Source organism: Streptomyces sp. NPDC029836 (assembly GCF_055574495.1).
On sequence record NZ_JBVHZI010000023.1, the window covers coordinates 1 to 57,671 of the forward strand.

The following is a 57,671-nucleotide window of genomic DNA, read 5'->3' on the forward strand; positions in this document are numbered from 1 at the left end:
GCGCCAGATACCGCAGGTGCTCGCTCATCTCCGCCGGGCCGGTCGCGCAGTTCAGGCCGATCATGTCGATGCCCAACGGCTCCAACGCCGTCAACCCCGCGCCGATCTCCGAGCCGAGCAGCATCGCGCCGTTCGCTTCGACGGTGACCTGCACGATGAGGGGCAGGTCCGACCTCCCGCACCAGTCCAGTGCGCGACGGGCGCCGATGACGGCGGCCTTCGTCTGGAGCAGGTCCTGGGAGGTTTCCACGAGGAGGGCGTCCGCGCCGCCGTGGATGAGGCCCTCGGCGTTCTGCTGGTAGGCCTCGCGCAGGGGCTCGTACCCGACGTGGCCGAGGGTGGGCAGCTTCGTACCGGGGCCCATGGAGCCGAGGACCCAGCGGTGTCGGCCGTCGCGTGCCGTGAAGGCGTCGGCGGACGCGCGGGCGATCCGGGCGCCCGCCTCGGCCAGCTCGTAGAGGCGTTCCTCCACTCCGTACTCGGCGAGGGCGGCCAGGTTCGTGCCGAAGGTGTTCGTTTCCACGCAGTCCACGCCGACCGCGAAGTACGCGTCGTGCACGGACCGCACGATGTCGGGGCGGGTGACGTTGAGGATCTCGTTGCAGCCCTCCAGCCCGAGGAAGTCGTCCATCGTCGGGTCGGCGTCCTGGAGCATCGTGCCCATCGCGCCGTCGGCGACGACCACGCGGGTGGCGAACTCGTCCCGCAGGGAGGGTCTCATCGCATCCCCCTCAGGTGTGAAGAGAGTTCCGTCCGGCTCGCCGGGCCGTAGGCGGTACGGAGCCGGTCCAGGAGTGCGTCGCGGGACAGGCGGTACTCCTGGGTGCCGGTGTGGTCGAGTACGGTCGCCGCCACGGCGCAGCCCAGCTGAGCCGCGTACCGCTCGGGGACGCCCCACGCCGTTCCGGCGAGGAACCCGGCACGGAAGGCGTCGCCGACGCCGGTGGGGTCGACGACCTCGGCGACCTCGACCGCCGGTACGGTGAGCGGCGCGCGGTCGACGGCCCGGATGCGTACGCCGGCTTCGCCGTGGGTGGTGACCCAGGAGCCGACCCGGTCGAGGACCTGCTCCTCGGTGAGTCCGGCCCGCTCGCAGAGCAGGGCGGATTCGTACTCGTTGGTGAACAGGCGGAGGGCGCCGTCGATCAGTTCCCGCACCTCGGCGCGGGTCAGCCGGGCCAGTTGCTGCGAGGGGTCGGAGGCGAACGGGATGCCGAGCGTGCGGCAGTTCGCGGTGTGGCGGAGCATGGCCTCGGGGTCGTCCGGTGAGACGAGGACCAGGTCGGGGCGTCCGTGGCGGGTGACGACCTCCCGCAAGTCGATCTCTCGGGCTTCCGTCATGGCGCCCGCGTAGAAGGTGGCGATCTGGTTCTGTTCCCGGTCGGTGGTGCAGACGAAGCGGGCGGTGTGTCGGGTGGCGCTCACGTGTACGGCGTCGGTGTCCACTCCGTGGTCCTTGAGCCAGACCCGGTACGGTTCGAAGTCCGCTCCGACCGCGCCCACCAGCAGCGGGTGCAGGCCCAGTACGCCCAGGCCGAACGCGATGTTCGCCGCCACCCCGCCCCGTCGCACATCCAGGCTGTCGGCGAGGAACGACAGGGAGACCCGGTCCAGCCGGTCCGCGAGCAGCTGCTCGGCGAACCAGCCGGGGAAGGTCATCAGATGATCGGTCGCGATGGATCCCGTGACAGCGATGCGCATGTCAGATCCCGGTGGCCCGGCGCAGGGCGTCGACGCGGTCGGTGCGCTCCCAGGTGAAGTCGGGGAGTTCGCGGCCGAAGTGGCCGTACGCGGCGGTCTGTGCGTAGATCGGGCGCAGCAGGTCCAGGTCGCGGATGATGGCGGCGGGGCGGAGGTCGAAGACCTGGCCGATGGCGTCCTCGATCTTCTGGACGTCGACCTTGGCGGTGCCGAAGGTTTCCACGAAGAGGCCGACGGGTTCGGCCTTGCCGATCGCGTACGCGACCTGGACCTCGCAGCGCGAGGCCAGTCCGGCCGCGACGACGTTCTTCGCGACCCACCGCATCGCGTACGCGGCCGAGCGGTCGACCTTGGACGGGTCCTTGCCGGAGAAGGCACCCCCACCGTGACGGGCCATACCACCGTACGTGTCGATGATGATCTTGCGGCCGGTCAGGCCGGCGTCGCCCATCGGGCCGCCGATCTCGAAACGACCGGTCGGGTTCACCAACAACCGGTAGCCCTCGATGTCGAGCTTGATGCCGTCCTCGGCCAGCTCCGCCAACACGTGCTCCACCACGAACTTCCGCACGTCCGGCGTCAACAGGGCGTCCAGGTCGATGTCCGCCGCGTGCTGCGAGGACACCACCACCGTGTCCAACCGGACCGCCTCGTCCCCGTCGTACTCGATCGTCACCTGCGTCTTGCCGTCCGGACGCAGGTACGGGACGATCCCCTCCTTGCGGACCTCCGTCAGCCGCCGCGACAACCGGTGCGCGAGGTGGATCGGCAACGGCATCAACTCGGGGGTCTCGTCGCAGGCGTAGCCGAACATCAGACCCTGATCGCCCGCGCCCTGCTTGTCGAGCTCGTCCTCATCACCCTCGACCCGCTTCTCGTACGCGGTGTCGACACCCTGCGCGATGTCCGGGGACTGCGCCCCGATCGACACCGAGACGCCGCACGAGGCACCGTCGAAACCCTTCTTCGACGAGTCGTAGCCGATCTCCAGGATCTTCGCCCGGACGAGCTGCGCGATCGGCGCGTACGCCTTCGTCGTCACCTCGCCCGCGATGTGCACGAGACCGGTCGTGATCAGCGTCTCCACCGCCACCCGCGAGGTCGGGTCCTCCCTCAGCAGCGCGTCGAGAATCGTGTCGCTGATCTGATCAGCGATCTTGTCGGGGTGACCCTCGGTCACGGACTCCGAGGTGAACAGCCGGCGGCTCATGCCTGGGCCACCTGGACGGAGAAGAAGTTGGCCCGGATGGCGTCGAGGGTGCGGATCTCGTCGACCTCCAGGGTCTCCAGCTGGATGGCGCGGCCGCTGTGCTGCTCCAGCAGGAAGACGAACTCGACGAAGGACAGCGAGTCGATCAGCCGGTGCTCGATGAGGTCCAGGTCGGAAGCGATGTCGTCGAGGTCCTCGTGGCGGGCGAGGAGCCAGTTCTTCATGAACAGCAGACCTTCGGACATGGTGTCTCTCCTTGAAGTGCGGTGCACGGTTTCGGTGTCGGCCGCGGGAGCGGCCCGGGGTGCGGTCGCGTCGCCGGCCGCGGTCCCGTCCGGGGCCCGGGACGGGCCGAGCGGATCGGGCGGGACGAGCGAAGCGGGTGAGGCGGGCGAGGCGGGCGGTTCGGGGTGTCCCGGCGGACCGGCTGCCGGGACGGGGGTGGCGATGGCCACCGCGTAGTCCACGTCGTGGCTGATGGAGACGTGGACGCCGGCGACGCCCGATGCCTCGGCCATCGTGGCCGCCGCCCCGTGGAGTTCCACGAGCGGCCAGCCGCCCTCGGAGCGCCGTACGACGATGTCCAGCCAGGGCAGGAACGCCGCGGTCCGCACGCGCAGTGCCTTGAAGGCGGCCTCCTTGGCGGCGATGCGCCCGCACAGGCCCAGGACGTCGAGCCTGATGGAGGTGCGGCAGTCGGCGAGTTCGCCGGGGGTGAGCATGCGCTGGAAGAAGTCCTCGCCGTAGACGGCGAGCAGCCGGCGGACACGGGTGACGGACACGATGTCCATGCCGAGGTTCGCCCAGCCCAGGCCGCCCGCCGGCGGGGCGGCGACGGGTCGGGTCGGCACGTCAGATCGCCGGCCCGGCCGCGTTCGCGCGCAGGACCGCGGCGGTCGCCGCTTCCCAGCTGCCGTGCCGGCGGGTGAGCGCGGACAGCCAGCGCTCCAGGCCGAAGGCGACGCAGCTGGTGAAGGCCGGACCGGCGCCGGAGGCGAGGGGTATGTCGCAGCGGTCGCCGAAGAAGTTGCGGTGGGTGTTGACCGAGGCGATGGCGAGGTCCTCGTACAGGAACTCGTGCTTGACCGGGGTCAGGCGCTGGAGCACCGCCTTGGAGCTGCCCTTGTCGAAGAACGGGTCGCAGGCGGCTTCCCGGCGCAGCGGCAGGTCCAGGGCCCGGGCGAAGGCGTTGATCCGGCCGGTGAAGGAGGCCAGGTGCGCCTCTGCGTGCTCGCGGGAGCCGATGGCGACGATCTCCCGCATGCGGAAGCCGAGTTGTCGGCGCAGGCCTTCGTAGTGGGTTTCCTTGCGGAAGCACCAGCCGACCACGGTGACGAGTTCGTCGTCGGCGGCCGGTCGGCCCTGGTGGTCGATGTACACGGCGTAGCAGGACGCGGACGGCAGGCCGAGTGCGGCCGGTTCGAGGGCGTCGCAGGGGAAGCAGCCGGAGTCCGTACAGAACTCGGTGGTCTCCCGGACGTCCAGGTTCAGGGGCGCCGCGACGACAGCCTGGTGGGGGAAGTTGTCGTAGTAGTCGAGCCGGGCCAGGTCGGCGGCCGGGAGCAGCGGGGGCATCGTCATGGATCGGGCCCCGGCTCCGACGCCCCAGCCCTCGAAGGTGTCGTCGAGGAGCCGCAGCAGGGCGGTTCCCTCGGGGCCGAGCGACGGCAGGCCCTGCGTGTCCGTGGCGCTCACGGTGTCCGTGACGCTCGCGGTGGTCGTGACGCTCGCGGTGGTCGTGACGGTCATATGGGGGTCACCTCTCGGGCGGCGGTCGGCCCTCTCAGACGACGGGCAGTACGTCGTCCGTGAAGATCCCGGTCTTCAGGAAGAAGCCGAGGGGCTTGCGGATGGTCTTGCGTTCGAAGGGGCGGCGGCGCTCGTCGGCGACCAGCGCGTTGCGCAGGCCGATCGGATCGGCGACGCCGGCGTCGCGGTAGACGTGGGGGTTGTAGAGCGAGTTGACGCTGTAGACCACGTACCGCTTGAGGTAGGCCTCGACCTCGGCGACCCGGGCGGCGGGGACGGCTTCGCGCATCCGGGTGAAGAGCAGGGAGACGAGTTCGCGGCCGAAGGCGATGTGTCGGGACTCGTCCTGGTGGTGGATGCGGTTGACCTCGCGGATGGTGTGACAGAGCGAAGTGTCGCGGGCCATGCGGGTGTTGTAGTGGTCGACGAGCTCCTCGAAGAAGAGGATGCGGGCGAAGACGAGGAAGTTCTCCACCTCCGGCTCCCAGGCGGAGTCGGCGCGCAGGGCCGTGGAGCCGTAGATCTTGTCGCCGTAGCGGCGGCAGAACTCGGCGAAGAACCACATGTGTTCGTTCTCCTCACCGATGAAGTGGTGGAAGAAGTCGGAGGGCACCTCGAAGCCGGGCATGTGGATCCGCCCGACGACCTCGATGAGCAGTTCGCGGATGCCGTGCACGTTGAGGCTGTAGAAGTTGATGCTCTCCCACTTGGACAGCCGCTGGAGGGTCTGCTCGTCGAACTCGTCGTAGAACGGCGTGCCGTAGACCGTGAGGAGCTCGGGGGTCATCCACATCCGACCCTCTTCGAGCTTCTCGGGCCAGTCGAACTGCTGGTACGGGTTGTAGTACTCCTCGATGGAACGGGAGCTGAGCCGGTCCAGGACTTCCAGGAAGCGGTCGGTGACCGGCAGGGGGGCGCTGACGCCCATGGTGTCTCCTCGGTGTGGTGGTGGGGGCGTCGCGCCGCCCGTCGGGGGCTCGGGCCTACGGCCGGACTTCGTAGACGGCGTTGACGGGGGTTTCCGTCGCGCGGCGCCAGCGGGTGAAGCCGGCCTCTTCGGCGATGGCGCGGAAGGCCTGCTCGCCGGAGTGGTTGCCGAGTGCGTGGGGGCCGCGCTGGGCGACGGCCACGGGCAGGCACATGACGGCGGACAGCGCCATGAACATGCGGGCGGCGGGGGTTTGGGTGTCGATGTCGGAGGGCGACACGTTGGACTCGACGAGCATCCAGGTGCCGTCGGCGTCCAGGGACTTGTGGACGTACTGGGCGGCGGAGACGGGGTCGCCCATGTCGTGCAGGGCGTTGAAGAAGGTGACGAGGTCGTAGCCGGTGCCCGGGTAGTCGTCGGCGGAGGCGACCTCGAAGACGACGCGGTCGGAGAGTCCGGCTTCCTCGGCGAGCTGCCGGGCGAGGGAGATGGCTTCCTCGGAGTAGTCGAAGCCGTGCACGGTCGCCTGCGGGAAGGCCTTGGCGATCAGCAGGGTGGTGTGGCCGACGCCGCAGCCGACGTCGGCCACGGTGCCGCCGGCGGCGAGCTTGCCGGTGACGCCTTCGAGGGCGGGCAGCCAGTCGGGGACCAGGCGGTGCTCGTAGGTGGGCTGGAAGAAGCTGCCCATGCCGGTGTCGAGGGCCGGGTCGTGCTCGGCCCAGCCGACGCCGTCGCCGGAGCGGTACGCGTCGACGAGGAGGTCCTCGGTGCCGTAGAGGGCCTTGAGGGCGGTGAAGAACCCGGCGGCGTAGGTGACGGCGTTCGGATCGGCGAGCACGGGGGCGTGGTCGGCGGGCAGGGTGTACGTGTCGTCGCCGGTGTGGCGTGCGACGTACCCGGCGCTCAGCTGGGCGTGCAGCCACTCCTCGGCGTAGCGCGCGTCGATGCCGGTGCGTTCGGCGAGGGCGGCCGGGGTCAGCGGGCCGGCCTCGGCGAGGGCGCGGTACAGGCCGAGGCGTTCGCCGAGGGCGACGGTGAGGCCGCGCACGGCCGCGCCGGCGTCGCTGATCACGCGCTGGTGGAAGTCCTGGGTGCCGGTCATGCCGCTCTCACCTCGGGGGTCGGGAGGTCGCAGGTGAACAGGAAGGAACGCGGGACGCGCGGGACGGCGCGCGCCGGGACGGGGTAGGGCCAGCGGCCGAAGTCGGCTCCGGGCTCGCCGGGCTGGCGGACCTCCCGTACGGCCCAGCCGCATTCGGCGAGGAGCTGCTCGGGGGTCTCCGTGCCGAACAGCCACGGGTTCCCGTCCTCCTTCAGGGAGTTCAGGAACGGCCGGGACAGCGGGTTGTTCAGGGCCGACGCGCTGATGACGTCGCCGAGGAGGACCGACCCGGGGGCGGAGTGTCCGGCGAGCGTGGAGATCAGGTTGCGGACGGCGTCCTCGGGGAGGAAGAAGAGCAACCCCTCGACGATCCACAGCACCGGTTCGTCGGCGCGCCATCCCGCCGCGGCGAGGGGGCCGGTCCAGTCCTGGGTGAGGTCGACGGGGACGGTGACGCGGGTGCGGCCGGCCGGGTCGGGTTCGCCGGCCAGCATGTCGGCCTTGGCGTCGAGGAGCGCGGGGCGGTCGAGTTCGTAGACGGTGATCCCGTCGGGCCACGGCAGCCGGTAGAAGCGGGTGTCCATGCCGGCGGCGAGGAACACGACCTGGCGGATGCCGTGTTCCTCGACGGCGCGGACGATGGCCCGGTCCAGGTAGGTGGTGCGGATCGCGAGGAACGGCACGGTGCCGGCCCCCGCGTAACGCTCCAGCAGTTCGAAGCCGATGGTGTCGGCGACGGTGCGCGCGTACGGATCGGCGAACAGCCGGTCCTCGCGGTCGGTCTCCAGGGCCCGCGCTGCGGCGGTCCACTGGGCGGTGCGGGATACGGCCTCCACGGGAGGTCTCCCTTCACTTCGGCGGACAGGGTGGGGGCGGTGACGGGCTCGGACGTCCCGTACCGGCCGGGTCAGGCCACGGAGCGCACGCAGGCGACCGGGTCCTCCGCCGCGCAGGACGAGGCGGGGTGGTCGGCGTCGGACTCGGCGGGCCGCCGCCGGAAGATGCTGTGGAGGATCATGCTGAACACGACCCTGCCCTCGTGGTCCACGAGCGTGCACCTGGGCTGGACGACGCCGGTGGTCGGGTTGAACGGCGAGGGTCGGGAGCCGAGGATCTCGACGCGGGCGGTGAGCACGTCCCCGGGGCGCACGGGCCTGAGGTAGCGGATCTCGTCGACGCCGGGCGAGCCGGTACAGGCGCTGTAGGCGAGCAGCCCGTCGACGTAGCGGCGCATGAACATCGAGGCGCTGTGCCAGCCGCTGGCGATGAGGCCGCCGAACGCGCTCTGGGCGGCGAGGCCCGGGTCCGTGTGGAAGGGCTGCGGGTCGAAGCGCTTCCCGAAGTCCAGTACCTCGTCCGCGGTGACGGTGATGGTGCCCAGCTCGTGGACGTCACCGGTCCGGAAGTCCTCGAAGTAGCGCATCACGCGCCCCCCTTGACGTAGAGGAGTGTTTCTCTGGCGTGAACCAATCTACGAATCAGCCTTTTATTTTGTCAACCCAAAAGAAGACCGGATCGGCTGTTATTGCGGGAGGGTGCGCCGCAGGGCCTGCTCGACGTCCTGCCACAGGTCCTCGGGGTCCTCGATGCCCACCGACATCCGCACCAGGCCGGGGCCGATGCCGGCTGCCGCCAACGCCCCCGCGTCCAGCTCGCGGTGGGAGGTGCTCGCGGGGTGCGTCACCAGCGTCTCGACGCCGCCCAGGGACAGCGCGAGCCGCGCCACCCGGACGCCCTCGACGAAGGCACGGCCGGCCTCCCTGCCGCCCTCCAGCTCGAACGAGAGCAACCCGCCGCCGCCGGACAGCACGGCCCGGGCGGTGGCGTACGAGGGACTGGTTCCCAGCCACGGCCAGTGGACGGCGCGCACGGCGGGGTGGGCGGCGAGCCGCTCGGCGAGCAGGCCCGCGTTCGCGCAGTGCTCGCGCATCCGCAACGGCAGCGTGGCGATGCCGCGCAGCGTCAGCCAGGCCGCGAAAGGGTCGGCGCAGGCGCCGAGTTCGACCGTGCGCGGCCATACCTCGCGGCGCAGGGCGTCGTCGGCGAAGACGGCCGCGCCCCCGAGGACGTCGGAGTGCCCGGCCAGGTACTTGGTGGTGGAGTGGAGCACGATGTCGGCGCCGAGCTCGATCGGGCGGCACAGGACGGGCGAGGCGAGGGAGTTGTCGACGGCGCTGGTCACCCCGCGCCGCCGGGCCGCGGCCAGCAGGCCCGGCAGGTCGGGCACCCGGCCGGTCGGATTGGCGATGGTCTCCAGCAGGAGCAGCCGGGTGCGCGGGCCGGCGAGCGCCTCGAACTCCTGCGGTCCGTCGCCGTCGATGTGGACGACCTCGACGCCGAACCGCTCCGCGAGGTCGTTCAGCGCCGCGTACGTTCCCCCGTACAGGCAGCGCTGCGCGATGACCTGGTCGCCGGGGCGCAGCAGCGCGAGCAGGACGCCGCTGATGGCGCCCATGCCGGAGGCGAAGGCGATGGCCGAGGCGCCGCCCTCCAGGTCGGCGAGGGTGTGCTCCAGGGCCCGTACGGTCGGGTTGCCGCGGCGGCCGTAGACGTACGCGCCGTCGGGGCCGGCCATGGCCCGCGCCAGTTCGTCGGCGGAGTCGAAGGCGAAGGCGGAGGACTGGACTAGCGGCACGGACAGCGGCCGGCTCGCGGCGCCGACGGCGGGCTCGTTCACGACGTGCACGGCGCGGGTGCGGATGTCCCTCATGGGGCGGTCTCCTTCGGTCGGAACTCGGGTGCGAGTGCGGGGGCGGCGGGCCTCCCGCACCGGCTAGGGGTGCGGGTCTCCCGTACCGGGGGCGGCCTTCGGGTCCCGGTACGAGAAGCCGGCACGGGAAGCCGGTACGGGAAGCCGGTACGGGAAAAGGGGCCGCCCGACGTCCGGGAAGGACGTCGGGCGGCCCCTTCGGGTGCGTGCGGGACGGGTCCCGGACGTCACACCTTCGCGGCCTCGCCGCGCGCGGCGGGGGCGTCGGTGTCGGAGGACGCGGGCGCCGCGGGGGTCTTGTCGCCCTTCATCAGCAGGAGCGTGACCACCGCACCGGCGGCGGCGATGCCGGCGGCGCCGAGGAACGCGGCGCTGAACCCGTCGGTGAGGGCGGGCAGGTTGCCCAGTTCACCGGCGCCCTGGGTGGTGGCGAGCGCGGTGAGCGCGGCCAGACCCAGGGCCGAGCCCACGTTGTAGGTGGTGTTGACGATGCCCGAGGCCAGGCCGGCCTGCTCCTGCGGGGCGCCGGACATCGCGGCGATCATCGCCGGGATGTAGGCGAGGGCCATGCCGAGCGCGGCGACGAGCGAGGCGGGCAGGACGTCGACCAGGAAGGAGCCGGTCGGCTCGACGGCGGACAGCCAGACCAGGCCGGCGGCGAGGAGCAGCAGGCCGCCCGCGATCAGCTGCTTGGCCCCGAACCGGCCCATGAGGCGGGAGGTGATCGCCGTCATGAAGATCATCAACAGGATGGTCATGGGGAGCAGGGCCGCGCCGGAGGCGAAGGCGCCGTAGTCGAGGACCTGCTGGAGGTAGAGGTTGAGGAAGTACCACATCGGGATCCAGGCGGCGCCGAGCAGCGTCATCGCGAGGTTGGCCGAGCCCAGGCGCGGGATCCGCCACACGCCGAGCGGCATGAGCGGTTCGCGGACGGTCCGCTGGATCACGAAGAACAGCGCCAGCAGGGCGGCGGCGGCGACGAGCTCCAGCACGGTGGCGGTGGCGCCCCAGCCGATCTCGGGGGCCCGGACGACGGCGAAGACGGCGAGCGCGAGTCCGGCGGTGACGGCGACGGCACCGAGAACGTCCACGGAACCGCGGCGGGCCTGGACGGCGGGCAGCAGCTTGGTGGCGGCGAGGGTGGCGAGGCCGATCGGGACGTAGATGATGAACACCCACGGCCAGCTCATCCACTCGGTGAACACGCCGCCGAGGAACACGCCCGCCGTTCCGCCGGCGGGTGCGGCGGCGCCGTAGAGGGCCATCGCCTTGCCGAGCTCCTTGGGGTTCTGCCCGAAGAGGATCATCAGCAGGGTCATGGCGGACGGTGCGATCAGCGCGCCGCCGACGCCCTGCACGGCGCGGCCGGCGATCTCGACCGCCGCGTTCTGCGCGGCGGCGGCGAGCACCGATCCGATGACCATCGTGACCCAGCCGGCGGCGAAGATCCTGCGGGCCCCGAACAGGTCGGAGAGCCGGCCGCCCAGCAGGAGCAACCCGCCGAAGACGATGACGTAGGCGTTGAAGACCCACTGCAACTCGCCCTGCGAGAAACCGAGGTCCTTCTGCATCTCGGGGAGCGCGACTCCGATGATCGAGGTGTCCATGATCACCATGAACTGTGCGGTGGCAAGCACGCCAAGTGCCCACCAGCGCCGGGGATTGACGGTTGACATTGCCCAGACCCTCCTCTGCCCTATACCCCTAGGGGGTACCTTCGCGGAGCAACGTAGCATACCCATGGGGGGTATGTAAGAGAGTGCGGGCGGCGTTCGAGCCAAGGTCCCGCGGGCGTGGATCCGGGCGTTCCGCCGGGGAGTTCGAACCCTCAGGAGTCCGGCATTTACGGCAATCGAAGCGGCGACCGCCGCCTCCGGAGTCGTGAAGTTAGGTTAGGCTTAGCTAAAATTCACTCGCCGGGTGGGCGCCGGTGTGCCGACGGCCACGAAGGGCGCGCATCGTGGTGGCGCCGGGCCTTCGTGCGGCTCACCGGACGGCAGGGCGGCCCGCACGCATGACAGCCCATCAAGCATCCCCGCCGGGTCAGCGCCCGGCACCGAGCAGGCACGAAGAGGGACGACGAACATGACGGTACGGGTCGCGGTGGCCGGGGCCAGCGGGTACGCCGGAGGAGAGATCCTGCGGCTGCTCGTGACGCACCCCGGCGTCGAGATCGGCGCGCTGGCCGCGCACAGCAGCGCGGGACGCAGGCTCGGGGCGGTGCAACCGCACCTCCCCACCCTCGCGGACCGGGTGCTGGCGGAGACCTCGGCGCAGTCCCTGCAGGGACACGACGTGGTGTTCCTGGCCCTGCCGCACGGCGAATCGGCGGCGCTCGCCGCGCAGTTGGAGCCGGGCGTGCTGATCGTGGACTGCGGCGCCGACTTCCGACTGGAGGACGCCGCCGAATGGCGCCGCTTCTACGGTTCGGAACACGCCGGGACCTGGCCGTACGGGCTCCCCGAGCTCCCGGGGGCGCGGGACGCGCTCAAGGGCGCGCACCGGATCGCCGTACCGGGCTGCTTCCCGACCGCGGTGACCCTGGCGATGTACCCCGCGTTCGCCGCCGGCCTGATCGAGCCGGAGGCCGTCATCGTCGCCGCGAGCGGCGCCTCGGGCGCGGGCCGCACCGCGAAGGCGCACCTCCTCGGCTCCGAACTGATGGGCTCGATGAGCCCGTACGGCGTCGGCGGCGGCCACCGGCACACCCCCGAGCTGACGCAGAACCTGTCCCGACTGGCGGGCGGGCGCGTGAGCGTCTCGTTCACCCCGACGCTCGCGCCGATGCCGCGCGGCATCCTCGCCACCTGCTCGGCGCGGCTGCGCACCGGCGCCACCGCCGGGACCCGGGAGGCGCGGACCGCGTACGAGGACGCGTACGCGGGCGAACCCTTCGTCCGGCTGCTGCCGGCCGGACAGTGGCCGCGCACCGGCGCCGTGCTCGGCTCCAACAGCGCGCAGGTGCAGGTGGTGGTGGACGAGGACGCCGGCCGCCTGATCGCCGTGAGCGCCATCGACAACCTCACGAAGGGCACCGCGGGTGGCGCGGTGCAGAGCATGAATGTCGCCCTCGGCCTGCCGGAGACGCAGGGCCTGCCGACGAATGGAGTCGCTCCGTGACCGTGACCGCCGCACAGGGATTCGACGCGAGCGGCGTGGCCGCCGGGATCAAGGAATCCGGTGCTCCCGACCTCGCCCTGGTGGTGAACCGCGGCCCGTCGCGCGCGGCCGCCGGCGTGTTCACCTCCAACCGCGTCCAGGCGGCTCCCGTCCGCTGGTCGCGGGAGGTCCTGGCCGACGGCCGGATATCGGCCGTCGTACTGAACTCCGGCGGCGCCAACGCCTGTACGGGACCCGCCGGCGCCGAGGACACCCGGGTGACGGCCGAGCTGACGGCCCGCGCCCTGGGCGTGGACGCGCGGGAGGTCGCGGTGTGCTCGACCGGGCTGATCGGCGTCCGACTGCCCATGGACCGGATCACCGAGGGGATCGGCGCCGCCGCCGCGGGACTGACGCCCGAGGGCGGCGAGGACGCGGCCGTCGCCATCAAGACGACGGACTCCGTCCACAAGACGGCGGTGGCGCACGGACCGGGCTGGACCGTGGGCGGCATGGCCAAGGGCGCGGGCATGCTCGCGCCCGGCCTGGCCACCATGCTCGTCGTCCTCACCACGGACGCCGACGTCACGGCGGAGGCGCTCGACTCCGCCCTGCGGGACGCCGTGCGCACCACCTTCGACCGGGTCGACTCCGACGGCTGCATGTCCACGAACGACACCGTGCTGCTGCTGACCTCGGGCGCCTCCGAAGTGGCGCCGGACCGGGCCGACTTCACCGCCGCCGTGCACACCGTGTGCCTGGACCTGGCGCGGCAGCTGGTCGCGGACGCGGAGGGCGCCTCGAAGGAGATCGAGGTGGCCGTCGTCGGCGCCGCCTCCGAGACGGACGCGGTGACCGTGGCCCGCTCCGTCGCCCGCAACAACCTGCTCAAGTGCGCCCTGCACGGCGAGGACCCCAACTGGGGCCGGGTCCTGTCGGCCATCGGCACGACAGACGCGGCCTTCGACCCGGACCGCCTGGACGTGGCGATCAACGGCGTGTGGGTGTGCCGGGACGGCGCGGCCGGCGAGCCCCGCGACAAGGTCGACATGTCCGCCCGCGAGATCGTGATCACGATCGACCTGCGCGCCGGCGACACCGCCGCGACCGTGTGGACCAACGACCTGACCGCCGAGTACGTCCACGAGAACAGCGCGTACAGCTCATGAGCGGAACGGGCACACCGATGAAGCCACGCGTCCCGGCCGCCCCGCGCCCGGAACCGATCACCGCCCCCGCGGATGCGGACCTGCACGATCCGGCCCTCCTGGAGCGGCTCCGCGGCCGGACCGTCGTCATCAAGTTCGGCGGCAACGCCATGGTGGACGAGGAACTCAAGGCGACGTTCGCCGAGGACGTCGTGCGGTTGCGGCGCGCCGGCCTGTTCCCGGTCGTCGTGCACGGCGGCGGCCCGCAGATCAGCCGCATGCTGGACCGGCTCGACCTGGAAGTCCGCTTCGAGGCCGGCCTGCGGGTGACGACCCCGGACGTCATGGACGTGGTACGGATGGTCCTGACGGGCCGGGTCCAGCGGGAACTGGTCGGGCTGATCAACGCCCACGGGCCCCTCGCGGTCGGCATGTCGGGCGAGGACGCGCACACCATGACCGCCGTACGGCGGGCCGCCTGGGTCGACGGCGAACCCGTCGACATCGGGCTGGTCGGCGACATCGTCGACGTGGACGCGGACACCATCCGGGCACTGCTGGACCGGGGCCGCATCCCGGTCGTCTCCCCCGTGGCCCGCGGCGCGGACGGGCAGGTCTACAACATCAACGCGGACCTCGCGGCCTCGGCGTTGGCCGTCGCCCTCGACGCGGAGAAGCTGCTGATGCTGACCGACGTGGAGGGGGTCTACGCGAACTGGCCGCACAGCACGGACGTGATCGAGCGCCTGACGGCGGAGGGCGTGGCGAAGCTGATGCCGGAGCTGTCCAGCGGGATGCTCCCCAAGATGGAGGGCTGCCTGCGCGCCGTCCGGGCGGGCGTGCGCGCGGCGCACGTGCTGGACGGCCGGGTGCCGCACGCCGTGCTGCGGGGCGTCGCGCCCGCCGAGGTCCACGGCACCACCGTGGTCCCGGACCCGGAGCGGACCGACCCGCAGGAGACGGACCGGCGGGAGACGGACCCGGAGGACACGGACCCGCAGGACACCGACCCGCAGGAGGCGGACGCGCAGGAGGCGGACCGGCGGCGGAGCGACCCGCGCCGTACGGGCCCGGGGCAGCCGCACCGGGACCAGCAGTTCCCGCGGCAGGCGCACCCCGCGCGGACGGACCTGAAGGCGAGCACCGCGTGACCCTCGGCAACGACCTGACCGGCCGCTGGCGCGCGGTGATGATGGACAACTACGGCACGCCGCCGCTGGCCCTGGTCCGCGGCGAGGGCAGCACCGTGTGGGACGAGGACGGGCGGGCCTACGCCGACTTCACCGGCGGGATCGCCGTGAACACCCTGGGCCACGCCCACCCCGCCGTGGTGTCGGCCGTCACCCACCAGTTGTCGACGCTGGGTCACGTCTCCAACCTCTTCGTCTCCGAGCCCGGGGTCGCCCTAGCGGAACGCCTGGTGGGGCTGCTGGGCCGGCCCGGACGGGTCTTCTTCGCCAACTCCGGTACGGAGGCCGTCGAAGCCGCGTTCAAGATCGCCCGGCGCACCGGGCGGAGCGGGCTCGTCGCCGCCGACGGCGGTTTCCACGGCCGCACCATGGGCGCGCTCGCCCTCACCGGGCAGCTCGGCAAGCGCGAGCCCTTCCTCCCGCTGCCCGCCGGGGTGTCCCATGTACCGTACGGCGACGTGGAGGCGCTGCGGGCCGCGGTCACCGAGGAAACGGCGGCGGTGTTCCTGGAGCCGGTGCAGGGCGAGGCCGGCGTCATCGTGGCGCCCGAGGGCTACCTGCGGGCGGCGCGCGAGATCACCCGGGCGACCGGGACGCTGCTCGTGCTGGACGAGGTCCAGACCGGGATCGGCCGCACCGGCCACTGGTTCGCCCACCAGGCGCTGGAAGGCGTCGAGCCCGACGTGGTGGTCCTGGCCAAGGGGCTCGGCGGTGGCCTGCCGATCGGCGCGACGATCGCCTTCGGCCCGGCGGCCGACCTGTTGACGCCGGGTCAGCACGGTTCGACCTTCGGCGGCAGCCCCGCGTCCTGCGCGGCCGGGCTCGCGGTCCTGGACACCATCGAGTCCGAGGGCCTGCTCGCCCACGTGACGCGCCAGGGCGAGCGACTCCGACACGGCGTCCGGACGCCGGGACATCCGCTGGTCGCCGAAGTACGGGGCGCCGGACTGCTGGTGGGCATCGGCCTGACCGAACCGGTCGCCGCTCGCGTGCAACGGGCGGCGCAGGACGCGGGGTTCCTCGTCAACGCCGCCGGAGCCGCGACCGTACGCCTGGCTCCGGCCCTGACCGTCCCCGAGGCCCAGGTGGACGCCCTGCTGGCGGCCCTCCCGGGGATCCTCGACGCCTGAGACGGACCACGCCCCGAAATGCAAGGGTGGCCGGCGCCCGCGAGGGCGCCGGCCACCGGTCGCGTGCCGTGAGGAGCACGGCGCTAGAGCGAGCGGGTGAGGATGCGTGAATTGCGTTCGGGGGAGAGGGAGTCCACCCAGGCCGACGGAGCGGCGGCGACGTGGGCCGGGGCGAAGCCGTGCCGACGGAACAGCTCGCCACTTCCGGTCGTGGCGGTGAACAAGGCTTTCAAGGACAGGGAGTTGGCCCTGACCAGCGCGGCGGTCAGCAACCTGGCACCCAGCCCGCGCCCCTGACTGCCGGGTGCGACACAGAAGTTGTAGAGGACGCCCGCGCCGCCACGGCCCGTGCCCGGCGCGGCCGGGTGGACCCGTAGGGCCAGACACCCCAGGAGCGTCCCGTCCGGGCCGTCCACCACGAGGAAGTCGGCGGAGTCCGCGACGTACAGGGAGAGGGAGCGCGCCCGCAGGGCTCCGGACCGGACGAACGGCTGGGACAGGGCCGCGAGGGCGGCGGCGTCCCCGGAGTGCGCGGAGCGTACGGGGAAGGCGTCGGGCAGAGCGGCGCGATCGGACCGGGGGGTGGTCCGCGAGGCGAACGTGATCAAGGGTTCCCTTTCCATACGGCTCCGGCGCGAACGACGGGCGGCTCGATCACCGCACCACCCCGGAACCACAACCAAGGTTAGCCTTACTTAAGTAGGAGGCAAAACCCGGGACATCCCTCTACCCCGACCAGGCAACGGAGTTACGGGCGAACGGCCCGCACCCGACCGCCGCCGGCGCCCCCACCTGGCGTGACCCGTCCCGCGTCACGCGTCCCGCCGAGGCCCGCGCGCGGCCTCGTCCGGACCGAAGCCTCCCGCCCCGAAGTCCCCCGCCCCGGAGCCTCCCGCCCCGACGCCTCCCGCCCCGGATTCCTCCGCCCCGACGCCGGGGTCGGGCCGCCCGCCCGGCGAGAGCACCGGGTCGTCGAGCCGGACGATCCGGTATCCGGGCCGGGTACCCCCGGCCTTGGGGAGTCGGCGCCGCCCGCCCGGGGCGGTCCGCGCCGGCCGGGCCCGCTGGGCGGCCGCGATCAGGGCCCCGACCTGCGGCGCCTCGGAGCGCAGGCGGTTGAAGCCGCGGATGGAGATGCCGACGAGGGTCGCCGCGGCGGGCCAGGCCGCGCCCTTGCGTATCGCGTCGAGCAGCAGGTGCAGCGCGGCGGGCGTCGGCTCCGCCCCCGGACGCAGACCGTGGGCCTGCGCCAGGGCGTGCGCGGCGTGCAGCGCCCCGGCGAAGCTGGCGTCGATCTGAAGCCATTCGCGCAGGATGCGTTCGGGGACTCCGGCGGCGGCCGCGCAGCCGGGCACGGACAGGCCCTGCGCGGCTCCGCGCAGTGCGTCCGCCATGCGAGCAATCGTTTCTTCACGCTGACTGGGCGTCCGACTCAGCGCCTCGCGCAGCGCGCGTTCCACCATGTCGCGGGAACCCATGCAGGCCACGACCTCGTCGGCCCACTCGTCCTGCTGCGCTCGGTGCCGCACCTGCTCCTGCATCCCAACACCCCCATGTTTAGGTAAGCCTAACCTAGGTGGGACGCATGTGGGTGAGCGGATTCTCCGGGCGGGGGCGGCCGAACTGCCCTACAGCGCCTTCGACTCGGGCGTCCGGGTGCCGTCCACGAACGTGGCCATCACCTGGATGGCAGCGATGGCCGAGGGGGCGACGCGCCGCGGGTCGTCACCGAGCACCACCAGGTCGGCGCGCTTGCCGGCGGTGAGGCTGCCCGCGCTGTCGTCCCAGTGGCAGGCGTACGCTCCGGCGACGGTGTACGCGTGCAGCGCCTGGTCCACGGTGACGGCCTCGTCCGGACCGACGGGTCGGCCCGACGCGGAGGCCCGTTCGACCATGAACTGGACGGCCCGCAGCGGGGATCCGTCCGTGACGGGCCGGGTCGGAGCTGCCGACGAGGGTGACGCCGTGGTCCAGGAAGCCCTTGCCGCGGTACATCCAGGGAGCCCGTTCCTCGCCCATGATCGCCGAGTAGTCGTCCCCGAAGGAGTGGAGGAAGTTCGGCTGGACGACCGCGCTCACCCGGAGTCGGGCGAAGCGCGGCAGTTGGTCCGGGCGGATCAGGCCCGCGTGTTCGACCCGGTGCCGGGCCTCGGGGCGCGGCCGCAGGCGCTGCGCGCGCTCGATGCCCTCCAGGGCGAGGTCGGCGGCGCGGTCGCCGATGGCGTGGACGGCGAGCTGCCAGCCGGCGAGGTGGCCGTCCACGATGGTGTCCAGCAGGCGCTGCGGGTCGTCCTGGAGCTGCCCGAGGTGCTCCGTGCCCTCGTACGGGCGGGTGAGGGCGGCGGTACGGGCCATCATGCCGCCGTCGGTGTAGATCTTGAGGGCGCCCAGGGAGAGCCAGTCGTCGCCGAAGCCGGTGCGCATGCCGAGGCCCAGGGCGCGGGGGATGCCGTCCTCGGTCGGTGTGGTGACGGGGCGCAGGGTGTCGGCGGCGGCCATCAGCTGGACGCGCAGGGGCAGCCGCCCCTGTTCGCGCAGCAGTTGGTAGGCGCCGAGTTCGACGGGGCTGTGGCCGAGGAGGCCGCCGCCGATGCCCGCCTCGGCGCAGGCGGTGACGCCCTCGGCGAGGCAGGTCCGGCCGGCGCGTTCGATGGCGTCGGCGAGTTCCCGCTGGGAGTACGGGGGTCGCAGCGCGCGGGCGGCGCTCATGGCGCCCTCGGCGAGGAAGCCGTCCTGGTGCGGGACGCCGGCCGGGAGCCGGTCGAGCACCGCGGTGTTGACGACGCAGGCGTGTCCGGACTCGTGCATCAGGAACACCTGGTGGCCCGCGGCGACCCGGTCGAGTTCGGCGGCGGTCAGGTGCCGCCCCAGGGCCCGCTGGTCGTACCCGGCGATGTCCACCCAGGTACCGGGTTCGGGCGCTCGGGAGACGGCTTCCGCGACGACGGCCAGGACGTCCTCGATCCGTCCCCGGCCGGCGACGCTCGGGGTGGCCGCCTTCAGGCCGGTCCAGGCCAGGTGCACGTGGCTGTCGATGAACCCCGGTAGCACGGTGGCGCCCTGGAGGTCGACGACCTCGCGTGCGGGCAGCGAGGTCACCGCGTCGTCCAGGCCGACGATCCGGCCGCGCCAGATCCCCAGGTCGTGCGCGACCGGGTGGTCCGGGTCCATCGTGAGGATGTTCGCGTTCGTCAGCCTGGTGCAGAGCATGGAGTTCCGTCCCTGGTCGTGCCGTCGAGGTCCCGGCCGACCCGCGGGGTCCCGGATCCGGTAACAGCTCTAGTGGATGTCGGCCGCGACGGGCGTACCGGCTCGGTTGCGGGCCGCGGGCACCATCAGGGGCGTGCCGGTCTCCGGGTCGTCGATGATCCGGCAGGAGAGCCCGAACACGTCCTGGATGAGCTCGGCGGTCATGATCGTCGCGGGGTCGCCCTCGGCCGCGATGACGCCGCCGGGCTTCATCACGATGAGGTGGGTGGCGTAGCGGCAGGCCTGGTTGAGGTCGTGGAGCACCGCGACGATGGTCTGCCCCTTGTCCTCGTGCAGGTCGGCGCACAGGTCGAGCACCTCGACCTGGTGGGCGATGTCGAGGAAGGTGGTCGGCTCGTCCAGGAGCAGGATGGACGTCTGCTGCGCCAGCACCATGGACAGCCAGACGCGCTGGCGCTGGCCGCCCGAGAGGTCGTCGACGGGTCGTTCGGCGAGTTCGAGGACGCCGGTTTGGCGCATGGCCTCCGCGACGGCGGCCTCGTCCTCGGCGGACCACTGCTTGAGCAGCTTCTGGTGCGGGTAGCGGCCGCGGGCGACGAGGTCGCCCACCGAGATGCCGCCGGGCGCGGTGGAGGTCTGCGGGAGCAGGCCGAGTCGGCGCGCGACCTCCCGGGAGCGGTAGGTGGAGATCGCGGCCCCGTCGAGGTAGACCTCGCCGGCCTTCGGCTTGATCATCCGGGCGAGCGCCTTGAGCAGGGTGGACTTCCCGCAGGCGTTCGGTCCGATGATGACGGTGAAGGAGTGGTCGGGGATGACCACGTCCAGGGAGGTGGCCACCGTCCGCTGGTCGTAGGTCAGGGTCAGGCCCTCGGCCCCCAGGCGTGCGGCGGGGGGATTCTTTCCAGTCATGCGCGGCTCTTTCGTGACTCCGTGACCAGCAGCCAGATCAGGTACAACCCGCCGACGGTGCCGGTTGCCGTGCCCACCGGCAGGAGGGCGGGGGAGAAGAGGCGCTGGACGGCGAGGTCGCCGCCGGCCAGCAGGAGTGCGCCCATGGCGGCGGACGGCACCAGTGCGGGTCCCGAGGAGCGGGACAGCTTGCGGGCCAACTGGGGCGCCGCGAGCGCGACGAACGCGATGGGTCCGGCCACCGCGGTGGCGAACGCGGCGAGCGCGACGCTGATGACGAGCAGGGCCGTGCGGCTCGCGCCGACGTTGACGCCGAGCGCGGTGGCCGTGTGGTCGCCCATCTCCACCATGGAGAGCCGGCGGGCGAACACCAGGGCGAGCGGGAGGAGTACGGCGACGGCGAAGCCGATGGCAGCGGCGTGTTCCCAGCCCCGGTTGCCCAGGCTGCCGATGAGCCAGGCCTGGGCCTCCAGGGCCTCCTGCCAGCTGGCCCGGGTCATCAGGTAGGAGTTGGCGGCGAGCAGCAGGGCGCTCACGCCGATGCCGATGACGACGAGTCGGAAGCCCTGCATGCCGCTGCCGAGGAGGAGCAGGTACATCACGGCGGACGTGGCGAAGCCGCCGATGAGCGCGCCGATGGCGATCTGGGTCATGCCGCCGTTGAGGACGACGATGACGATGAGGGCACCGGTCGCCGACCCGGTGGTGAAGCCGATGATGTCGGGGCTGCCCAGCGGGTTCTTGGTCAGGCTCTGCAGGATGGCCCCGCTGACGGCGAGCGCCGCGCCGACGCACAGCGCGGTCACGAGGCGGGGCATGCGCAGGGTGTTGACGATGAAGTCGGCGGCGCCGCCGCCGTCGCCGAAGAGGGCCTGGAGCACCTCGCTGACGGACAGTTCGAAGTCGCCGGTGGTCAGGCTGACCGTCATGACCGTCACGAGGAGGGCCAGCAGGATGGCGGTGACGGCGATCGTACGGCCCTGTACGCGCACGGACCAGCGTCCGCGCGGGGTGCGCAGGACGGTGCCGCTGACGATGCGGGGCTTCGGGTCGCGGGTGGTGGCGGGGGCTCGTACCCCGGGTGCGGGGCTCACAGCATGACCAACTTTCGGCGCCGGCACAGCGCGATGAACAGCGGTGCGCCGAGGAACGCGGTGACGATGCCGACCTGGATCTCGTCGGGCGCCCCGATCACCCGGCCCAGTACGTCCGATCCGAGCAGCAGGACGGGGGCGATCAGCATGGAGTACGCCAGGATCCACCGCTGGTCGGCGCCGACCACGAACCGGGCGATGTGCGGAACCGCCAGGCCGACGAAGCCGATCGGGCCGGCGGCGGCGGTCGCGGCGCCGCACAGCAGCATGACGGCGACGGCCCCCAGCACCCGGGTCCGGCCGACGTTCACGCCGAGGGCCCGGCCCACGTCCTCGCCCATGCCGAGGGCGTTGAGCGAGGGGGCGATCCCGAGGGCGATGAACAGGCCCACCACGACGAAGGGCAGGATCAGGTACACGAAGTCGAGGTTGCGGCCCGCGAGGGCGCCGACCGTCCAGAACCTGAACTTGTTGAAGGCCTGCGGGTCGAGGAGCAGGACGGCCGTGTTGAAGGCGGTGAGCACCGCCGTGACGGCGGCTCCCGCGACGACCAGCCGGTCGGGGGTGGCCAGGCTCCGTCCGGAGGAGCCGAGGACGAACACCAGGACCGAGGCGAGGGCGGCGCCGATGAACGCGAACCAGACGTAGCCGAGGGCCGCGCCGACGCCGAGGAACGAGATCGCGATGACCACGCCGGTCGAGGCGCCGAGGCTGACGCCGAGCAGTCCTGGGTCGGCGAGCGGGTTGCGGGTCAGTGCCTGCATGAGCGCGCCGGACAGTCCGAGGGCCACGCCGACGACGAGGCCGAGGAGGGTGCGGGGGATCCGGTACTCGTGGATGATGGCCGAGGCCTGCGAGCCGTCGGGGTGCCGGAGCACGCCCCAGGTGGCCGTGAACGGGATGCCCCGGGTGCCGACCCACACGCTGAGGAGCGCGACCAGGACGAGTGCGCCGAGCCCGACGAGGAGGCCCATCCCCCGCGCCGCGGTGACGGCCCGGGACTTCGGCGGTGCGAGCGGAGCCCGGGCACCGGTCCCCGGTACCGCCTGGGTTTCAACCGACGACAACGACTCCCCCTGGCGGTGGTTGGCCGGCGATGTATGAAAGGTGATGCACCGACAGCAGGATGATACTTAGGTGAGCCTAAGCGAACCCTCCGCACCGGGTCAACGCGCGCCCGCAGCACGTAAGCAGGGCATACGGGACAGGCACTGGACGCCACGCCGAGGGAACAGCTATTTAAGGTAGCCTTACCTAACTGTTTGATCATCGCATGCGCGCGGAGGAAACACATGCTCGACGGAGGACCGACGGGGAGCCAAGTCCTCCGAAAAGCGATAGGGGGACAACGGCGCCGCATCGCGACGGCGTCGGCCCTCGGCATGGCCCACCAGGGCTGCGAGGCCCTGGTCCCCGTCGTCATCGGTGTCATCATCGACCGGGCCGTGACGACGGGATCATCCGGGGCCCTGCTGCGCTGGCTCATCGTCCTCGCCGTCCTGTTCCTCGTGCTCTCCACCTCCTACCGGATCGCGGCGCGGATCACCGACGGCTCGGCGGAACACGCCGGCCACGGCCTGCGCCTCACCCTCGGCCGCAAGGTGCTCGACCCGCGCGGCGGCGCCGACAAGGGCCGGCTGCCCGGAGCGCTCACCTCCATCGCCACCGGCGACGCGACCCGCGTCGGCGCGACCGCCGCCGCGGTGACGTACGCGGTGTCGGCGCTCGCCGGCCTCGTCATCAGCGCGGTGGCGCTGCTGCGCATCTCGGTGCCGCTGGGCCTGTTGATCCTGCTCGGCGTGCCGCCCCTGCTGTGGCTCGGCCACCTCATCAGCCGCCCCCTGGAACAGCGCAGCGAGGTCGAACAGGACCGCGCCGCGCACGCCTCGGGCGTCGCCGCCGACCTCGTCGCCGGCCTGCGCGTGCTCAAGGGCATCGGCGCCGAGGCCGCGGCCGTGTCCCGCTACCGCAGCACCAGCCGGGACTCCCTCGCCGCCGCGCTGCGCGCCGCCGGCAGCCGGGCCTGGCACGACGGCGCGATCCTCGCCCTGACCGGCATCTTCATCGCGATCATCGGACTGGTCGGCGCGCACCTCGCGATGAACGGCTCGATCAGCGTCGGCGAACTCGTCGCGGCGGTCGGGCTCGCCCAGTACCTGCTGGGCCCGTTCCAGCTCCTGACCTACGTCAACGGCGAGTTCGCCCAGGGCCGCGCCTCCGCCGAGCGCATCGCCGAGGTGCTCGCCGCGCCGCCCGCCGTCACCGCCGGAACGGCCGCGCTCCCCCACCACCTCAAGGGGCGCGTCCGGTTCAGCGGCGTCACGTACGGGGCGCTGCGCGGCCTGGACCTCGACGTCGCTCCCGGAACCCTGATCGGCGTCGTCGCCGGGAACCCGGCCGCCGCCGACGACCTGTTGCTGTGCCTGGGCCGCGAAACGGACCCCGACGAAGGGGTGATCGAGCTCGACGGGGTGGCGCTGACCGACCTGGACCCGGACGACGCCCGCCGGGCGATCCTCGTCGCCCACCACGACGCGGACCTCTTCGAGGGCAGCCTCCTCGACAACGTGCGGGCGGCCCTGCCCGGCGAGGACGCCGACCCGGGGCCGGCGCTCGCCGCCGCCACCGCCGACGACGTCGCCCGGGCCCTGCCGCAGGGCGTGGACACCCCCCTCAGCGAGCGCGGCCGGTCCCTGTCCGGCGGGCAGCGCCAGCGCGTCGCCCTGGCCCGGGCCCTGGCCGCCGACCCGCCCGTCCTGGTCGTCCACGACCCGACGACGGCGGTCGACACGGTCACCGAGTCCCGCATCGCGGCCCGCCTGAAGCTGCTGCGACCCGGCCGCACCACCTTCCTGGTGACCACGAGCCCCGCCCTGCTCGCCGAAACCGACCGGGTGGTGGTGCTCGACGAGGGCGCAGTCACCGCGCACGGCCGCCACCAGGACCTGGTCTCCACCGACGCCGCCTACCGCGCGACGGTGCTGGCATGACGGACACGAACGCGAGAACCGCCGCCGAAGCGCGCGCGGACCACGAGGACGCGCACGACGAAGGACGGACGATGAGCGGATCCAGCACCGGCGGGCGCGAGCTGCTGCCCACGGCCGACGGCGCCCGGACCCTCGCCGTCCTACGGACGCTGCTGCGCGGGCACCGCCTGCTGGCCTTCTGCGCGTTCGGCGTCCTGGTCCTGGGAACGGGCATCGGCCTGCTGACGGCCCCGCTGCTCGGACGCATCGTCGACCTCGTCGTCGAGCGGGCCGGAGCGGGCTCGCTGACCGTGCCGATGATCCTCCTGCTGGTCGTGGCGGTGGCGCGCGGCGTCGCCACCGCGATCGGCAGTTCGCTGGTCGCCCGGCTCGGCGAGACGATCCTGGCGAACCTGCGGGAACGCTTCATCGCCCGGGCCCTGCGGCTGCCCCTGGAACGCGTCGAGCGGGCCGGGTCCGGGGACCTGACCTCCCGGGTCACCGGGGACGTGACCGTGATCGCCCGGGCCGTGCGCCAGGCGCTGCCCGAGTTCGCGGGCGCCCTGCTCACCATCGTGCTGACCCTGGCCGGACTGGCCGTCCTGGACTGGCGCTTCCTCGCCGCGGTGCTGCTCGCCGTACCGGTCCACGTACTGTCCGTGCGCTGGTACGTCCCCCGCGCGTCCTCCGTCTACGCCGCACACCGGGTGGCGACGGGCGCGCTCCAGCACCAGCTCCTCGACAGCATCGGCGGCGTCCGCACCGTCCGGGCGTTCCGGCTCGGCGGGACGCACGAGCGACTCCTGGAGCAGCGCTCCGAGGAGGCCGTCGGCTTCGCGCTGCGCGGCATCCGGCTCGTGTCCGGGTTCTTCTCCCGGTTGAACCTCGCCGAGTTCATCGGCCTGGCGGGGGTCCTGGTCACCGGCTTCTTCCTCGTCGACAACGGGTCCGTCAGCATCGGCACGGCGACCGCGGCCGCCCTGTACTTCCACAGCCTCTTCAACCCGGTCAACGCGGCGCTGTTCCTCATCGACGAGGCCCAGTCCGCGGGCGCGAGCCTGGCCCGGCTGGTCGGCGTGTCCGACCTTCCGGCCGAACGCGAGCCCGAGAGCCGGGCGGTGCCCGCCGACGGTTCCGTCACGGTGCGCGCGCTGAGCCACGCCTACGTGCCGGGGCACCCGGTGTTGAGCGGGGTCGATCTGGAGGTGCGCGGCGGCGAGCGGGTCGCGCTGGTCGGCGCGAGCGGCGCCGGCAAGACCACCCTCGCCAAGCTCATCGCCGGGGTGCACGACCCGTCCGGCGGCTCGATCCTCCTCGGTGGCGTCGACGCCCGGGAGCTGGGCCCCGTCGGGGTCCGGCGGGCGGTGACGCTGATCAGCCAGGAGGTCCACGTGTTCGCCGGGCCGCTGGCCGAGGACATGCGGCTGGCCCGGCCGGAGGCCACCGACGAGGAACTGCGCGCGGCCCTCGACCGGGTGGGGGCCCTGGAGTGGGCGCTCGCGCTGCCCGAGGGCCTCGCCACGGTGGTCGGTGAGGGCGGGCACCGGCTCACGGTCACCCAGGCCCAGCACCTGGCCCTGGCCCGTCTGGTCCTCGCCGACCCGCCGGTGGCGATCCTGGACGAGGCCACCGCCGACGCGGGCAGCGCCGGCGCCCGCGTCCTGGAGTCGGCCGCGCTGCGGGCCCTGGAGGGGCGGACCGGCCTGATGGTCGCCCACCGGCTCCCCCAGGCCGCGACCGCCGACCGGATCGTGGTCCTCGACCAGGGCCGGGTCGTCGAGACCGGCACGCACGACGAACTCGTCACCGCGGGCGGGCGCTACGCCGATCTGTGGGCCGCTTGGTCCGCCAGCCGCCGGGAGCCCGGCGACGCGGCCGCGCTGCCCGTGCCGCGCGAGCCCGTACCCCCGTCGGTGACGCCGAACTGACCGCGCGGGGCCGCCGGCCCCGAACGAGAACGTCGCGTGTCCTTCCCCCGGAATGCCCGGTGGAGGGACACGCGACGTTCTCGTGTGCCCGCCCGCTCGGGGGCCGCCGACCCGCGCGGCCCGCCGCGCGCCGGCGGTATCCGGGCGGGGCTCCACCGGCTCCGAGCCACCGGTGCGCCCCTCCCCCGCAGTGTGGCGTACGAGCGTCCCGCACGCGCCCGGAACCCCTCCCCGCACCGCCCGTACGGGCGTCCCGCACCCGGCACCCGACACCCGTACGCACGACGCCGCCCGCGGCGAGGAGGGTTCCTCGCCGCGGGCGGCGTCGTGGTGCCGGGCGCGGGATCAGGCCTGCTGGGCGGCCAGGCTCGCGGGGCGCAGGTCGGTCCAGTTGGTCTCGACGTAGGTCAGGCACGCGTCCCGGGTGTCCTCACCGAAGACGGTCCGCCAGCCCGCCGGCACCTGGGCGAAGGACGGCCACACCGAGTGCTGGTTCTCGTCGTTGACGAGGACCAGGAAGCGGCCCTGCGGGTCCTCGAACGGGTTGGTGGTCATGCGTTCTCACTCCTCATGGACATAACGGTGAACAGCTCCGAGAGCGGCTGTCCGGGCTCGGCCACCACATGGCGCAGCAACCGGCGAAGTTCTTCGGCCAGCCGGCGGGCCTTGGCCCCGCCGAGCAGGTCGGTGGCGTGGATCAGTTCGCAGTGGACCGGTCCGTCGCCGCGCGGCTCGTAGAAGCTGAGCGTCAGCTCCGCCTTCGCCGAGCCGGTCGGCACCGCGTGGAAGGATCCCACGCCGCCCTCCAGCTGTCCGAGGTCCGCCTGTTCGTGGTGGATCACCATGACCTGCGGTCCCCCGTCGGGCAGCGCGGTGGCACGGACGACCGCGTCGAACGGAACGTCCTGCCGGTCCAGGGCGCTGAGCGTGATCTCCCGCACCCGGCCCAGCAGTTCGGCGAAGCTGGGGTCGCCCGCCGTGTCGGTGCGCAGCACCACCGTGTTGAAGAAGCAGCCGACGAGGTCGGCGAGCTGCTCCTCGCCCCGGCCGGCGACCATCGTACCGATCGGCAGGTCGGTGCCCGCACCGTGGGCGGTGAGCAGGGCCGACAGCGCCGAGTGCAGCACCATGAACATGCTGGTGCCGGTGGACTGGGCGAGCGCGTCCACGTCGGCGTGCAGCCGCTCGTCCAGGACGAAGGAGACGTAGTCGCCGCCCGGGCCGCGGCCCTCGGGGGCCCGCGGCCGCGGCCGGTCCACGGGCAGCGCGAGCTGCTCGGGGACGCCGGCCAGGTTCTCCTGCCACCAGGTGAGTTGGCGGGCGGCGAGGCTGTCGGCGTCGGCCGGGTCCCCGAGGACCCGCTCGGCCCAGGTCGCGTAGTCCGCGTAGCCGACGGGCAGCGGCTCCCAGGCGGGGGCGCCGCCCTGGGCGCGGGCCTCGTAGGCCTCGGTGAGGTCGCGGAACAGCGGGACCACGGACCATTCGTCGACCGCGAGGTAGTGCGCGGTGATCAGCAGGGCCTGCTCGCCGTCGGCCGCGGTGAGCAGCCGGGCCCGCAGCGGTGCCTCGCGGGTCAGGTCGGGGTGCAGCGCGGCGAGTTCGCCGAGCCGGGTGTCGAGGTCGGCGCAGGTTTCCGCCTCCAGCGCCGGGTGGGGCGCGGGTTCGCGGCGTACGGCGCCGTCGTGCTCGGCGAAGCGGGTGCGCAGCGGCTCGTGGCGGGTGACGACGTCGTCCAGGGCGGCGGCCAGGGCGGCCGGGTCGAGGGCGCCGGGAGAGCGGAGCACCAGCCCGTGGTCGAAGCCGTCCCAGCGTCGGTGGGCCTCCCACTGCCAACGCTGTACGGGGGCCGGTCCGCTGGTGTCGGCGCCGGCCTCCGCCGGGCGCAGGGCCGGGCGGGCGGCGGCGGCGCCGTCGAGCTTGGCGGCGAGGCCGGCGACGGTCAGGGCGTCGAAGACGTCGCGGATGCTCAGCTCGACGCCGAACTCGGCGCGGATGCGGCCGAGGAGGCGCATGGAGGCCATGGAGTGGCCGCCGAGGGCGAAGAAGTTGTCGTGGACGCCGACTTCGTCGAGCTGGAGGATCTCGCCGAACAGGCCGGCGAGCTTGGCCTGGGTGGCGCCGACGGGGCGGGCGCCGCCGGTCATGCCGGACCAGTCGGGCGCGGGCAGCGCCTTGTGGTCGAGCTTGCCGTTGGGGGTCAGCGGCAGCGGGCCGTCCAGGGTGACGACGAGGGCGGGGACCATGTACTCGGGCAGCTGTCCGGCCACGTGCGCCCGGACGTCCTGGGGGTCGAGCACGCCGTTCTCGGGGACGACGTAGCCGACGAGACGGACGATGTCGCCGGCCCGGTCGGGAACGATCGTGGCCTGGCCGACGGCGGGGTGCGCGACGAGCGCGGCCTCGATCTCGCCGAGTTCGATGCGGAAGCCGCGGATCTTGACCTGGGTGTCGACGCGGCCGAGGAAGTCGAGGTTCCCGTCGCGGCGCCAGCGAGCCCGGTCGCCGGTGCGGTACATGCGGCTGCCGGGGGCGCCGAACGGGTCGGCGACGAACCGTTCGGCGGTCAGGGCGAACCGGCCGAGGTAGCCGCGGGCCAGGCCGCGCCCGGAGACGTACAGCTCGCCGACCACGCCGGGGGGGACGGGCTGGAGCCGGTCGTCCAGGACGTAGGCGAGGGTGTTGGGGTCGGGCGCGCCGATCGGGACGCGGGCGCCGGGCCGCAGCTGCGCGCCGCGCGAGGGCCACAGGGTGGAGTTGACGGTGGCCTCGGTGAGTCCGTAGGCGCAGATCAGGTTCGCCGTGGCGCCGAACCGCTCGAAGAGGTCCGGCGGCACCGTCTCGGTGCCGACCAGGACGGTCGAGCCCTCGGGCAGCGCGCAGCCGGCGGGCAGCGCGGACACCAGGGACGGCGGCAGGATCATGTGGCTGATCGCGTGGTCGGCCAGGAAGTCCGTGAGGGCCGGTCCGGCGACGCGCGCCTCGTCGGTGATGAGGACGAGGCGACCGCCGTGGCAGAGCGCCATCGCGAGTTCGAAGACGAACACGTCGAAGCCGATGGAGGCGAACTGCAGGACGTGGCTGTCGGCTTCCAGGCCCATCCGGTCGACGGCGGTGGCGACGAGGCTGGAGATGCCCTCGTGGGGGACCACGACGCCCTTGGGCTTTCCGGTGGAGCCGGAGGTGTAGATGACGTACGCGGCCTGGTCCAGGGCGACCGGCGGGGTGGGTACGGCGGTCGTCGGCTGGAGGGCCAGCGCGGCGGCGGTGGCGGGCGCGTCGAGCAGCAGGACGGGGACGTCCGTGGCGGGGATCTTCCCGGCCACCGGCTCGGTGCCGACGACCAGGGTCGTCCGGGAGTCCTCGATCATGTAGCCGAGCCGGTCCTGGGGGTGGACCAGGTCCAGCGGCAGGAAGGCGGCGCCCAGTTTCAGCGCGGCCAGCACGGTCGCGATCATGTCGGCCGAGCGGGGCACGGCCACGCCGACGACGCTCTCGACGCCGACGCCCCGGGCGGCCAGCAGGTGGGCGATCCGGTTGGACCGGGCGTCCAGTGCGGCGTAGTCGAGGTGGCTGTCGCGGTCGACGACGGCGACGGCGCCGGGCCGCTCGGCGACGTGCCGGGCGAACAGGGCGGGCAGCGACAGTTCGTCGACCTCGCGCGGGCCGCCGTTGAAGCCGTCCAGGACGAGGCCGCGTTCGTCGCCCACCAGGAGCGGGGCGGCGGACACCGGCCGGTCGGGGGCGGCGGCGAGGGCCGCGGTCAGGGTGGTGAGGCGCTCGCCGATCCGCTCGGCGGTGTCCTGGTCGAAGAGTTCGGTGGCGAACTCCAGCCGGCACACCAGCGAACCGGCCTCGCCGTCGGCGGAGGTCTGCTCGGTGAAGCTGAACACGAGGTCGAACTTGGCGGAGCGGATCCGGAAGGGCACGTACTCGACGCCCAGACCGGCCAGGTCCAGTTCGCCCTCGGTGCGGGCGTGGTAGCCGACCATCACCTGGAACAGCGGGTTGCGGGCCAGCGAACGGGTCGGGTTGAGCTTCTCGACGACCGACTCGAAGGGCACGTCGGCGTGCGAGAACGCGGCGAGGTCGGTGTCGCGGACCCGGGCGAGCAGTTCGGTGAAGGTGGGGTCGCCGCTGAGGTCGGTGCGCAGCACCAGGGTGTTGACGAAGAAGCCGACGAGGTCGTCGAGGGCCTCGTCGCCGCGGCCGGCGATGGGCGAGCCGAGCGGGATGTCGGTGCCGGCGCCGAGGCGGTGCAGCAGGGTCGCGACGGCCGCGTGGACCACCATGAACATGCTGACGCCGTTGTCCTTGGCCAGCCGCTTGAGGCCCTGGTAGGCGGGGCCGTCGAAGGCGAGGTCGAGTTCGGCGCCGGTGAAGGCGGGGCGGGCCGGGCGGGGCCGGTCGGTGGGCAGTTCGAGTTCCTCGGGGGCGCCGTCCAGGGTGCGGTGCCAGTGGTCGAGCTGGCGGGCGGCCAGGCTCCGCGCGTCGGCCGGGTCGCCGAGCAGCTCGCGCTGCCAGAGCGCGTAGTCGGCGTACTGGACGGGCAGCGGCTCCCAGTGCGGGGCGCCGCCGGACCGGCGGGCGGCGTAGGCGGCGGCCAGGTCGCCGAGGAAGGGGCGGTCGGACCACTCGTCGGTGGTGATGTGGTGCAGGAGGATCACGACGACGTGCTCCTCGGGCGCCACCTCGATGACGGTGACCCGCAGGGGCAGTTCGGCGGCGAGGTCGAAGGGCCGGTTGATGGCCGCGTCGACCAGGGCGGCGGCCTCCTCCTCGGTGGCGCGCAGGTGCTCCACCGGCGGGTGGGACCGGCCGGCGGGCAGGATCCGCTGGTGGGCCTGCCCGTCGCGTTCGACGAACAGGGTCCGCAGGGCCTCGTGGCGGTCGGTGACGTCGGCCAGCGCGGCCCGCCAGGCGGTGAGGTCGAGGTCGCCGCGCAGCCGCATGACCAGCGGGAAGTTGTACGCGGCGGAGGTGTCCTCCAGCTGCTGGATGACCCACAGGCGCTGCTGGGCGTGGGAGAGCGGCAGTTCCTCGGGGCGCTCGCCGGCCACCAGGGCGGGGCGCGCGTCGGCCTGCGAGCCGGCGGCGCGCACGACGAGTTCGGCGACGGTCGGGGCCTCGAAGAGGTCCCGGATGGCCAGTTCGGCGGAGAGCGCGGTGCGGGCCCGGGCGATCAGGCGGGTGGCGAGGAGCGAGTGCCCGCCCAGCTCGAAGAAGTTGCTGTCGATGTCGACGCTGCCCTCGGTGAGGCCGAGGACCTCCGCGAACAGCGCGCAGAGGGTCTCCTCGCGCGGGGTGCGCGGGGAGCGGCCGGCGCCGGCGCCCGCGAACTCGGGGGCGGGCAGGGCCTTGGTGTCGAGCTTGCCGTTGACGGTCAGCGGCAGGGTGTCGACGGCCACCAGGGCGGCCGGGACCATGTAGTCGGGCAGCGAGGCCTTGAGGTGCTCGCGCAGGCTCTGCGTGAGGGCCTCGCCGCGTTCGGCGCCGTCCTCGGGGACCACGTAGCCGACCAGGCGCTTGCCGGCCGCCCGCTCGTTGACGACGACGGCGGCGTGGGCCACGTCGGGGTGCGCGGACAGGGCGGTGGCGATCTCGCCGAGTTCGATGCGGTAGCCGCGGATCTTGACCTGGTCGTCGGTGCGGCCCAGGAAGTCGATCAGGCCGTCGGGGCGCTGTCGTACGAGGTCGCCCGTACGGTACATGCGCTCGCCGGGGGCGCCGAACGGGTCGGCGACGAACCGCTCGGCGCTCAGGGCGGGCCGGTCGTGGTAGCCGCGGGCCAGGCCGGTGCCGGCGATGTACAGCTCGCCGGGGCAGCCGGGCGGGACCGGGCGCAGCATGGCGTCCAGGACGTAGCCGCGGGTGTTGCGGATGGGGCGGCCGACGGTGGGGGTGGCGCTGTCGGCGGTGGATCCGCCGAGGGTGTTGATCGTGTACTCGGTGGGGCCGTACAGGTTGTAGCCGTAGGTGCCGTCGGTCTCGGCGAGGCGGTTCCAGACGGTGTCGGAGACCGCTTCGCCGCCGAGCAGGACGAGGGCGGGGCGGTGCTTGCCGGCGGCCTCGTCGTGGTCGAGGAGGCCTTCCTCGATGAGCAGTTGGGCGTAGGTGGGGGTGACGTTGACGACGTCGACGCGGTGGTCGTCGCAGTAGGCGACCAGGGCTTCGGCGTCGCGGCGCAGTTCCTCGTCGCAGACGTGGACCTCGTGTCCCTCGACGAGCCAGAGCAGCTCCTCCCACGACATGTCGAAGGCGAAGGAGACGGTGTGCGCGATGCGCAGGCGCCGGCCGCCGGTGGCGGCGATCGCCGGGTCGAACACCTCGACCTGGTGGTTGAGCTGCATGTTCGTCAGGCCGCGGTACGGGGTGACGACGCCCTTGGGCTTGCCGGTGGACCCGGAGGTGTAGATGACGTACGCCGGGTGCTCCAGCCGGCCGGGGACGCCGTGCGCGAACGCGGGGCGCTCCGCGTCGGTGACCTCGGCTCCGGGCAGGGCGGCCAGTTCGGCGATCACGGCCGGGTCGTCCAGGGCGACCTCGGGGGCGAGCGGACCCGAGTCGGCGCGCAGCGTCGGGGCGACGGCGAGGGTGGTGAGCAGGCACAGCGGCCCGGTGTCCTCGACCATCAGGCGGAGCCGGTCGGCCGGGTGGTCCAGGTCGAGCGGCAGGTAGGCGGCGCCGGTGCGCAGGACCGCGAACAGGGCGACGACCATCTCGATGGAGCGGGGCAGCGCGAGGGCGACCGTCCGCTCGGGGCCGGCGCCGCGGGCCAGCAGCAGGCGGGCCGTGCGGTTGATCCGGGCGTCGAGTTCGGCGTAGGTGAGGGCGGTGTCGCCGAAGACGAGGGCGACGGCGTCGGGGGTGCGGGCCACCTGGCCGGCGAGCAGGTCGGCGACGGTCTCGTCGGGGACGGGCTCGTCGCTGGCGGCCCAGGCGGCGGTCAGGTCGGCGTGCTCGTCGGGGAGCAGCAGGTCCAGGGCGCCGACGGGGGCGGTGAGGTCGCCGAGGAGGCGCTCGACCAGGGTCCGGTAGCGGTTCAGGGTGGCGGCGGCCCGCTCGTCGTCGATGAGGTCGGGGCGGTACTCCAGCTTGACCTGGACGCGCTCGGCCGGGTTGACGATGAGGGTCATCGGGTAGTGGGTGGCGTCGACGCTGCCCACTCCGGTGATGTCGTGCCGGTCGGTGAGCTCGCGGAACGCGCCCTCGTCGGCGAAGTTCTGCAGCACGTACAGGGTGTCGAACAGGACGGGGTGGCCGCCGGCCCGCTGGAGTTCGGCGAGGCCCAGGTACTCGTGGTCCATCAGCGCCATGCGCTCGCTCTGGACGCGCCGCAGCAGCTGGGCGACGGTCTCCTGGGGGCGCAGGGAGATCCGCAGCGGGACGGTGTTGAGGAACATGCCGATGGTGGTGTCGGCGCCGGGGACGTCGGCCGGGCGGCCGGCGACGGTGGCGCCGAAGACGACGTCGTCGCTGCCGACGGCGGCGGACAGCACCAGCGCCCAGGCGGCCGAGAGGACGGCGTTGATGGTCAGGCCGTGTTCGCGGGCGGTGCCGCGCAGTCGGTCGCTGAGGTCGGCGCCGAGGTCGAGGGCGTGACGGCGCGGGATGGTGGGTTCGCCGCCGCGGCCCTTGGCGACGAGCGTGGGCTCGTCGAGTCCGGCGAGGGCGCTGCTCCAGGTGGCGCGGGCCGCGTCGAAGTCCTGGCCGGCGAGCCAGCTCAGGTAGTCGCGGTAGCTGCCGGGGGTGCGCAGGTCGCTGTCGTCGCCGGCGGCCGCGTACAGGGCGAGGAGTTCGTCGAGGAACAGGGACTGGGACCAGCCGTCCCAGGCCACCAGGTGGTGGCTGAGCATGAGGCGGTCGGTGTTCTCGGTGAGCCGGATCAGCCGGAGCCGGAACAGCGGGGGCGAGGCGAGGTCGAAGCGGCGCAGCCGGTCGGCGTCGGATATTTCGGTGAGGCGGGCCTCGCGCTGTTCCTCGGTGAGGCCGGTCAGGTCGGTCTCGGTGAGCGGTACGGGGACCTCGGCGGCCGGGCCGACGAACTGCACGGGGGCGGGCAGGCCGTCGGAGGTGATGCCGGCGCACAGGCTGGGGTGCCGGGCCAGCAGGGCGGCGGTGGCGGCGCGCAGCCGGTCCAGGTCCAGGCGGTGGCCGAAGTCGAAGCAGTCCTGGGCGGTGTAGACGTCCAGGCCGTCGGTGTCGTAGCTGGCGTGGAAGTGGATGCCCTCCTGGAGGGGGGACAGCGGCCAGATGTCGGCGACGGGGACGGGGCTGACCTGGGCGACCCGGTCGATCTCGGCCTGGGTGAGCTGGACGAGCGGCAGGTCGGAGGGGGTCAGGGAGCCGGTGGTGGAGTCGGATCCGGCGGCTTGGGCGACGAGTTCGCGCAGCGCCTCGGCCCAGGCCAGGCCCAGGGCGTGGACGTCGTCCTCGGCCAGTGCCCGGCCGGCCGGCCAGGTCCAGGTGGCGCGCAGTTCGGGGCCGTTCGGGGTGTCCGCGCAGACGGCGTTGATCTGGAGCGGGTACGGCATCGCGAGGCCGGCGTCCGGTTCCACGGACAGGGCGTCGGACTCGGCGGCGGGCGCCCAGTCGACGGCCTGGTCGGCAGGGAGCCGACCGAAGTAGTTGAACAGCACCTGGGCGCTGGACAGTTGAGCGAAGACGGGGGCGAGCTGCGGGTTGAGGTAGCGCAGCATGCCGTATCCGGCGCCGGAGTCGGGGGCCGAGCGGACGGACTCCTTGACGGCCTTGAGGGTGTCCAGGGCTCCGTCGGCGGCGGGCAGCCGGACGGGGTGCAGGCCGGTGAACCAGCCCACGGTGCGGGACAGGTCCAGGGCGGTGCCGTCGCGGCCGTGGCGTTCCAGGTCGACGAGCAGGTCGGCGGCCGGGTCGCCGCCGGTGGCGGCGCGGCGCCGGGAGACGGCCAGGCGCAGCGCGGCGAGGAGGACCTCGGTGACGTCGGCGCCGGCGGTCGCGGGGACGGACGTGAGCAGCGCGCGGGTCTCGTCGGTGGTGAGGGTGACGGTGTGGTCGCGGGCGTCGCCCGCGGTGCCGGACCGGTCGGCGCCCGCGACGAGCTCGGCGCCGGGGGCCAGGGTCTTGGCCCAGTACGGGAGTTCGGCCTGGCGCTGCGGGGAGGTGGCCTGCTCGGCGATCTCCCGGGCGAAGCGGCGCAGCGAGGCGGGTACGGGTTCCAGCTCGGGCCGGCGGCCCTGGACCTCGGCGTCCCAGGCCGCGGCGAGGTCGCCGAGCAGGACGCGCCAGGACACGCCGTCCATGACGAGGTGGTGGACGACGAGCAGCAGTCGGCCGGGGGTGGCGGTGCCCGCGTCGAACCAGACGGCCCGCACCATGGCGCCGGTGTCGGGGTCGAGGCGGCCGGCGGCGGCGTCGGACTCGGCGGCGATCAGGGCGCGCAGGGCGGCGGCGTCGAGACCGGTGGCGTCGACGCGGTGCAGCAGGGCGGCGGCGTCGACGCTGCCGGCCGGGGTGGTGACGGCGGACCACAGGGCCGGGATGGCCGGGCCGAGGTCCATCCGGGTCAGCCGGGTGCGCAGGCCGTCGTGGTGGTCCAGGACGGCCTGGAGGACCCGGGTCAGGGTGTCGGCGTCGGCGGCGGCGGGCGCCTGGAGCAGCATCGAGAGGTTGAACCGGCCGATGGGGCCGCCGTCCTCGCGGAGCTGGTGGACGATCGGCAGCAGGGTGACGTCGCCGACGCCGTCGGTGTCGGCGGCCGGGGCGCTCGCGGTGTCGGCGGCGCCGGTGGCGGCCGCGAGGGCGGCCGGGGTGCGGTGTTCGAAGACCTCGCGGGGGCTGACCGACAGGCCGGCCTTGCGGGCCCGGCTCGCGACGGACATGGACAGGATGCTGTCGCCGCCGAGCATGAAGAAGTCCTCGTCGGCGTCGACCGCGTCGAGACCGAGGACCTCGGCGAAGATCGCGCAGAGCTGCTGCTCGCGGCCCTCGCGGGAGGCGCGGGCGGCCGCCTTGCGGCGGACCGTGGGGGCGGGCAGGGCCTTCAGGTCGGTCTTGCCGCCGGGGGTGAGCGGCAGCGCGTCGAGGGCGACGAAGTGGCTGGGCAGCATGGGCGCGGGCAGCTTGGCGCTCAGCGCGGCGCGCACGGCCTCGGTGTCGAGGGCGTCGGCCCGACCGCCCTGCCCGGGGACCAGGTAGGCCACCAGTTGCTTGACCCCGCGCTCGTCGTCGCGGGCGACGACCACCGCGTCGCCGACGGCCGACTCGTCCCGCAGCCGCGCTTCGATTTCGCCGAGTTCCACCCGGTTTCCCCTGATCTTGACCTGGTGGTCGGTGCGCCCGAGGTAGGTGAGCACGCCGTCCGCGTTGAACTGGACCATGTCCCCGGTGCGGTACATCCGCGCGCCCGGCGTGCCGAACGGATCGGCGACGAACCGCTCCGCGGTGAGCGCGGTGCGTCCGTGGTAGCCGCGGGCGAGTTGCGCGCCCGCGAGGTAGAGCTCGCCCGGCTCGCCCGGGGCGACCGGGCGCAGGTACCGGTCGAGGACGTGCAGCCGGGTGTTCCACACCGGCCGGCCGATCGGCACGGTCGCCGCGTCGGCCGACTCGGCGCCCGCCTGCCAGCTGGTGACCTGGACGACGGCCTCGGTGGGCCCGTACACGTTGTGCAGGGGCACGCCGGTGCGCTCCTGCCAGCGCCGCGCGAGCGGGACGGGCAGGGCCTCGCCGCCGCTGAAGGCGCGCCGCAGGCTCGCCCACCAGGGGGCGCCGTCGCCGTCCTCGGCGAGCAGGGCGGTGTACAGCGAGGGCACCAGGTCGACGTTGGTGACGCGTTCGGCGCGGATCAGCTCGGCGAGGTAGGCCGGGTCGCGGTGGCCGTCGGGCCGGGCGATGACGACGGTGCCGCCGGTGATCAGCGGTACGAAGATCTCCTGGACGGAGGGGTCGAAGCTGGTCGAGTACTGGTGCAGCACCCGCTCGCCGGGCCCGAAGCCGAACTCCTCGGCGGTCCAGGCGAGCTGGCCGACGACGGCCCGGTGCGGGACCACGACGCCCTTGGGCAGACCGGTGGAGCCGGAGGTGTAGATGACGTACGCGGCGCCGTCCGGGTCGACGGGCGCGAGGGCGGCGCCCGCGGCGGCGACCTCCGCTCCGGGGTCGTCGAGCAGGAGCGGGGTGACGCCGTCGAGGGCGGGCAGCTTCGCCAGGGCCGACGCGGTGGTGACGACGGTGCGGGCACCGGAGTCGGACAGCATGTGGCGGACCCGCTCGGCGGGGTAGTCCACGTCGACGGGCAGGTAGGCGGCGCCGGCCTTCATGACGGCCAGCAGGGCGGTCAGGGAGGCGGCGGAGCGGGGAACGGCGACGGCCACGACCGATTCGGCGGCCACCCCGAGGGCGGCGAGCCGGTGGGCCAACGCCTCGGCGCGGGCGTCCAGTTCGGCGTAGGTGGTCCGACCGTCCTCGTCGACCAGGGCGACGGCGTCGGGGGTGCTGCGGGCCTGTTCCTCGAACGCCCCGTGCACAGTGCCGGCGGGCAGTCGCCGCTCGGCGCCGGCGAGGACGGCGAGGGTGGTGCGCAGCTCCGCCGCGGGCTGGGTGGCGATCCGGCCGACGGGCAGCTCCGGGTCGGTGGTGACCTGTTCCAGCACGCTGAGCAGCCGGTCGGCGAACCGGGCGGCGGCGGGGGCGTCCAGGCGGGCCGGGTCGTGGTCGAGCTGGAGGCGGATCGTGGCGCCGGGCATCACGGTGAGGGCGAGCGGGTAGTGCACCGAGTCGTCGATGCTGGAGCCGAGGATCCGGACCAGGCCCCGCGGGTCGGACACGTCGCCGGCCTCGGGCAGGTTCTCCACCACGACGAGCGCGTCGAACAGGTCGCCGCGGCCGACGGCCCGCTGGATCTCGGAGAGCCCGAGGTGCTGGTGGTCCAGCAGTTCGGCCTGGCCGTCCTGGAAGGCGGCGAGGACCTCGGCGAGGGACTGCTCGGGGCGCCGGGTCAGCCGGGCGGGCACGGTGTTGATGAGCAGGCCGACGAGGGACTCGATGCCCTCGACGGGGGCCTGCCGGCCGGACACGGTGGTGCCGATGACCAGGTCCTGGGCGCCGATCACATCGCCGAGGACCAGGCCGAACGCACCCTGCACCACGGAGGCGAGGGTGAGCCCGAGGCGGCGGGTGCGGGCGGTGAGCGCCTCGGTCCGGGCGGCGTCCAGTTCCACGGTGATCCGGCCGGATCCGGCGCCGGGCGTCCGGCCGGCGCGGTACGGGAGTCCGTCGGTGGCGTCGAGTCCGGTGAGGGCTTCGCGCCAGGCGGCGCGGGCCAGCTCGCGGTCGCGGCCGGCGAGCCAGCCGGTGTAGGCGCGGTAGGCCGGGTCGGCGACGACGGGGGCGGCGGGGGCGCCGGGCCGGTAGCCGTCGAGCAGTTCCCGCATCACCAGGGAGACGGACCAGCCGTCGACGATGATGTGGTGCATCGTCAGGATCAGCAGGGAGCGCTCGGCGCCGAGCCGGACCAGGGCCGCGCGCATCAGCGGCGGCGCCCCGAGGTCGAAGCCGCGCTCGCGCTCGGCGGCGACGGTCTCCCGGACGGCGGCGTCCTGCCGGACCCGGTCCTGGCCGCTCAGGTCGGTGAAGCGCCAGGGCACGGCGACGTCGGCGCCGATGACCTGGACCACGGGCCCGTCGGGGTGCTGGCGGAAGGCGGCGCGCAGCAGCGGGTGCCGGTCCAGCAGGCGCTGCACGGCGGTCCGCAGGGCCTCGGGGTCGACGTCGCCGCCGAGTTCGACGGTGTCCTGGACGGCGTAGCCGTCGGCGCCGTCGCGGTCCATGACCGCGTGGAAGAAGAACCCTTCCTGCAACGGGGTGGCCGGGACCACGTCGAGCAGGTCGCCGATGCCGGCGGCGAAGTCGGCGCGGTCCTCTGCGGTGAGCGGGATCAGGGCGAACGGCTCGGCCGGCGCGGTCGCGGCCGGTGCCTGTTCGGGGGCGGCGCCGGCGGCGCGGGCGAGGGCGGCGACGCTGCGGAGGCGGAACACCTCGCGGGGGCTGATCGCGAGTCCGGCCGCGCGGGCGCGGGTGACGAGCTGGATGGCGACGATGCTGTCGCCGCCGAGCTCGAAGAAGCTGTCGTGGACACCGACCGACGGCAGTCCGAGGACCTCGGCGAAGAGGCCCGCGAGGGTGGTCTCGGCCGGGGTGGTGGGGGCCGCGTCGCCGGTCATCGCCGTCCACGCCGGGTCGGGCAGGGCGCGGGCGTCGAGCTTGCCGTTGGGGGTCAACGGCAGCGGGCCGTCCATCCGGACGACGGCCGAGGGGACCATGTGGTCGGGCAGGCCCTGCGCGACCTCGGCGCGGGCGGCGGTGACGGCCGCGCCGGCCCCGGCGGCGTCCAGGGAGGCGTCGGCCACGAGGTAGGCGACGAGCCGCTTGGCGGCGCGCTGGTCCTCGCGGACCAGGACGGCGGCCTGGGCGATCCCGGAGCAGGCCATGAAGGCGCTCTCGATCTCGCCGGGCTCGATGCGGTGGCCGCGGATCTTGATCTGGCCGTCGGCCCGGCCCAGGAAGTCGAGGTTGCCCTCGGCGGTCCAGCGGACCCGGTCGCCGGTGCGGTACATGCGGGTGCCGGGCTCGCCGAACGGGTCGGCGACGAAGCGCTCGGAGGTCAGGCCGAAGCGGCCGAGGTAGCCGCGGGCGAGGCCGCGGCCGGCGACGTACAGCTCGCCCTCGACGCCGACGGGGACCGGACGCAGCGCGGAGTCCAGGACGTAGGCCCGGGTGTTGGGGTCGGGTTCGCCGATCGGGACGGGGCCCTGCCAGTCCGGACGGGCGCGCCACAGCGTGGAGTTGACGCTCGCCTCGGTCAGGCCGTAGGCGACGACGATCTGCAGGCGGTGCGACCAGCGGGCGATGAGCTCGCTCGGCACGGCCTCGGTACCGACCACGAGGACGGCGCCCTCGGGGAGTTCGCAGTCCTGCGGCATCGCAGACACCAGCGAGGGCGGCAGGATCATGTGGGTCGCGCGGTGCTCCGCGATGTAGTCGGTGAGCGCGGGGCCCGCGACGCGGCGTTCGGTGGGGACGACGATGATCCGTCCGCCGACGCACAGCGACATGATCAGGTCCCAGACCGTCACGTCGAACCCGACGGAGGCGAACTGGACGACCCGGCTGTCGGCGGTGATGCCGATCCGCTCGGTGGCGGTGGCGATGAGGCTGCCGACGCCGTCGTGGGGCACGACGACGCCCTTGGGGCGGCCGGTGGAGCCGGAGGTGTAGATGACGTACGCGGCCCGGTCGAGCGGGACGTCCAGGCCGAGCGGGGTGGGGTCCTGCGCGGCGAGCGCGGCGGCCGTGCCGTCCTCGTCGAGCAGGACCATCTCCAGGCCCGGGAGCTCCGGCAGGCCCGCGGCCTGCTCGCGCGCGGTGACGACCGTACGGGCGCCGGCGTCCTGGAGCATGTAGGCCAGGCGGTCCCGCGGGTGGTCGGAGTCCAGCGGCAGGTAGGCGGCGCCGGCCTTCATCACGGCGAGCAGGGCGGTGACCAGCTCGGGCGAGCGGGGCAGCGCCACGCCCACGACGTCCTCGGCGCCCACGCCGCGGGCGGCGAGCAGGCGGGCGAGCCGGTTGGCGGCGGCGTCCAGCTCGGCGTAGGTCAGTTCGCGGTCCTCGCAGACCAGGGCGACGGCCTGCGGTCCGCGCAGCACCTGCGCCTCGAAGGCGGCCGGCCAGGACAGTTCGGGCGACTCGCTCGGGGAGACGCCGAAGTCCTCCAGCAGCAGGGCGCGTTCGGCGGCTGTGGTGAGTTCGAGCCGGCCGACCCGCCGGTCGGGGTCCTCGGCGAAGGCGTCCAGGAGGGCGCGGAAGCGCTCCTGGTGGGCGACGAGGCCCGCCTCCGAGCACTGGTCGGCGTCGGCGTCGAACAGGATGCGGACGGCGCCGCGGATGGATTCGCCGACGGTGACGGCGAGGTCGCTGACCGCGCCGAGCCACTGCGGGCGCAGGTCGGACCGGTGGTCGCGAAAGCGCAGCCAGTCCGTGCCGGGCAGGATGTTGACGGTGGGGCCGACGAGTTCGGCCACGCCCTCGACGAGGCCGAGTTCCTTGGCCAGGTCCTCGGCGCGGAAGCGGCCGTGCGCGACGGCTTCGTTGATCCGCTCGTCGGTCTGCGCCAGCAGTTCGCGGACGGTGGTGCCGGGGCGTACGGACAGCCGCAGCGGCACGATGTTGGAGACCATGCCCGGGACGCCCAGGACGGCGCGGTCCTGTCGGCTGGTGACGGGCAGGCCGAGGACGAGGTCCTGTTCTCCGGTGGTGCGGTGCAGGTAGGCGGCCACGGCGGCGACCAGTAGGCGGGACACCCGCACGCCGGAGGCCTGGGAGGCGGCCTTGAGGCGGTCGGTGGCCGCCACGGAGAGTTCGGCGGTGCGCCGGTAGCGGTGCGTGATGATCTTCTGGCCGACCTCGACGAGACGGACCGGCCGCGGCCGGTCGGCGAACCGCTCCAGCCAGTACGCCCGGTCCGCGACGTACGCCTCGGAGGCCCGGTAGGCCTGCTCGGAGGCGACGAGGCGGTTCACGTCCCAGGAGACGGGCGCGGCGGGCCGGGCGCCGGTGTACAGCTCGCCCGCGCGGCGGGAGAGCAGGCCGATGCTGATGCCGTCGATGACGAGGTGGTGGTAGCACTGGTACCACAGCACCCGGTCGTCGGCGAGGCGCAGCAGGGTGTGGGAGAACAGCGGGCCGGACGCGAGGTCCAGGGGGCGGGCGCGGCGGGCGCCCATCCACTCCCAGGCGGCGTCCTCGGGGTCGGTCTCCGCGCGCAGGTCGATGACGGGGACGTCGGTGGGTTGGCGGTGGGGAAGCTGGCGGGGGCTGCCGTCCGCGTCGGTGGTGAAGACGACGTGGAGGCAGTCCGCCTCCTCGACCACCTGCCGCACGGATGCGGCGAGGTGGTCGAGGTCGACGTCACCGCGCAGTTCCAGGGTGAACGAGACGTTGAAGGCCGAACTGTCCGGCTCGATCTGCTGAGCAAGCCAAATTCCGGACTGCCCACCGGTCACGGGCGTACCGGCGGCAGCGTTCCGGTCGGACTCGGCGTCAAACATCGTTCAGAGGGCCTTTCCCTGGTCGTGCGTCGGTGCTGGTGCGTTACTTGATGGCTTCGAGCTTCGGCACGACCTGGTCGATGGCGAACGGGATGCTCAGCACTGTGTTGAAGGAGAGCGCGGCGCCGATGTCCGGGCTGTCGTACGGGAGGAACAGGTCCCGCTTCTCCATGTTGACCTTGGTCTTCGTGTACAGCGGGTCAGCCTTCATGGCCGCCTCGGTGTCGGCGGTGCCGAGCCACACGGTGCGGTCGGCCTCCATCACGTCGAAGCGCTCGGAGCTGAGCTCGGCGACGTTCTCCTTGCCCAGGGCGGTGCGGTAGGCCTCGGAGGTGGTGAAGCCCATCTCGGTCAGGAAGATGACCTTCGGGTCCTTGGGCGAGAACGCGGCGAACTTGCCGGGCTCGATGGGCTCGCCCACCACGACCGTCTTGTCCTTCCACTCCGGGTGCTTGTCCCGGACGGCCTTGAAGCGGGCGTCGATGCCGGAGATCAGCTTGTCGGTCTCGGCGTCCTTGCCCAGCGCCTTGCCGATCTGCTTCGTCATGACCTGCCACGAAGCCTGGTAGTCCTCGGCGCCCTTGGGCTGCGCGACGACCTTGGCGATCTTCGACAGGGTGTCGTACTGCTCCTTCTTCATGCCCGAGTACTGGGCGATGATCAGGTCCGGCTTGAGGGCCGCGATCTTCTCCATGTTGTACTCGTCGCGCTCACCGACGACCTGCGGCGGGGTGGAGCCCCACAGGTCCTTCGCCCACGGCCACTTGCCGTACGGCTCCTCCTTGAACCAGGCGATGGAGCCGACGGGCTTCACACCGAGCGCCAGCACGGCGTCCTGGTCCGACAGGCCGAGGGTGACGACCTTCTTCGGCTCGGCCGTGATGGTCGTGCTGCCGTACTTGTGGTCGACCGTGACGGGGAAGGTGCCGCCCGACTTCGCGGAGGCCTCTCCGGACGGCTTCGACTCGGCCTTCTCGCCACCGCCACCACAGGCGCTCAGGACGAGTGCGGCGGCGGCGGCGACTGCCACGCGGGGGAGGTTTCTGACGGCTCTCGCCAGCGCGGGGCGGGTCCCAACGGACACGGGCTTTCCTTTCACGGGGTTCTTCACAGTGCGTGCCTCACCCGCCCGGCCGGACGGCGTGGCCGGGCGGGAGGCGAGTGGTGGGGCGGGGCGGACGGGGTCCCTAGCGGGGCGTGCCGACCCCGTCGACGACGCGTTCGGCTTCGTCGACGGCCTTCGGGGTGCGCTCGATCACCGAGTCCAGGATCTCGCCGACCCGGATCGCGGTGTTCGACAGCAGGGACGAGGTGATGCCGTGCGTGTGCTCGGTACCGCCCTGGAGGTAGATGCCGCAGCGCAGCGCGGGGTCCGTCGTGATGCGGTAGTCGCGCTCGACGCTGACGCGGCCCTCGTCGTCGCGGTGGCAGTAGCCCTCGACGTCGCCGAGGAGGCCCAGGGCGTCGGCGGGCCGGTAGCCCGTCGCGTACACCACGACGTCGGCTTCCAGCGGGGTCTTCTCGCCGGAGACGAGCGACTCGACGGTGGTGAGCACCTTGTCCGGGGTCTCGACGACGTCCGAGAGGCGGGACACGTTGAGGAAGCGCAGGCGCTCCTCGCCCATCACCTTCTCCTGGTACGACTGGCGGTACAGGTCGTCGATCAGGTCGATGTCCACCACGGAGTAGTTCGTGTTGCCGTGGTAGTTCATCAGCTTGGTCTTGACCTCGCCGGGGGCGGTGAAGTACTCGTCCACGGCCGCCGGGTCGAAGATGCGGTTGGCGAACTTGCTGTCGTCGGCGGGGCTGTAGCCGTAGCGGGCGAACACCGCGCAGACCTCGGCCCCGGGGAAGCGGCGGTGCAGGAACGCCACGTTCTCGGCGGCGCTCTGGCCGGCGCCGACGACGACGAACCGGGTCGGGTCGGTGCCGTCCAGTTCGTCGACGCGACGCAGCAGGTCGGAGTTGTGCCAGACGCGGTCGGTGCGGTCCACGCCCTCGGGCATGTACGGGCGCAGTCCGGTGCCGATGACGAGGTTGCGGGCGCGGTGGGTCACCAGCTCGTCGCCCGAACGGGCCGTCACGTCCACGTACTCGATGACGCCGTCGCGCACGACGGGCCGCACGGCGACCACTTCGTGCCCGTAGGACACCATGTCGTCGACCTTCTCCGCGGCCCACTCGAAGTAGTCGTGGAACTCGACGCGCAGCGGGAAGAGGTTCTTGTGGTTGACGAAGTCGATCAGGCGGCCCCGGCTCTGCAGGTAGCAGAGGAAGCTGTACTCACTGGACGGGTTCCGCAGCGTCACCAGGTCCTTGAGGAAGGAGACCTGCATGGTCGCGTCCTCGAAGAGCATGCCCCGGTGCCAACCGAAACGCGGCTGCTGCTCGAAGAAGTGGGCAGTGACCGCCTCCTGCCGGCCGACGCGTGCGTTGTGCTCGGTGAGAGCGATCGCCATGGCCACATTGGACGGGCCGAAGCCGATGCCTATGAGGTCGTGAATCACCGGTGCGTCAGCAGGAAGAGCCTGTGACATGTCACTCCGATCGTGCGGGACCGCCGCCCGTGAGGCGTGGAAGGAGAATGTGGAGCAGGGCACGCCGACGAGCGGCGACCGAGCGAACTTAGGTAAAGCTAACCTGATCTCGCCACCCTGTCGACCAGACAAACCGGGCAAACAGCGGATTGCGTCCCCAAACGACGCCTAAAATCAGGCACGTTGCATCCTTAGGTAAGGCTTGCTTTACTTCTTGGGGATCAATCGCTCTTCAGAGGAGGAACCTCCATGCGGGTCGTCATGTTCGGTTATCAGACCTGGGGCCATCGCACCCTTCAAGCGCTCCTGGACTCCGAGCACGATGTGGTGATGGTCGTCACCCACCCCAAGAGCGAGCACGCCTACGAGAAGATCTGGAGCGACTCGGTCGCGGACCTCGCCGAGGAACACGGCGTCCCCGTGGTCATCCGCAACCGGCCCGACGACGAAGAGCTGTTCGCGCGGCTCAAGGAGGCCGACGCGGACATCATCGTCGCCAACAACTGGCGCACGTACATACCGTCGCGCATCTACGACCTCCCCCGGCACGGCACGCTCAACGTGCACGACTCGCTGCTGCCGAAGTACGCCGGCTTCTCCCCGCTGATCTGGGCCCTGATCAACGGCGAGACCGAAGTGGGCGTCACCGCGCACATGATGGACGAGGTCCTCGACGCCGGGGACATCGTGCTCCAGCGGTCCGTCGCCGTCGGCCCCACCGACACGGCCACCGACCTGTTCCACAAGACCGTCGACCTCATCGCCCCGGTCACCGTCGGCGCGTTGGACCGCATCGCCGCCGGCGAGACCGAGTTCACGAAGCAGGACCGGTCGCAGGCGAGCTTCTTCCACAAGCGCGCCGAGGAGGACATCCGGATCGACTGGAGCTGGCCGGCGGAGGTCCTGGAGCGTCTCGTGCGCGCCCAGTCGGCCCCGTACCCGAGCGCGTTCACCTACCACAAGGGCAAGCGCCTGGAGATCGTCTCCGCCGTCGTCTCCGAGGGCCTCTACGGCGGCACCCCCGGTCGCGTCTTCTACCGCGAGGGCGAGGGCGTGGCGATCGTCGCCGGCGCCGACGCGCGCACCGGCCGCAACCACGGCCTGGCCATCACCCGGGTCCGCACCGAGGACGGCCGCGAGCTGCCCGCCACCGAGTACTTCACCTCCATGGGCGGGTACCTGACCAGCCGTCCCTGACACCCTTTCCGAAGCCGGCGGAGCCACGTCCGTCGGCGCCTCGTCGTGTCGGTCGCCCGCCCATGGCCCCGGGCAGACCGGCCGTCGCCGCCGCCGTACGGAACCAGGTTCCGTACGGCGGCGGCGTCATACGGGGCCGGCGCGGGCGGACCCGGCGGGGCGTCGGCGCGGCCAACTCCCGGGCGCGGGGGCCCGGTCCCCCCGCGGCGCGCCCGCACGGTCCGCGCCGACGCGCCGCGCGCGGGGCGTCCAACCCCGCGCGGGACGTCGTCGCGGTGTGATCCTGAACGCTGCCGACAGGACGCCGCGCGCCCGCGCCGGCCCCCCGCCTCCCCCGAAGGAGCCCCGTGCCGAACCGGTCCGACCAGCCGACCCAGCCCGTGCTCGAAGCAGCCGCCCAGGCCTTCGCCGACGCCACCGCCAAGCCGCCGTTCCTCTACCGGATGCCCGTCGCCGACGGCCGCAAGGCCGTGGACGACGTCCAGAGCGGCGAGGGCGTCGTCCTGCCCGACGTCGACGAGGAGTGGGTCACCGTCCCGGGCGGCCCCACCGGCGAGGTCCGGACCCGGATCGTCCGCCCGCGCGGCGCGAACGGTCCCCTGCCCGTCGTCCTCTACCTCCACGGCGCCGGTTGGGTCTTCGGCAACGCCCGGACCCACGACCGGCTCGTCCGCGAACTGGCCGTCGGCACCGGGGCGGCCGTCGTCTTCCCGGAGTACGACCTCTCCCCCGAGGCCCGCTACCCCGTCGCCATCGAGCAGAACTACGCCGTCGCCCGGTGGGTGGTCCGCGAGGGCGCCGACAAGGACCTCGACGGAAGCCGCCTCGCCGTCGTCGGCGACTCGGTCGGCGGCAACATGAGCGCCGCCCTCACCCTGATGGCCAAGGAGCGCGGCGACGTCCGCATCGCCCACCAGGTCCTCTTCTACCCGGTCACCGACGCCGGCTTCGACACCGGCTCCTACCGGCAGTTCGCCGAGGGCTACTTCCTGCGCCGCGAGGCCATGCAGTGGTTCTGGGACCAGTACACGACCGACGAGGCCGACCGCGCCCGCAGCACCGCCTCCCCGCTGCGCGCCGGCGCCGACGAGCTGACCGGCCTGCCGCCGGCACTGGTCATCACCGCCGAGGCCGACGTCCTGCGCGACGAGGGCGAGGCCTACGCCGCCCGGCTCCGCGCCGCCGGTGTCCCCGTCACCGCCCTGCGCGTCCAAGGGGTCATCCACGACTTCGTCATGCTGGACGCGCTCCGCGAAACCCGGGGGGCCGAGCTGGCCATCGGCCTCGCCGTGGACACCCTGCGCAAGGCCCTCGCGTAGGGTCACGGCCCCGGAGTCGGGGGCGTTCCGGGTGCGGTCGTGGCCGCGTCCGGGACGCCCGCCACCCCTCGCGCCGAACCGGGGACGACCCCCGGGCACCGCAATTTACTTGCCGTTTACCATCGTTTTGCGGATACTGTCCGTAACCACGACTGTCCGGGCCCGCCGAGGCCCACCGAGTAGCGAATGGAGTGCAGGACCCGCAATGGGTGAACCTCCCAGTCCACGCCGTGCCACGCCCAGCCCGCAGCAGCAGAGTCGGGAAGCGGGGGTGGCACGGTGAGCGAAGTCCTGCTGCTCCTCCTCGCCCTGGCACTGACCCTGGCGTGCGCGGTGTTCGTCGCCGCCGAATTCTCCCTCACCACCGTCGAACGCAGCGAGCTCGAACGCGCCGTCGCGGCTGGTGAGCGCGGCGCCGAGAGCGCCCTGAAGGCCGCCAAGCGGCTGACCTTCCAGCTGTCCGGCGCCCAGCTCGGCATCACGGTGACCTCGCTGGTCATCGGCATGCTCGCCGAGCCGTCCGTCTCCGCGCTGCTGCGCGGCCCGCTGGAAGCCGTCGGACTGCCCGCCGGAGCCGTACCGACCACCGCGACCCTGTTGGGCGTGGTCCTGTCGACCATCGTCCTGATGGTGATCGGCGAGCTGGTCCCGAAGAACTGGGCGATCTCCCGGCCGCTGGCCGTCGCGAAGGTCGTCGCGGGCCCGCAGCGCGGCTTCACCACCGCCTTCGCCCCGCTGATCCGCCACCTGAACAACACCGCGAACCGGCTCGTGCGCCGCTTCGGGCTGGAGCCGGCCGAGGAGCTGGCCTCCGCGCGGACGCCGGAGGAGCTGGTGGCGCTCGCCCGGCACTCCGCCCGCGAGGGCGCGATCGAGGCGGACTCCGCCGAGCTGTTCGTGCGGACCCTGCACCTGGCCGAGCTGACCTCCGAGAACGTCATGACGCCGCGCATCGACGTCCAGGCGCTGGAGCTGCACGCCACGGCGGCCGACGCCGCGAACCTGACGCTCGCCACCGGCCTGTCCCGCTTCCCCGTCTACCGGGACTCCCTGGACGAGGTCGTCGGCACCGTCCACATCCGCGACGTCCTGGACCTCGACGAGGACAAGCGGCCCCTGACCCCGGTGGCCGACCTGATGACCTCGGCGCTCCTCGTACCGCACTCGCTGCCCGTCGACACCCTGCTCGGACGCCTGCGCAAGGCCCGCACCATGGCGGTGGTGATCGACGAGTACGGCGGCACCGCCGGCGTGGTCACGGTCGAGGACATCGTCGAGGAGGTCGTGGGCGAGGTCCGCGACGAGCACGACCCCGTCGAGGTCCCCGACCTCATCGAGGGGCCGGAGCACGCCGGCCGCAAGGTGTGGGAGGCCGACGGCAGCGTCCGCGTCGACGAGCTGGAGGAGATCGGCTTCACGGTCCCCGAAGGCCCGTACGAGACGCTGGCCGGCCTGGTCGCCACCCGCCTGACCCGGATCCCGGTCGAGGGCGACACCGTCACCGTCGACGGCTGGGAACTCACCGTCCTCGACATAGACCACCACCGCGCCGACCGGGTCACCGTCACCGCGCCCGGCGCCGCCTCGTCCGGTGAGGCCGCCGACTCCGGGGAGGAGAACCGATGACCGCCGTCCAGCTGCTGATCGGCGCGCTGACGCTGATCACCAACGCCTTCTTCGTCGGCGCCGAGTTCGCCCTGATCTCGGTCCGTCGCAGCCAGATCGAGCCCGCCGCCCTCAAGGGCAGCCGGCGCGCCCGCACCACGCTGTGGGCGCTGGAGCACCTCTCCGCGATGATGGCCACCGCGCAGCTCGGCATCACCGTCTCCTCCCTGGTCCTCGGCGCGGTCGCCGAACCGGCCATCGCGCACCTCCTCGAACCGCCGTTCGCGGCCGTCGGGATCCCCGAGGCGCTGATCCACCCGATCGCGTTCGTCGTCGCGCTGGCCGCGGCGACCTACCTGCACATGCTGATCGGCGAGATGGTCCCGAAGAACATCGCGCTCGCCGCCCCCGCACCGACCGCGCTGCTGCTGGCCCCGCCGCTGGTCGCCCTGACCCGGGCGCTGCGCCCGTTCGTGTTCGGCATCAACGCCTTCGCCAACACGCTGCTGCGGCTGCTGAAGGTCGAGCCGAAGGACGAGGTCGGCGCGGTCTTCACCGACGAGGAACTCGCCCGCCTGGTCAAGGACTCCAGCGCCGCGGGTCTCCTCGGCCCCGAGGACGGGGAGCGGCTGCGCGACGCCCTGGCACTCGGCAAGCGGCCCGTCGGTGAGATCACCATCCCGCGCGCCGAGTTCGTCACCGTCCCGTACGGGACCACCCCGCGCGGCCTGGAGCGTACGGCGGCGGACCACGGCTTCTCCCGCCTGGTCGTCGCGGGCCCGCAGGGCGAGATCATGGGCTTCCTCCACATCAAGGACGCCCTGGGCGTCGCCGACCGGACCGCCCCGTTCCCGCGCTCCGCGCTGCACACCGTCACCCGGGTCTCCAGCGGCACCCCGCTGGACGACACGATGAACGCCATGCGCGCCGCCGGAACCCACCTCGCCGCCGTCACCGACGACGCCGGGGCGGTCATCGGCTTCGTCACCATGGAGGACGTCCTGGAGGAACTCGTCGGCGAGTCCGTCTGAGCGGTTCCTGACCCGGTCGGCTCGACCCGGACCTGGTCGAACCCCGGGGGCCCCGGCCCTCAGGGTTCGATCAGACCGACGCGGATCGCGTAGCGGGTGAGTTCCAGGCGGTCGCGCATGCCGAGCTTCTGGAGCAGGTTCGCCCGGTGGCGTTCCACCGTCTTGGCGCTGATGACGAGGAGATCGCCGATCTCCTTCGAGGAGTGCCCCTCGGCGACCAGCTTGAGGATCTCCTCCTCCCGCTCGGTGATCGCCCGGGCCGGCAGTGGGTTCCCCTGCCTGGCCCGGTCCAGGTAGTTGCGGATCAGGGTGGTCTCGACGCCGGGGTAGATGAACGGCTCGTCCCGGATCGCGGCCCGGCAGGCCTCGACGAGGTCCCGGTCGGCGACGGACTTCGGGACGTAGCCGGCCGCCCCGGCCTTGAGGGCCTCGAAGAAGTACTGCTCGTTGTCGTACATGGTGAGGATGAGGATGCGCAGCCCCGGCCGCAGTCGGGACAGCTCCCGGGCGGCCTGGAGCCCGGTCATCCGGGGCATGGCGACGTCCAGGACGGCGAGGTCGACGTCCCCCGTCCGGGCCAGGGCCACCGCTTCGGCGCCGTCGCCGGCCTCGGCGACCACCGTCAGGTCGGGTTCGGAGTCGAGGATGAGGCGGACGCCGCGTCGCACGAGGGCGTGGTCGTCGGCCAGCAGCACCCGGGTCGGGGCCGGACGGGACGCGCTCATCGGTGGGCCTCCCGGCGCCGGGTCCCGCCGTCCGCGGGTACGTCGAGCCATACGTCGGTGCCGCCGTGCGGCCCGGGGTCGAGCGCGAGGCCGGCCCCGATGAGCAGGGCCCGTTCGCGCATGCCCTGGATGCCGGCGCCCTCGGCGGCGGGGCCCAGGCCGGCGCCGTTGTCGCGGACCAGGAGCCGGACGGCTCCGGCCGGCCGGTGGGACAGCCGTACCTCCACCTCGCTCGCGCGCGCGTGGCGGGCGGCGTTGGTGAGGGCTTCCTGCGCGACCCGGTAGACGACCAGTTCGCGGGCCTCGTCCAGGGTGGGCAGGCCGGGCGCGATCCGGTGCCGCACGATCAGCGAGGGGGTGCTGAACTCGGCGGCCAGGGCCCGCAGGGCGCTGTGCAGGCCCAGTTCCTCCAGGACCCCGGGCCGCAGCCGGCGGGCGATGCGCCGGATCTCGTCCAGGCTCGCCCGGGTGGTCTCCTGCACCTGGTGGAGTTCCTCGCGCAGCGGGCCGGGGGCCCGGTCGGCGGTGTGCTTGAGCTGGAGGAGGACCGCGGTGAGGGTCTGGCCGACCTCGTCGTGGAGTTCCTGGGCGATGCGGCGCCGCTCGGCCTCCTGCGCGGACAGCGCGCGGGCGCTGCTGGTGGCGCGTTCGGCTTCCAGGCGGGCCAGCATCGCGTTGAACGAGGTGGTGAGCTCGGCCATCTCCCCCGGCCCCTCCACGGGGGCGCGGCTCCCGGGGCGCAGCAGGTCGACCGAGGCCATGGCGCGGGCGAGCCGGGCCAGCGGGGCGAGGGCGACGCGCAGCAGGACGGCGTTGGCGACGAGCATCGCGGCCAGTCCGAGACCCAGGACGATCGCCTCGCCCAGCAGCACGGGCGTGGAGACGGTGACCGGGCCGAGCAACAGCAGCACGGCCACCGCGAAGACGGCCGCGTTGAGCAGGAAGATGCGCCAGTACAGCGTCACGACCGCGCTCACTCCCCTCGATGCTCGTTCGGCGTGCGGCGTTCAGGCGCGGTGGCCGCCGTTCGTCGGCGGGTGCGCGGGCCTGGCCGGTATGGGCGGGGCGGGCAGCGGCGGGAGCGCGGGCTCGTGCAGCCAGGCCGCGAACAGGTCGTCGACGGGCGCGTCGGCGTAGCGGGCGACGTGCGCGGTGAACGACGCGGTGGTCACCACCCCGTGCCGGTGGGCGGTGGTCCAGTCGCGGAGCATGCGGAAGAACGCGGTGTCGCCGAGGGCGCAGCGCACCGCGTGGACGGTGAGTCCGCCGCGCTCGTAGAGCCGGTCGTCGAACATCAGCTTGCGGCCCGGGTCGGCCAGCTTGAGGTCCTGGGCCCGCCCGGCCAGCACCCGGTGGGCGACGGCCGCGCGGTCGTGGGCGCTGTGGCCGCCGGAACGCTCCGACCAGAGCCATTCCGCGTACTTGGCGAGGCCCTCGTTCAGCCAGATGTGCCGCCAGTCGGCGATGGTCACGCTGTTGCCGAACCACTGGTGGGCGAGTTCGTGGGCGATGAGGCGCTCCGAGCCGCGTACGCCGTCCACGTGGTTGGCGCCGAACAGGGAGAGCCCCTGGGCCTCGACCGGGACGTCGAGTTCCTCGTCGGCGACGACCACCGCGTACTCGCCGAACGGGTAGGGCCCGAACAGTTCCTCGAAGAGCCGCATCATGGCGGGCTGGCGGGCGAAGTCGCGGGAGAACCGGGCCAGCAGGTGCGCCGGTACGTAGGCGCTCTGCGGCACCCCGTCGAGGCCCGGGTCGCCGAGGAGGACCGTCTGGTAGAGGCCGATGGACAGCCCGACGAGGTAGCTGGAGGTGGGCGCGGACTGCTCGTACACCCAGGTGGTGGTGCTGGACCGGGTCGTACGGGTCAGCAGCCGGCCGCCGGCCACGACCGTGTAGGCGGACGGCGTGTTCACGGAGAGGTGGTACGAGGCCTTGTCCGCGGGCCGGTCGTTGCAGGGGTACCAGGACGGCGCCCCGACGGGCTGGCTGGCCACCAGCGCCCCGTCGGTCAGCTCCTCCCAGCCGATGCCGCCCCAGGGGCTGCGCACGGGCTTGGGGTTGCCCGCCCACTGCACCTCCACGGTGAAGGCGGCGCCGGCGGGCAGCGGCTTGGCGGGCCGCAGGCGGAGCTTGCCGCTCCGGTGGGTGTAGTGCGGGGCCCGGCCGTTCACCAGGATCCGGCCGACCTTGAAGTCGGCGAGGTCCAGGGCGAACTCGGTGAGCGGCGCCCGCCCGGCGATCGCGCTGATCCGGGCGGTGCCGGCGAGCCGGTTGGGACCGGGCCGGTATTCCAGAGCGAGTTCGTACCGGTGCACGCGGTAACGGGGATCGCCGTTGGCCGGAAAGTACGGGTCGGTTGCCGCTGTCCTCTGGCCGTTCACTGACGCTTCCGCTCCCTGCGCTGTGCTCGTGCGACGTGCTCGTACGACGTGCCGGGGTGCCGGCGTGCCGTGCCGGGACCCGGCGGGCCCGCCGGCGCACGGGCCGCCGTACGGACTCAGGACCGCCACGCCTCGATCGGATTGCCCAGCCAGCGGGTGTCGGCGGGGACGGTTTCCCCGGCCATCACGAGGGAGGCGGGACCCAGGGTGCTGCGGGCTCCGACCGAGCTCCCGGGCAGGACGATTCCGCCCGGGCCCAGGGTGGCGCCCTCGCGGAGGACCACAGTATCCGTCCTCAAGATCCGGTCGTGGAAGAGGTGGGTCTGCAACACACAGCCCCGGTTCACGCTGACCGCGTCGCCCAGGGTCACCAGGTCGGTCTCGGGCAGCCAGTAGCTCTCGCACCACACGCCGCGGCCGATCCGGGCGCCGAGGCCGCGCAGCCACAGGGCCATCACGGGCGTGCCGGGGACGGATCCGGCCAGCCACGGCACGGCCAGCACCTCGACGAAGGTGTCGGCCAGTTCGTTGCGCCACACGAAGCCGCTCCACAGCGGGTGCTCACCGGTCCGGTGCCGGCCCACGAGCAGCCATTTGGCGGCGACGGAGACGAGGCAGGCGGCCACGCCGGCGACGAGCAGCACCACCCCGGACAGCAGCGCGGCCGCCCAGGTACCGAGCCCGCTCGCGGTGATCAGCGCGCAGAGCCCGGCCGCGGTCAGCACGGCCAGCGCCGCCGAGCAGAACACGGGGACGAGCCGGCACAGCTCGACCAGGCCGCGCGCCCACAGCAGGCGGGCCGGCGGGTCGTAGGTCCGGCTCCGGTCGGCGGCCGCGGCCGAGCGCGGCAGCTTGACCGGCGGCAGGCCCAGGTAGGAGCTGCCCTTCTTGGCCTTCTTCGGGGTGGCGGACAGGACGCCGACCAGCCCGTCGTCGGGGACGCTGCGGCCCGGGGCGGTCATCCCGGAGTTGCCGAGGAACGCGCGGCGGCCGATCTCGGAGGGGCCGATCCGCATCCAGCCGCCGCCCAGCTCGTAGGGGGCGGTCAGCGTGTCGTCGGCGAGGAACGCGCCCTCGCCGACGGTGGTGAGGCTGGGCAGGGCGAGCACGGTGGACACCTCGGCGCCCCGGCCGATCTTCATGCCGAGCAGCCGCAGCCACACCGGGGTGATCAGCCCGGCGTACAGCGGGAAGAGGGTTTCCCGGGACAGGTCCATCAGCTGGGTGACGGTCCAGGCCTGCCAGCCGGTCCGGCTGTGCGTCGGATGGTTGCCGGTGCGCAGGCCGAGGCTGAGCAGGCGTACGGAGACCAGCAGCAGCAGCGCGTACGCCAGCCCGAAGGCGAGCGCGCCGGGCACCACGGCGAGCAGGGCCGCCCGCAACGCCTGCCCGAGCCCGGCGTCGGCGGGCACGAACCGGCTGACGACGAGCAGGGCCGGCAGGGCCGCCAGGACGGGCAGGGCGGTCAGGAACACGCCGCCGACCCCGTACATGGCCCGCCACCGCAACGCCCGCGGCGGGCGGTGGCCGGGCCAGTTGCGCTTGGCCTTGCCGAGCTTGTGGGCGGGCGCCCCGGCCCAGCGCTGGCCGGTCGGGACCTGCCCGACGACGGCGGAGCCGGGGGCCACCTCGGCGCGCTTGCCGACGCGGGCACCGGGGAAGAGCAGGCTGCGGGTGCCGACGACCGCGCCGGCGCCGACCTTCACGGGCCCGATCTCCAGCCGGTCCCCGTCCAGCCAGTGCCCGGAGAGGTCCACCTCGGACTCGACGGCGCAGCCGCGGCCGAGCTTGAGCATGCCGGTGACCGGGGGCAGGGAGTGCAGGTCCACCTCGGGGCCGACCTTGGCCCCGAGGGCGCGGGCGTAGCGCTCCAGCCAGGATCCGCTGAGCGAGGTGGCGCCCGCGCACTCGGCGAGCCGCTCGGCCGTCCACAGCCTCAGGTGCACGCTGCCGCCGCGCGGGTACCGGCCGGGCGCGACCCCGCGCAGCAGCAGCCGGGCGCCGCCCGCGGCGATGGCGAGCCGGCCGGGCGGGCTGTACAGCAGGACGGCGCCCGCGCCGACGAGCCACCACGAGGCGGTCGGCGCCCACGGATAGGCCCCGAACCGGTGCAGGACGTTGCCGAGGGCCAACACCGCCACGGTCCAGCGCAGTCCGACCAGGGTGAACAGGGGGAGCAGCAGCAGCGTCTGGATCACCTGGGAGCGGCGCGGGACGGCCTCGACGGTCCGGATGGCCCCGTCGTCCTGTACGGACTTCTCCAGCCGTCGGGCCAGCTTGCGCAGGGTGGGCTGCTGGTAGATGTCGAGGACGGCCGCGCTCGGGTAGCGGGTGCGCAGTCGGGTGGTGAGCTGTGCGGCGGCGAGGCTGTTGCCGCCGATCGCGAAGAAGTCGTCGCCGGCGCCGGCGACGACCACGCCGAGGGTCTCGGTCCACTGCTCGGCGAGCCAGGCCTCGGTGCCGTACAGCTGCTCGGTGGGGCCGGTGGGCTGCGCGTCGGGCAGCGGCCAGGGCAGGGCGTCGCGGTCCACCTTGCCGGAGGTGCGGGTCGGCAGGGTCTCGACGGGCGCGAGGAGCGGTACCAGGGCGGCGGGCAGTTCGGCGCGCAGGCGTTCGACGGCCGCGGCGTGGTCCCAGCCGTCCTGCGTGACGAGGTAGCCGACGAGCAGTTGGTTGCCGCCGCGCGCGGTGCGGACGGCGGCGGCCGCGCCGGCGACGCCGGGCAGCGCCTGGAGCGCGGTGTCCACCTCGCCGAGTTCGATGCGCCGGCCGCCGAGCTTGATCTGTTCGTCGCCGCGCCCGAGGAAGACCAGGCCCTCCGGTTCGGCGCGGACCAGGTCGCCGCTGCGGTAGGCGCGCTCCCAGCCGAGGGATTCCAGCGGGGCGTACTTCTCGGCGTCCTTGGCGGGGTCGAGGTAGCGGGCGAGGCCGACGCCGCCGATCACGAGCTGGCCGCTGCCGCCCATGGGCACCGGTTCCCCGGACTCGTCGACGACGGCCAGTTCCCAGCCCTTCAGCGGGAGGCCGATGCGGATCGGTTCCTCGCCGGTCAGCAGGGCGGCGCAGGCGACGACGGTGGCCTCGGTGGGCCCGTACGTGTTCCAGACCTCGCGCCCCTCGGTGACCAGCCGCTGGGTCAGCTCGGGCGGACAGGCCTCGCCGCCGAAGATCAGTAGGCGGACCTCGTTGAGGCTCTCGGACTCCCAGAGCGCGGCGAGGGTCGGGACGGTGGAGACGACGGTGATCTCCTGCTCCACCAGCCAGGGGCCGAGGTCGGCGCCGCTACGGACCTGGGCGCGCGGTACGGGGACCAGGCAGGCGCCGTAGCGCCAGGCGAGCCACATCTCCTCGCAGGAGGCGTCGAAGGCGACGGACAGGCCGGCCATGACCCGGTCGCCGGGTCCGATGGGTTCCTCGGTGAGGAAGAGCGCGGCTTCGGCGTCGACGAAGGCGGCGGCGCTGCGGTGGCTGACGGCGACGCCCTTGGGCTTGCCGGTGGAGCCGGAGGTGAAGATGATCCAGGCGTCGTGCTCGGGCCCGGGCCGGCCGGCCGGGGCGCCTTCGCCGGTGGTCCCGGTGACGTCGATGCGCTGCCCGGCGCCCAGGACGGCCCGGACGCCGGCCTCGCCGAAGACCAGCTCGGCGCGCTCGTCGGGGTCCTCGGCGTCGACGGGTACGTAGGCGGCGCCGGCGGCGAGGACCGCGAGGACGGCCGCGTACAGCTCGTTGGTGCCGGACGGAACGCGGACCCCGACCCGGTCGCCGAGCCCGACGCCGGCGGCGGCCAGGGCCCGCCTGCGGCGTTCGACGTCGGCGGCCAGGGCCCGGTAGGTGAGCCGGGAGGTGCCGTCGTCCAGGGCGAGCTCGTCGGGGTGGGCCCGCACCGAGGCTTCGAACACGTCGACGAGGGTGCGTACGGGGGCAGCGGGTCCGGCCGTGAACAGGGCGGACTTGCCGGGCGCGCCGGGGGTGTCGGCCCCTACGGTCCCGTCGTCGAGCAGAGTGAGTTCACCGTGCTCCGGTGTGGCTGCCATCGGCCCTCGCGTCTTCGCTCCCGGATGGGTCCGGGTCGCCGGCGGAGCCCAGGTCTGCCCGGGTTGTTCCGGTCCGGCGCCAAACAACCTGCCATTGTAGTGCGACATCAAGGATTTTCTCGTTGAACCCTCGGTGGCGTGTCCGTTAACGGACGGTGCCGGACGACGCCGGCGCCCGTGCGGGACGGCTCAGATCGGGTCCACGTCCAGGAACGCGGCCAGCGCCGGTTCCGGGGCGCCGGGGCTGCCCGCGCTGCCGGGGAGGGTCTGTTCGGCCCAGATGACCTTGCCCTCGGGGGTGTAGCGGGTGCCCCAGTGCTCGCTGAGCTGCGCGACCAGGAACAGGCCGCGTCCCCCTTCGTCGGTGGTGGCCGCGTACCGCAGGTGGGGGGCGGTGCTGCTGCCGTCCCAGACCTCGCAGGTCAGGGCCTGGTCGTGCAGCAGCCGTACGCGTACCGGGGCGGTGCCGTGCCGCAGGGCGTTGGTGATCAGCTCGCTGAGGATCAGTTCGGTGGCGAAGGAGAGCTCTTCGAGGCCCCACTCGTCGAGCTTGCGGGCCGCCGCGCCGCGCAGGACGCCGACCGCGCTCGGCTCGAACGGCACCTCCCACTGGGCGACCCGGTCCGGGCCCAGGGTCCGGGTCCGGGCGATGAGCAGGGCCACGTCGTCGGTGGGCCGGTCGG

Annotated in this window: 34 protein-coding genes and 2 pseudogenes (1 of these 36 running past the window's edge); 10 read left to right on the forward strand and 26 right to left on the reverse strand. The window is 73.2% G+C overall.

All coding sequences use genetic code 11. The features are described 5' to 3' along the window. The 11 genes from ACZ4XJ_RS35065 to ACZ4XJ_RS35115 all read right to left on the reverse strand — a co-directional run. On the reverse strand, positions 1-721 hold a 721-nt coding region (locus ACZ4XJ_RS35065; protein WP_468498595.1), incomplete at its 3' end, for a homocysteine S-methyltransferase family protein. Further along, positions 718-1,701, reverse strand: a complete 984-nt coding sequence (locus ACZ4XJ_RS35070) for a carbohydrate kinase family protein (RefSeq protein WP_468498596.1) — start codon at positions 1,699-1,701, stop codon at positions 718-720. The genes ACZ4XJ_RS35065 and ACZ4XJ_RS35070, both read right to left, overlap by 4 nt. A gap of 1 nt (position 1,702) precedes the next feature. After that, on the reverse strand, positions 1,703-2,911 hold the full coding sequence (gene metK, locus ACZ4XJ_RS35075) for a methionine adenosyltransferase (RefSeq protein ID WP_468498597.1): 1,209 nt from the start codon (positions 2,909-2,911) through the stop codon (positions 1,703-1,705). Continuing rightward, complete coding sequence (gene acpS / locus ACZ4XJ_RS35080; RefSeq protein WP_468498598.1) at positions 2,908-3,762, reverse strand: holo-ACP synthase; 855 nt, start codon at positions 3,760-3,762, stop codon at positions 2,908-2,910. The genes metK and acpS overlap by 4 nt, the downstream gene beginning before the upstream one ends. Before the next feature lies 1 nt (position 3,763). Then, complete coding sequence (locus ACZ4XJ_RS35085) at positions 3,764-4,660, reverse strand: class-II aminoacyl-tRNA synthetase family protein (RefSeq protein ID WP_468498599.1); 897 nt, start codon at positions 4,658-4,660, stop codon at positions 3,764-3,766. Between the two features lie 34 nt (positions 4,661-4,694). After that, complete coding sequence (locus ACZ4XJ_RS35090) at positions 4,695-5,588, reverse strand: diiron oxygenase (protein ID WP_468498600.1); 894 nt, start codon at positions 5,586-5,588, stop codon at positions 4,695-4,697. Positions 5,589-5,643: 55 nt separating this feature from the next. Next, complete coding sequence (locus ACZ4XJ_RS35095) at positions 5,644-6,690, reverse strand: class I SAM-dependent methyltransferase (RefSeq protein ID WP_468498601.1); 1,047 nt, start codon at positions 6,688-6,690, stop codon at positions 5,644-5,646. Further along, on the reverse strand, positions 6,687-7,526 hold the full coding sequence (locus tag ACZ4XJ_RS35100; RefSeq protein WP_362884407.1) for a class I SAM-dependent methyltransferase: 840 nt from the start codon (positions 7,524-7,526) through the stop codon (positions 6,687-6,689). The genes ACZ4XJ_RS35095 and ACZ4XJ_RS35100 overlap by 4 nt, the downstream gene beginning before the upstream one ends. Before the next feature lie 71 nt (positions 7,527-7,597). Further along, positions 7,598-8,113, reverse strand: a complete 516-nt coding sequence (locus ACZ4XJ_RS35105) for a MaoC family dehydratase (protein WP_362884409.1) — start codon at positions 8,111-8,113, stop codon at positions 7,598-7,600. Positions 8,114-8,212: 99 nt separating this feature from the next. Then, the gene (locus ACZ4XJ_RS35110; protein ID WP_362884411.1) at positions 8,213-9,400 is read right to left on the reverse strand and encodes a trans-sulfuration enzyme family protein; all 1,188 of its coding nucleotides are present in this window, start codon (positions 9,398-9,400) and stop codon (positions 8,213-8,215) included. 227 nt (positions 9,401-9,627) lie between these two features. Continuing rightward, positions 9,628-11,076 carry an MFS transporter gene (locus tag ACZ4XJ_RS35115; RefSeq protein WP_468498602.1) on the reverse strand — a complete coding sequence of 483 codons (1,449 nt, stop codon included), beginning with the start codon at positions 11,074-11,076 and terminating at the stop codon, positions 9,628-9,630. Positions 11,077-11,485: 409 nt separating this feature from the next. On the opposite strand from ACZ4XJ_RS35115, the gene argC reads away from it, so the two are divergent. From argC to ACZ4XJ_RS35135, 4 genes and pseudogenes are all read left to right on the forward strand, one after another. Beyond that, a complete protein-coding gene (argC, locus tag ACZ4XJ_RS35120) occupies positions 11,486-12,520 on the forward strand; it encodes an N-acetyl-gamma-glutamyl-phosphate reductase (protein WP_362884414.1) in 1,035 nt (344 codons plus the stop codon). Continuing rightward, on the forward strand, positions 12,517-13,668 hold the full coding sequence (argJ, locus tag ACZ4XJ_RS35125; RefSeq protein WP_468498603.1) for a bifunctional glutamate N-acetyltransferase/amino-acid acetyltransferase ArgJ: 1,152 nt from the start codon (positions 12,517-12,519) through the stop codon (positions 13,666-13,668). Before argC ends, argJ begins: the two co-directional genes overlap by 4 nt. 17 nt (positions 13,669-13,685) lie before the next feature. After that, positions 13,686-14,588: pseudogene (argB, locus tag ACZ4XJ_RS35130) on the forward strand (acetylglutamate kinase); the annotation flags it as partial. A gap of 206 nt (positions 14,589-14,794) precedes the next feature. Further along, entirely contained in the window at positions 14,795-15,967 is a 1,173-nt protein-coding gene (locus ACZ4XJ_RS35135; RefSeq protein WP_468498604.1) for an acetylornithine transaminase, read from the forward strand. An 83-nt stretch (positions 15,968-16,050) separates the two neighbouring features. Here ACZ4XJ_RS35135 and ACZ4XJ_RS35140 read toward each other — a convergent pair whose 3' ends face one another. The 6 genes and pseudogenes from ACZ4XJ_RS35140 to ACZ4XJ_RS35165 all read right to left on the reverse strand — a co-directional run bounded on the left by ACZ4XJ_RS35140 (position 16,051) and on the right by ACZ4XJ_RS35165 (position 22,247). Continuing rightward, positions 16,051-16,575 (reverse strand): GNAT family N-acetyltransferase, encoded by a 525-nt coding sequence (locus tag ACZ4XJ_RS35140; protein WP_468498605.1) that lies wholly within the window; start codon positions 16,573-16,575, stop codon positions 16,051-16,053. 204 nt (positions 16,576-16,779) lie between these two features. Continuing rightward, the gene (locus ACZ4XJ_RS35145; protein WP_468498606.1) at positions 16,780-17,508 is read right to left on the reverse strand and encodes a hypothetical protein; all 729 of its coding nucleotides are present in this window, start codon (positions 17,506-17,508) and stop codon (positions 16,780-16,782) included. A gap of 87 nt (positions 17,509-17,595) precedes the next feature. Then, a pseudogene (locus tag ACZ4XJ_RS35150) lies at positions 17,596-19,177 on the reverse strand (amidohydrolase). Between the two features lie 69 nt (positions 19,178-19,246). After that, a complete protein-coding gene (locus ACZ4XJ_RS35155; RefSeq protein ID WP_362883656.1) occupies positions 19,247-20,086 on the reverse strand; it encodes an ABC transporter ATP-binding protein in 840 nt (279 codons plus the stop codon). Next, a complete protein-coding gene (locus ACZ4XJ_RS35160; protein WP_362883654.1) occupies positions 20,083-21,180 on the reverse strand; it encodes a FecCD family ABC transporter permease in 1,098 nt (365 codons plus the stop codon). The genes ACZ4XJ_RS35155 and ACZ4XJ_RS35160 overlap by 4 nt, the downstream gene beginning before the upstream one ends. Then, positions 21,177-22,247, reverse strand: coding sequence for a FecCD family ABC transporter permease (locus ACZ4XJ_RS35165; RefSeq protein WP_468498607.1), 1,071 nt, complete (start codon positions 22,245-22,247; stop codon positions 21,177-21,179). Before ACZ4XJ_RS35165 ends, ACZ4XJ_RS35160 begins: the two co-directional genes overlap by 4 nt. Before the next feature lie 225 nt (positions 22,248-22,472). Here ACZ4XJ_RS35165 and ACZ4XJ_RS35170 point away from each other — a divergent pair, with 225 nt between their 5' ends. Both ACZ4XJ_RS35170 and ACZ4XJ_RS35175 read left to right on the forward strand, forming a co-directional pair. Next, a complete protein-coding gene (locus ACZ4XJ_RS35170; RefSeq protein WP_468498608.1) occupies positions 22,473-24,170 on the forward strand; it encodes an ABC transporter ATP-binding protein in 1,698 nt (565 codons plus the stop codon). Beyond that, on the forward strand, positions 24,167-26,077 hold the full coding sequence (locus ACZ4XJ_RS35175) for an ABC transporter ATP-binding protein (RefSeq protein WP_468498609.1): 1,911 nt from the start codon (positions 24,167-24,169) through the stop codon (positions 26,075-26,077). Before ACZ4XJ_RS35170 ends, ACZ4XJ_RS35175 begins: the two co-directional genes overlap by 4 nt. 345 nt (positions 26,078-26,422) lie before the next feature. Here the strand turns inward: ACZ4XJ_RS35175 and ACZ4XJ_RS35180 are convergent, their stop codons facing one another. The 4 genes from ACZ4XJ_RS35180 to ACZ4XJ_RS35195 form a co-directional block, all read right to left on the reverse strand. After that, on the reverse strand, positions 26,423-26,632 hold the full coding sequence (locus ACZ4XJ_RS35180) for an MbtH family protein (protein ID WP_362883650.1): 210 nt from the start codon (positions 26,630-26,632) through the stop codon (positions 26,423-26,425). Next, positions 26,629-42,156 (reverse strand): amino acid adenylation domain-containing protein, encoded by a 15,528-nt coding sequence (locus tag ACZ4XJ_RS35185; protein WP_468498610.1) that lies wholly within the window; start codon positions 42,154-42,156, stop codon positions 26,629-26,631. The genes ACZ4XJ_RS35180 and ACZ4XJ_RS35185 overlap by 4 nt, the downstream gene beginning before the upstream one ends. Before the next feature lie 43 nt (positions 42,157-42,199). Then, a complete protein-coding gene (locus tag ACZ4XJ_RS35190) occupies positions 42,200-43,186 on the reverse strand; it encodes an iron-siderophore ABC transporter substrate-binding protein (protein WP_362883646.1) in 987 nt (328 codons plus the stop codon). A gap of 157 nt (positions 43,187-43,343) precedes the next feature. Then, positions 43,344-44,693: a lysine N(6)-hydroxylase/L-ornithine N(5)-oxygenase family protein gene (locus ACZ4XJ_RS35195; RefSeq protein WP_362883644.1), complete on the reverse strand. Its 1,350-nt coding sequence runs from the start codon at positions 44,691-44,693 to the stop codon at positions 43,344-43,346. Positions 44,694-44,942: 249 nt separating this feature from the next. On the opposite strand from ACZ4XJ_RS35195, the gene ACZ4XJ_RS35200 reads away from it, so the two are divergent. From ACZ4XJ_RS35200 to ACZ4XJ_RS35215, 4 genes are all read left to right on the forward strand, one after another. After that, positions 44,943-45,890, forward strand: a complete 948-nt coding sequence (locus tag ACZ4XJ_RS35200) for a methionyl-tRNA formyltransferase (protein WP_362883643.1) — start codon at positions 44,943-44,945, stop codon at positions 45,888-45,890. 347 nt (positions 45,891-46,237) lie between these two features. Next, a complete protein-coding gene (locus ACZ4XJ_RS35205; protein WP_468498611.1) occupies positions 46,238-47,209 on the forward strand; it encodes an alpha/beta hydrolase in 972 nt (323 codons plus the stop codon). Positions 47,210-47,488: 279 nt separating this feature from the next. After that, a complete protein-coding gene (locus tag ACZ4XJ_RS35210) occupies positions 47,489-48,835 on the forward strand; it encodes a hemolysin family protein (RefSeq protein WP_362878382.1) in 1,347 nt (448 codons plus the stop codon). Next, positions 48,832-49,845, forward strand: coding sequence for a hemolysin family protein (locus ACZ4XJ_RS35215; protein ID WP_468498612.1), 1,014 nt, complete (start codon positions 48,832-48,834; stop codon positions 49,843-49,845). Before ACZ4XJ_RS35210 ends, ACZ4XJ_RS35215 begins: the two co-directional genes overlap by 4 nt. A 59-nt stretch (positions 49,846-49,904) precedes the next feature. Here the strand turns inward: ACZ4XJ_RS35215 and ACZ4XJ_RS35220 are convergent, their stop codons facing one another. The 5 genes from ACZ4XJ_RS35220 to ACZ4XJ_RS35240 form a co-directional block, all read right to left on the reverse strand. Then, complete coding sequence (locus ACZ4XJ_RS35220) at positions 49,905-50,570, reverse strand: response regulator transcription factor (protein WP_362878385.1); 666 nt, start codon at positions 50,568-50,570, stop codon at positions 49,905-49,907. Then, on the reverse strand, positions 50,567-51,535 hold the full coding sequence (locus tag ACZ4XJ_RS35225; RefSeq protein ID WP_468498621.1) for a HAMP domain-containing sensor histidine kinase: 969 nt from the start codon (positions 51,533-51,535) through the stop codon (positions 50,567-50,569). The genes ACZ4XJ_RS35220 and ACZ4XJ_RS35225 overlap by 4 nt, the downstream gene beginning before the upstream one ends. 42 nt (positions 51,536-51,577) lie before the next feature. After that, the gene (locus ACZ4XJ_RS35230; RefSeq protein WP_362878387.1) at positions 51,578-52,954 is read right to left on the reverse strand and encodes a M1 family metallopeptidase; all 1,377 of its coding nucleotides are present in this window, start codon (positions 52,952-52,954) and stop codon (positions 51,578-51,580) included. A gap of 116 nt (positions 52,955-53,070) precedes the next feature. Continuing rightward, positions 53,071-56,988, reverse strand: coding sequence for a Pls/PosA family non-ribosomal peptide synthetase (locus tag ACZ4XJ_RS35235; RefSeq protein ID WP_468498613.1), 3,918 nt, complete (start codon positions 56,986-56,988; stop codon positions 53,071-53,073). Positions 56,989-57,177: 189 nt separating this feature from the next. Further along, on the reverse strand, positions 57,178-57,671 hold the 3' portion of the coding sequence (locus ACZ4XJ_RS35240; RefSeq protein ID WP_468498614.1) for a SpoIIE family protein phosphatase. 2,203 nt of this gene lie beyond the right edge of the window; 494 of the gene's 2,697 nt are visible here — the last part of the coding sequence; its start codon lies off the right edge, out of view — the gene reads right to left on this strand; it ends in the stop codon at positions 57,178-57,180.

Excerpts from the sequence above, each read along its gene's own strand:
- ACZ4XJ_RS35145 (WP_468498606.1), bottom strand. The coding sequence starts at position 17,508 with ATGCAGGAGCAGGTGCGGCACCGAGCGCAGCAGGACGAGTGGGCCGAC.
- ACZ4XJ_RS35220 (WP_362878385.1), bottom strand. The coding sequence starts at position 50,570 with ATGAGCGCGTCCCGTCCGGCCCCGACCCGGGTGCTGCTGGCCGACGAC.
- ACZ4XJ_RS35105 (WP_362884409.1), bottom strand. The coding sequence starts at position 8,113 with ATGCGCTACTTCGAGGACTTCCGGACCGGTGACGTCCACGAGCTGGGC.
- ACZ4XJ_RS35085 (WP_468498599.1), bottom strand. The coding sequence starts at position 4,660 with ATGACCGTCACGACCACCGCGAGCGTCACGACCACCGCGAGCGTCACG.
- metK (WP_468498597.1), bottom strand. The coding sequence starts at position 2,911 with ATGAGCCGCCGGCTGTTCACCTCGGAGTCCGTGACCGAGGGTCACCCC.
- ACZ4XJ_RS35155 (WP_362883656.1), bottom strand. The coding sequence starts at position 20,086 with ATGACTGGAAAGAATCCCCCCGCCGCACGCCTGGGGGCCGAGGGCCTG.
- ACZ4XJ_RS35110 (WP_362884411.1), bottom strand. The coding sequence starts at position 9,400 with ATGAGGGACATCCGCACCCGCGCCGTGCACGTCGTGAACGAGCCCGCC.
- ACZ4XJ_RS35200 (WP_362883643.1), top strand. The coding sequence starts at position 44,943 with ATGCGGGTCGTCATGTTCGGTTATCAGACCTGGGGCCATCGCACCCTT.
- argC (WP_362884414.1), top strand. The coding sequence starts at position 11,486 with ATGACGGTACGGGTCGCGGTGGCCGGGGCCAGCGGGTACGCCGGAGGA.
- ACZ4XJ_RS35115 (WP_468498602.1), bottom strand. The coding sequence starts at position 11,076 with ATGTCAACCGTCAATCCCCGGCGCTGGTGGGCACTTGGCGTGCTTGCC.
- ACZ4XJ_RS35090 (WP_468498600.1), bottom strand. The coding sequence starts at position 5,588 with ATGGGCGTCAGCGCCCCCCTGCCGGTCACCGACCGCTTCCTGGAAGTC.
- ACZ4XJ_RS35180 (WP_362883650.1), bottom strand. The coding sequence starts at position 26,632 with ATGACCACCAACCCGTTCGAGGACCCGCAGGGCCGCTTCCTGGTCCTC.
- ACZ4XJ_RS35095 (WP_468498601.1), bottom strand. The coding sequence starts at position 6,690 with ATGACCGGCACCCAGGACTTCCACCAGCGCGTGATCAGCGACGCCGGC.
- ACZ4XJ_RS35195 (WP_362883644.1), bottom strand. The coding sequence starts at position 44,693 with ATGTCACAGGCTCTTCCTGCTGACGCACCGGTGATTCACGACCTCATA.
- ACZ4XJ_RS35235 (WP_468498613.1), bottom strand. The coding sequence starts at position 56,988 with ATGGCAGCCACACCGGAGCACGGTGAACTCACTCTGCTCGACGACGGG.
- ACZ4XJ_RS35070 (WP_468498596.1), bottom strand. The coding sequence starts at position 1,701 with ATGCGCATCGCTGTCACGGGATCCATCGCGACCGATCATCTGATGACC.
- ACZ4XJ_RS35170 (WP_468498608.1), top strand. The coding sequence starts at position 22,473 with ATGCTCGACGGAGGACCGACGGGGAGCCAAGTCCTCCGAAAAGCGATA.
- ACZ4XJ_RS35175 (WP_468498609.1), top strand. The coding sequence starts at position 24,167 with ATGACGGACACGAACGCGAGAACCGCCGCCGAAGCGCGCGCGGACCAC.
- ACZ4XJ_RS35215 (WP_468498612.1), top strand. The coding sequence starts at position 48,832 with ATGACCGCCGTCCAGCTGCTGATCGGCGCGCTGACGCTGATCACCAAC.
- ACZ4XJ_RS35185 (WP_468498610.1), bottom strand. The coding sequence starts at position 42,156 with ATGTTTGACGCCGAGTCCGACCGGAACGCTGCCGCCGGTACGCCCGTG.